This is a genomic window from Bradyrhizobium sp. 139 (genome assembly GCF_023074175.1).
In the GTDB taxonomy this organism is placed as follows: Bacteria; Pseudomonadota; Alphaproteobacteria; order Rhizobiales; family Xanthobacteraceae; genus Bradyrhizobium.
Genome location: NZ_JADPKS010000074.1, coordinates 1 through 57,671 on the forward strand (window position 1 = coordinate 1; position 57,671 = coordinate 57,671).

The 57,671-nt window shown below is 65.0% G+C and carries 46 protein-coding genes; 17 read left to right on the top strand and 29 right to left on the bottom strand.

Annotated features, from left to right (window positions below):
* Positions 1-914: 914 nt before the first annotated feature.
* Positions 915-1,151 carry a DUF1127 domain-containing protein gene (locus IVA80_RS17925; protein WP_247432878.1) on the bottom strand — a complete coding sequence of 79 codons (237 nt, stop codon included), beginning with the start codon at positions 1,149-1,151 and terminating at the stop codon, positions 915-917.
* 184 nt (positions 1,152-1,335) lie between these two features.
* Between IVA80_RS17925 and IVA80_RS17930 the strand changes: the two genes are divergently transcribed.
* Positions 1,336-2,679: a PLP-dependent aminotransferase family protein gene (locus IVA80_RS17930; protein WP_247432881.1), complete on the top strand. Its 1,344-nt coding sequence runs from the start codon at positions 1,336-1,338 to the stop codon at positions 2,677-2,679.
* Between the two features lie 8 nt (positions 2,680-2,687).
* Here the strand turns inward: IVA80_RS17930 and IVA80_RS17935 are convergent, their stop codons facing one another.
* A complete protein-coding gene (locus tag IVA80_RS17935; protein ID WP_247433111.1) occupies positions 2,688-3,275 on the bottom strand; it encodes a hypothetical protein in 588 nt (195 codons plus the stop codon).
* A gap of 93 nt (positions 3,276-3,368) precedes the next feature.
* Here IVA80_RS17935 and IVA80_RS17940 point away from each other — a divergent pair, with 93 nt between their 5' ends.
* A complete protein-coding gene (locus tag IVA80_RS17940) occupies positions 3,369-3,803 on the top strand; it encodes a hypothetical protein (protein ID WP_247432884.1) in 435 nt (144 codons plus the stop codon).
* A gap of 2 nt (positions 3,804-3,805) precedes the next feature.
* Here IVA80_RS17940 and IVA80_RS17945 read toward each other — a convergent pair whose 3' ends face one another.
* From IVA80_RS17945 to IVA80_RS17955, 3 genes are all read right to left on the bottom strand, one after another.
* Complete coding sequence (locus tag IVA80_RS17945; RefSeq protein ID WP_247432887.1) at positions 3,806-6,205, bottom strand: EAL domain-containing protein; 2,400 nt, start codon at positions 6,203-6,205, stop codon at positions 3,806-3,808.
* Between the two features lie 105 nt (positions 6,206-6,310).
* Positions 6,311-7,744: an MFS transporter gene (locus tag IVA80_RS17950; RefSeq protein ID WP_247432890.1), complete on the bottom strand. Its 1,434-nt coding sequence runs from the start codon at positions 7,742-7,744 to the stop codon at positions 6,311-6,313.
* Positions 7,745-7,880: 136 nt separating this feature from the next.
* Positions 7,881-8,387 carry a ferritin-like domain-containing protein gene (locus tag IVA80_RS17955; RefSeq protein WP_247432893.1) on the bottom strand — a complete coding sequence of 169 codons (507 nt, stop codon included), beginning with the start codon at positions 8,385-8,387 and terminating at the stop codon, positions 7,881-7,883.
* 424 nt (positions 8,388-8,811) lie between these two features.
* Here IVA80_RS17955 and IVA80_RS17960 point away from each other — a divergent pair, with 424 nt between their 5' ends.
* The 8 genes from IVA80_RS17960 to garD all read left to right on the top strand — a co-directional run bounded on the left by IVA80_RS17960 (position 8,812) and on the right by garD (position 20,137).
* The gene (locus IVA80_RS17960) at positions 8,812-9,894 is read left to right on the top strand and encodes a YbhN family protein (RefSeq protein WP_247432896.1); all 1,083 of its coding nucleotides are present in this window, start codon (positions 8,812-8,814) and stop codon (positions 9,892-9,894) included.
* 91 nt (positions 9,895-9,985) lie between these two features.
* Positions 9,986-11,938, top strand: a complete 1,953-nt coding sequence (locus IVA80_RS17965; protein WP_247432899.1) for a hypothetical protein — start codon at positions 9,986-9,988, stop codon at positions 11,936-11,938.
* A 214-nt stretch (positions 11,939-12,152) separates the two neighbouring features.
* The gene (locus IVA80_RS17970) at positions 12,153-13,505 is read left to right on the top strand and encodes an MFS transporter (RefSeq protein ID WP_247432902.1); all 1,353 of its coding nucleotides are present in this window, start codon (positions 12,153-12,155) and stop codon (positions 13,503-13,505) included.
* A gap of 127 nt (positions 13,506-13,632) precedes the next feature.
* On the top strand, positions 13,633-14,538 hold the full coding sequence (locus tag IVA80_RS17975) for a LysR substrate-binding domain-containing protein (protein ID WP_247432905.1): 906 nt from the start codon (positions 13,633-13,635) through the stop codon (positions 14,536-14,538).
* A 128-nt stretch (positions 14,539-14,666) separates the two neighbouring features.
* Positions 14,667-15,611: a 5-dehydro-4-deoxyglucarate dehydratase gene (gene kdgD, locus IVA80_RS17980; RefSeq protein WP_247432907.1), complete on the top strand. Its 945-nt coding sequence runs from the start codon at positions 14,667-14,669 to the stop codon at positions 15,609-15,611.
* 26 nt (positions 15,612-15,637) lie between these two features.
* The gene (gudD, locus tag IVA80_RS17985) at positions 15,638-16,996 is read left to right on the top strand and encodes a glucarate dehydratase (RefSeq protein ID WP_247432909.1); all 1,359 of its coding nucleotides are present in this window, start codon (positions 15,638-15,640) and stop codon (positions 16,994-16,996) included.
* A gap of 24 nt (positions 16,997-17,020) precedes the next feature.
* The gene (locus tag IVA80_RS17990; RefSeq protein WP_247432911.1) at positions 17,021-18,469 is read left to right on the top strand and encodes an aldehyde dehydrogenase family protein; all 1,449 of its coding nucleotides are present in this window, start codon (positions 17,021-17,023) and stop codon (positions 18,467-18,469) included.
* Positions 18,470-18,595: 126 nt separating this feature from the next.
* Entirely contained in the window at positions 18,596-20,137 is a 1,542-nt protein-coding gene (gene garD / locus IVA80_RS17995) for a galactarate dehydratase (protein WP_247432914.1), read from the top strand.
* A gap of 95 nt (positions 20,138-20,232) precedes the next feature.
* On the opposite strand, the gene IVA80_RS18000 is transcribed toward garD, so the two are convergent.
* The 3 genes from IVA80_RS18000 to IVA80_RS18010 all read right to left on the bottom strand — a co-directional run bounded on the left by IVA80_RS18000 (position 20,233) and on the right by IVA80_RS18010 (position 22,675).
* A complete protein-coding gene (locus tag IVA80_RS18000) occupies positions 20,233-20,589 on the bottom strand; it encodes a hypothetical protein (protein ID WP_247432916.1) in 357 nt (118 codons plus the stop codon).
* A gap of 335 nt (positions 20,590-20,924) precedes the next feature.
* The gene (locus IVA80_RS18005) at positions 20,925-21,539 is read right to left on the bottom strand and encodes a DUF2147 domain-containing protein (protein WP_247432918.1); all 615 of its coding nucleotides are present in this window, start codon (positions 21,537-21,539) and stop codon (positions 20,925-20,927) included.
* Between the two features lie 107 nt (positions 21,540-21,646).
* On the bottom strand, positions 21,647-22,675 hold the full coding sequence (locus tag IVA80_RS18010; protein WP_247432920.1) for an NAD(P)/FAD-dependent oxidoreductase: 1,029 nt from the start codon (positions 22,673-22,675) through the stop codon (positions 21,647-21,649).
* Between the two features lie 182 nt (positions 22,676-22,857).
* Here IVA80_RS18010 and IVA80_RS18015 point away from each other — a divergent pair, with 182 nt between their 5' ends.
* Positions 22,858-23,328, top strand: a complete 471-nt coding sequence (locus IVA80_RS18015; RefSeq protein ID WP_247432922.1) for a thioesterase family protein — start codon at positions 22,858-22,860, stop codon at positions 23,326-23,328.
* Positions 23,329-23,340: 12 nt separating this feature from the next.
* Here IVA80_RS18015 and IVA80_RS18020 read toward each other — a convergent pair whose 3' ends face one another.
* Together IVA80_RS18020 and IVA80_RS18025 are read right to left on the bottom strand one after the other, a co-directional pair.
* The gene (locus IVA80_RS18020; RefSeq protein WP_212487626.1) at positions 23,341-23,661 is read right to left on the bottom strand and encodes a 2Fe-2S iron-sulfur cluster-binding protein; all 321 of its coding nucleotides are present in this window, start codon (positions 23,659-23,661) and stop codon (positions 23,341-23,343) included.
* A 165-nt stretch (positions 23,662-23,826) separates the two neighbouring features.
* The gene (locus tag IVA80_RS18025) at positions 23,827-24,201 is read right to left on the bottom strand and encodes an Hpt domain-containing protein (protein ID WP_247432924.1); all 375 of its coding nucleotides are present in this window, start codon (positions 24,199-24,201) and stop codon (positions 23,827-23,829) included.
* 396 nt (positions 24,202-24,597) lie between these two features.
* On the opposite strand from IVA80_RS18025, the gene IVA80_RS18030 reads away from it, so the two are divergent.
* Positions 24,598-30,366, top strand: coding sequence for a negative regulator of septation ring formation (locus IVA80_RS18030; RefSeq protein ID WP_247432926.1), 5,769 nt, complete (start codon positions 24,598-24,600; stop codon positions 30,364-30,366).
* Positions 30,367-30,670: 304 nt separating this feature from the next.
* Here the strand turns inward: IVA80_RS18030 and IVA80_RS18035 are convergent, their stop codons facing one another.
* Genes IVA80_RS18035 through IVA80_RS18045 form a run of 3 tightly spaced genes read right to left on the bottom strand, consistent with a single transcriptional unit; the run spans position 30,671 to position 33,472 of the window.
* A complete protein-coding gene (locus IVA80_RS18035) occupies positions 30,671-31,549 on the bottom strand; it encodes an MlaD family protein (protein ID WP_247432929.1) in 879 nt (292 codons plus the stop codon).
* Between the two features lie 16 nt (positions 31,550-31,565).
* A complete protein-coding gene (locus tag IVA80_RS18040; protein WP_247432931.1) occupies positions 31,566-32,336 on the bottom strand; it encodes an ABC transporter ATP-binding protein in 771 nt (256 codons plus the stop codon).
* Between the two features lie 2 nt (positions 32,337-32,338).
* Positions 32,339-33,472: an ABC transporter permease gene (locus IVA80_RS18045; RefSeq protein ID WP_247432933.1), complete on the bottom strand. Its 1,134-nt coding sequence runs from the start codon at positions 33,470-33,472 to the stop codon at positions 32,339-32,341.
* Positions 33,473-33,615: 143 nt separating this feature from the next.
* Here IVA80_RS18045 and dgcA point away from each other — a divergent pair, with 143 nt between their 5' ends.
* On the top strand, positions 33,616-34,611 hold the full coding sequence (gene dgcA, locus IVA80_RS18050; RefSeq protein WP_247432935.1) for an N-acetyl-D-Glu racemase DgcA: 996 nt from the start codon (positions 33,616-33,618) through the stop codon (positions 34,609-34,611).
* On the opposite strand, the gene IVA80_RS18055 is transcribed toward dgcA, so the two are convergent.
* The gene (locus IVA80_RS18055; protein WP_247432938.1) at positions 34,581-35,777 is read right to left on the bottom strand and encodes a major facilitator superfamily domain-containing protein 6; all 1,197 of its coding nucleotides are present in this window, start codon (positions 35,775-35,777) and stop codon (positions 34,581-34,583) included. The genes dgcA and IVA80_RS18055 overlap by 31 nt on opposite strands.
* 75 nt (positions 35,778-35,852) lie before the next feature.
* On the opposite strand from IVA80_RS18055, the gene IVA80_RS18060 reads away from it, so the two are divergent.
* Positions 35,853-37,169, top strand: a complete 1,317-nt coding sequence (locus IVA80_RS18060) for a hypothetical protein (RefSeq protein ID WP_247432940.1) — start codon at positions 35,853-35,855, stop codon at positions 37,167-37,169.
* 249 nt (positions 37,170-37,418) lie between these two features.
* Here IVA80_RS18060 and IVA80_RS18065 read toward each other — a convergent pair whose 3' ends face one another.
* Positions 37,419-37,814 carry a hypothetical protein gene (locus tag IVA80_RS18065; protein WP_247432942.1) on the bottom strand — a complete coding sequence of 132 codons (396 nt, stop codon included), beginning with the start codon at positions 37,812-37,814 and terminating at the stop codon, positions 37,419-37,421.
* 62 nt (positions 37,815-37,876) lie between these two features.
* Entirely contained in the window at positions 37,877-38,320 is a 444-nt protein-coding gene (locus IVA80_RS18070; protein ID WP_247432946.1) for an RbsD/FucU domain-containing protein, read from the bottom strand.
* 165 nt (positions 38,321-38,485) lie between these two features.
* Between IVA80_RS18070 and IVA80_RS18075 the strand changes: the two genes are divergently transcribed.
* Entirely contained in the window at positions 38,486-40,207 is a 1,722-nt protein-coding gene (locus IVA80_RS18075) for a caspase family protein (RefSeq protein ID WP_247432950.1), read from the top strand.
* 360 nt (positions 40,208-40,567) lie between these two features.
* On the opposite strand, the gene IVA80_RS18080 is transcribed toward IVA80_RS18075, so the two are convergent.
* The 4 genes from IVA80_RS18080 to thiD form a co-directional block, all read right to left on the bottom strand.
* Positions 40,568-41,551 (bottom strand): threonine/serine dehydratase, encoded by a 984-nt coding sequence (locus IVA80_RS18080; protein ID WP_247432954.1) that lies wholly within the window; start codon positions 41,549-41,551, stop codon positions 40,568-40,570.
* A 55-nt stretch (positions 41,552-41,606) separates the two neighbouring features.
* The gene (locus IVA80_RS18085) at positions 41,607-42,650 is read right to left on the bottom strand and encodes a glycosyltransferase family 1 protein (RefSeq protein WP_247432958.1); all 1,044 of its coding nucleotides are present in this window, start codon (positions 42,648-42,650) and stop codon (positions 41,607-41,609) included.
* Positions 42,650-43,462 carry a UDP-2,3-diacylglucosamine diphosphatase gene (locus IVA80_RS18090; protein ID WP_247432961.1) on the bottom strand — a complete coding sequence of 271 codons (813 nt, stop codon included), beginning with the start codon at positions 43,460-43,462 and terminating at the stop codon, positions 42,650-42,652. The genes IVA80_RS18085 and IVA80_RS18090 overlap by 1 nt, the downstream gene beginning before the upstream one ends.
* Before the next feature lie 190 nt (positions 43,463-43,652).
* On the bottom strand, positions 43,653-44,453 hold the full coding sequence (thiD, locus tag IVA80_RS18095; RefSeq protein WP_247432963.1) for a bifunctional hydroxymethylpyrimidine kinase/phosphomethylpyrimidine kinase: 801 nt from the start codon (positions 44,451-44,453) through the stop codon (positions 43,653-43,655).
* Positions 44,454-44,607: 154 nt separating this feature from the next.
* Between thiD and IVA80_RS18100 the strand changes: the two genes are divergently transcribed.
* On the top strand, positions 44,608-44,853 hold the full coding sequence (locus IVA80_RS18100; RefSeq protein ID WP_148744076.1) for an Lrp/AsnC ligand binding domain-containing protein: 246 nt from the start codon (positions 44,608-44,610) through the stop codon (positions 44,851-44,853).
* Positions 44,854-44,986: 133 nt separating this feature from the next.
* Here the strand turns inward: IVA80_RS18100 and IVA80_RS18105 are convergent, their stop codons facing one another.
* On the bottom strand, positions 44,987-45,913 hold the full coding sequence (locus IVA80_RS18105) for a c-type cytochrome (protein ID WP_247432966.1): 927 nt from the start codon (positions 45,911-45,913) through the stop codon (positions 44,987-44,989).
* A 153-nt stretch (positions 45,914-46,066) separates the two neighbouring features.
* Here IVA80_RS18105 and IVA80_RS18110 point away from each other — a divergent pair, with 153 nt between their 5' ends.
* Positions 46,067-46,486, top strand: a complete 420-nt coding sequence (locus IVA80_RS18110; RefSeq protein WP_247432969.1) for a CHRD domain-containing protein — start codon at positions 46,067-46,069, stop codon at positions 46,484-46,486.
* A gap of 92 nt (positions 46,487-46,578) precedes the next feature.
* Here the strand turns inward: IVA80_RS18110 and IVA80_RS18115 are convergent, their stop codons facing one another.
* The 8 genes from IVA80_RS18115 to IVA80_RS18150 all read right to left on the bottom strand — a co-directional run bounded on the left by IVA80_RS18115 (position 46,579) and on the right by IVA80_RS18150 (position 57,628).
* Positions 46,579-47,862: a cystathionine gamma-synthase family protein gene (locus IVA80_RS18115; RefSeq protein ID WP_247432973.1), complete on the bottom strand. Its 1,284-nt coding sequence runs from the start codon at positions 47,860-47,862 to the stop codon at positions 46,579-46,581.
* Positions 47,863-48,168: 306 nt separating this feature from the next.
* On the bottom strand, positions 48,169-48,618 hold the full coding sequence (locus IVA80_RS18120; protein WP_346348002.1) for a cytochrome c: 450 nt from the start codon (positions 48,616-48,618) through the stop codon (positions 48,169-48,171).
* 91 nt (positions 48,619-48,709) lie between these two features.
* A complete protein-coding gene (locus IVA80_RS18125; protein ID WP_247432981.1) occupies positions 48,710-51,019 on the bottom strand; it encodes a xanthine dehydrogenase family protein molybdopterin-binding subunit in 2,310 nt (769 codons plus the stop codon).
* 79 nt (positions 51,020-51,098) lie between these two features.
* Positions 51,099-52,628 carry a murein biosynthesis integral membrane protein MurJ gene (gene murJ / locus IVA80_RS18130; RefSeq protein ID WP_247432984.1) on the bottom strand — a complete coding sequence of 510 codons (1,530 nt, stop codon included), beginning with the start codon at positions 52,626-52,628 and terminating at the stop codon, positions 51,099-51,101.
* Between the two features lie 212 nt (positions 52,629-52,840).
* A complete protein-coding gene (locus tag IVA80_RS18135; protein ID WP_247433114.1) occupies positions 52,841-53,992 on the bottom strand; it encodes a DegT/DnrJ/EryC1/StrS family aminotransferase in 1,152 nt (383 codons plus the stop codon).
* Between the two features lie 39 nt (positions 53,993-54,031).
* Positions 54,032-55,036, bottom strand: coding sequence for a Gfo/Idh/MocA family oxidoreductase (locus tag IVA80_RS18140; protein WP_247432987.1), 1,005 nt, complete (start codon positions 55,034-55,036; stop codon positions 54,032-54,034).
* A gap of 182 nt (positions 55,037-55,218) precedes the next feature.
* On the bottom strand, positions 55,219-56,631 hold the full coding sequence (locus IVA80_RS18145; protein ID WP_247432991.1) for a mannose-1-phosphate guanylyltransferase/mannose-6-phosphate isomerase: 1,413 nt from the start codon (positions 56,629-56,631) through the stop codon (positions 55,219-55,221).
* 7 nt (positions 56,632-56,638) lie between these two features.
* The gene (locus IVA80_RS18150; protein ID WP_247432994.1) at positions 56,639-57,628 is read right to left on the bottom strand and encodes an NAD-dependent epimerase; all 990 of its coding nucleotides are present in this window, start codon (positions 57,626-57,628) and stop codon (positions 56,639-56,641) included.
* Positions 57,629-57,671: the final 43 nt, after the last annotated feature.

Genomic DNA, 57,671 nt, shown 5'->3' on the forward strand with positions numbered 1-57,671 from the left:
CCATCGCGTTGATCCCGTACAGAAGCAGGTTCCCGGCAAGCGGATGACGCAAAAAGGGATTGACTAACCAAGGCCCGTTACAGAAGCCCGGATGGAGCGAAGCGTAATCCGGGACCAGTACCTCCACGGATAGAATCCCGGATTACGCTGCGCTTCATTCGGGCTACGAGATGTTGCGTTGCCTGTCGGGCAAAACACACGAGCCGCAGGTCAATGCGCACCATCGAAAATATTCCACTTTACCGAAATTCGGAAACGGCGTATGTGTCGCCGCAACCCGGCCCAAGGAAGAGGGGCGTATCGCGATCGTCACGAACGCGGGCCGGGCGGCGGTGGACGTGGGCCACATCGGTGCGAAGGTGATCGCAGGGCGGAGAGCCGTGAGCGATGGCGTCGCACGCACGACCGGTGTAGCTCGCGTACGGCAAAATCGTGTGGTCCTGGCGCCCGGGGTCTGTGCGCCAAGTTTTGCGGTGATGTGGCGGCCCAACCGGGCGCGCGCATCAGTCATCCGCAGAGCGACGGGGGCAATAGTGCATCGCTCCCCGGGGAGAGCGCGACATAAGCCGTAAAACCACTGCGCAGGGAAGGCCGGATGTTTGGCTTCACCTGTATGCCGCTGTGCAGCTTTCGTACTGCAATTTCCGCACAGTGGACCGCGGGTGCCAGCCGGCACCCGGTCTTCCCTGCACCCTCTTTCACCGAGGGCAAGGCGACGAAGCGAAGCTCGGGCGAAACAAGCCGCGAGAGGGCGAAGGTGTGTCTGCACTCCGTCATTGCGAGCGCAGCGAAGCAATCCAGGCTGCCGCCGCGGAGAGATTCTGGATTGCTTCGCTGCGCTCGCAATGACGACGTGGAGGCATTGGAAGCACATCGTTACGCCCAGACCTGCCGGGCTTAATGGCAGGGCGAGTTCACAAATACCGCGTCAGCTCGGCTTTGACCTGCCCGTAGACGGCGTCCTCGATCTGGCTGCGCGTGATCCCGATGTCGCGCAAGGCGCGGTCGTCGAGTTCGTTCAGCGTCTTGACCGCCGAGCGGTGCTCCAGGCGATCGAACAGCGCATAGGCAACGTTGGCGAGCGCGCGGAAAAATCCGCCCGATGAGGATGGGCGTAAACTCCGCTCCGAAGTTTGCGAGATCGTGGTCATTTTTCTTCTCCGGCCTACTGTCCCGCGCGGCGAAGCAGATGCCGTTGGCGCAAACGCTGAGCGTCTGCACCTCATATGCCTTCGGATTGCTCTCGCTCTCCTCGGCTCAATCGCGGGCCTTGATGGAACTTAAATGCTCCAGTACAATACTCGGAGCAAGTGAAACATTGCTCTCGGTGCAATAATGTCCAAGTTCGAGTACGTGAAGCTTGCCGATGCCATTGCCGTCGATATCTCTAACGGCACGTTAAGGCCCGGCGACCGGCTGCCGCCGCAGCGCAATTTTGCCTATGACCGTGGCATCGCAGTCTCGACCGCGAGTCGGGTTTATACGGAATTGCTCCGCCGCGGCCTCGTCGTCGGCGAGGTCGGGCGTGGCACCTTCATCTCCGGCGACATCAGGCGCGAGGTCGAGGCGCTGAGCGAGCCGCGCGACGCACGCATCGACTTCGAGGTCAATTACCCGCTGCTGCCGCAGCAATGGGCGATGATCGCCAAGAGTCTTGCGGGGCTGGAGCGCGTCGACGCGCTCGAATCCGCGCTGCGCGTCTCGACCAGCACCGGCACCAAGAGCGCGCGCATTGCAGCCGCCGCCTATCTCGCGCGCAAGGATTTTACGCCGCAGGCCGAGCAGATCGTCTTCACCGCCAACGGCAAGCAGTCGCTCGCGGCCGCGCTCGCGGCGCTCGTTCCCACCGGCGGCCGCTGCGGCGTCGAGGCGCTGACCTACCCTTACGTCAAGAGCATCGCGGCGCGGCTCGGCATTACGCTGGTGCCGCTTTCGACGGACGAACACGGCGCGCGGCCCGACGCGATCCAGAAAGCGCATCGCGAGGCCCACCTATCGGCGCTGTATCTCCAGCCCATCATCCAGAATCCGCTCGGCGTCACCATGAACGCGACACGGCGCGCCGACATCATGCGGATCGCCGAGAAGCTCGATCTCACCATCATCGAGGACGCCGTCTATGGCTTCCTCGCCGACGACACGCCGCTGGCCGCGCTCGGGCCGAACCGCTGCATCGTGATCGACAGCCTGTCCAAGAAGGTCGCGCCGGGCCTCGCGCTCGGCATCCTCGTCACCCCGCCGCATCTGCGCGAGAGCGTGATGAGCGCGGTCAGGACCGGAGGCTGGATCGCCTCAGGCCATGCGCTGGCGTCCGGGCAGCGGCTGATGGCCGACGGAACCGTCGCCGAGCTGACGCGGCTGAAACGGATCGACGCCGGACGCCGGCAGCAGACCGCGGCAAGGCTGCTCGCCGGGTACCAGCTCGCGGCCGACCCGCGCTCCTATCATCTCTGGCTGACGCTGCCGCCGCACTGGCGCTCGCAGACCTTCGTCGCCGCAGCAGCCCGGCGCGGCATCGCACTGACGCCGTCCTCGACGTTTGCAATTGCGCACGGTCACGCGCCGAATGCTGTGCGACTCGCGCTCGCCCCGCCCTCTCCTGAACAGCTCGACTCCGGCCTGCGCACGCTCGTGTCGCTGCTCGGCACCAAGGAAGAGGACTTTGATTCGACGGAGTAGAGAGTCGTCTAAGGCAGCAAGGACTTCGGCACGTGATCGAAGCTGTAACTCTGTGGCCGGTTGCGCCGCACGAAGCCGCCGACCTGCCAGGCGAACAGCGCGGCAAAGCCGACGATGAACAGCGCGCCTGCGAATTCGCCGATCAGAAGCGCGCGGATCAGGAGTGCCGTCATCGCCACGGCCAGCACCGCCAAAAACGCCAGCACCGCCGCATAGGTCCTGCGGCCGAGGCCTGCGGTCAATTCGGCGCGGCTGCCGGCTTGCGCCATCCGCGCATGCAATTCGACGATGAACTCGCGAAAACCGTTGTCCTGCGGCGCCATCAGCGCCGCGGTCTGCCAGCTCGTCGACAGGATCGCTATACGGCCGCCACCGGCGCGGCTGATATCGGCGCGGAAGCGGTGCTGCTGCATCGACACCGGGCGAAACGACAGCCGGATCGCGCCGATCTCATCGTAGCGCCAGACGCCCGAACGGCCGCCGATGCGCCAGGACAGGCCCTCGTCCGTCAGCTCGAAACGATGCGCCGAGCCGATCAGCGATGCCTTGTAGGCGTAGCTCGTGGCTGAAGCGGGCGGCGCCTTGGAAAGCTGCATCTTCACATTCGATCCTGTCCGTGCAATCCAGTCTGCGCAATCCCGTCCGCGATCAGCTTGCGCGATCGCCTTCGGCCATCCTACAAGCGGGGCATGGCTGAGACGATCTTTTTTCCGCGCCGCCTGATTCTCGGCGCCGCCGTGATCTCCGGCGTGCTGCTCGCGCTCGCCGTGCACATGCTGGGCGCGCGCTACGGGCTCGACCTCGGCGGGCTCTGGCACTCGGATACGCATGAGTTCATCCCGGCCGGTGCGGCGATCGCCTGGTGGCTGATTGCCACGGTCGGCTTTTCCGGCGGCTATTTCACGGCGACATTGATGCAGAGCGCCGTCTCCGGCCAGATCCCGCAACGGATGCGGCAGTTCCTGATCGCAGTCGGCGTGCTCCTGCTCGCGGGCGCGGGCCAGGTGGCCTCGGCTCCGAGCCCGATTCCGACCGTCTCGGGTGTGCTGGCCGGGCTTGCCGCACTGTGCCTTGGCGCGGTGATGGCGTTCTGCGGCGCACATTTCGCACTGCGCCGCGACTAACTCTACGCCAACGCGCGCAGCCGGGGCCGATCCAGCATGATCGCGACATCGGATGCAGGCCGAGGCTTGCTGAACAGATAGCCTTGCGCCTGGGTGCAGCCCTCGCGCCTGAGCAGCTCGAGCTGCGCCTCGTTCTCGACGCCTTCCGCGGTGGTAACGATACCGAGGCTGCGGCCTAGACCGGTCACGGCGCGGATGATCGCCATGGAATCCTCGCGCGTCGCAAGCTCCGACACGAAAGAGCGGTCGATCTTGATCTTGTCAAACGGGAAGCTGCGCAGATAGCTCAGCGACGAATAGCCGGTGCCGAAATCATCGAGCGAGATGCGCACGCCCATGGCGCGCAGTTCGTGCAGAGTGGTCAGCGTCGCCTCGCTGTTCTGGAGCAGCACCGATTCTGTGATCTCGAGCTCGAGGCGTCGCGCCGCGAGCCCCGAGGCTGCCAGCGCTCCGGTCACGGACGCGATCAGGTTCGGGCTCTTGAACTGCACGGGCGACAAATTGACGGCGACATCGACATCGTCCGGCCAGGTGGCGGCGTCACCGCAGGCGCCGCGCAGCACGAACTCGCCGAGCTGGGCGATGAGGCCGGTCTCCTCGGCCAGCGGAATGAAGTTGATGGGAGCGATCAGTCCGCGCTGCGGATGGTTCCAGCGCAGCAGTGCCTCGAAGGCGACGACGCGGCCGCTCGCGACGTCCCGGATCGGCTGATAGTACGGCTCGAACTCGTCGCGTTGCAACGCCGCCCGCAGGTCCATCTCCAGCAGCCGCCGCGCCTGCGCGCGCGCATCCATGCCGGTCTCGAAGAAACGGTAGGTGCCGCGGCCATCGGCCTTGGCGCGGTACAGCGCGAGGTCAGCATTTTTCAACAGCTCGTCGGGATTGCTGCCGTCCTGCGGCGACAGCGAGATGCCGATCGAGACGCCGATGACGATCTGGTGGTCGTCGATCTCGTATGGCGCCGAGATCACCTCGACCAGGCGGCCGGCAAGGCATCTTGCCGCGGTTTCCTCCGACCGCCCGATCTGGACCACGGCGAATTCGTCGCCACCGAGCCGCGCCACGGTGTCGCTCGCGCCGACGGTGGCCTTCAGCCTCCGACCGACTTCTTTGAGCAGCGCATCGCCGATGGGATGGCCGAGCGAGTCGTTGATGTCCTTGAAGTGATCGAGATCGAGACAGAGCACCGCGAGCTGATCGTCGGACTTCGTCTGGCGCAGGCCCTGCTCGAGCTGTTCGTGGAACAACACGCGGTTCGGCAGACTGGTCAGTGCGTCATGGCGCGCCATGTGCGAGATCTTGGCCTGCGCCTCCAGCCATTCGGTGATGTCCTCGAAAGTCGCGACCCAGCCGCCACCCTGCATCGGCTGGTTGACGACCCGGACGGAGCGGCCGAACCGGTTGACGACGTCGGTCGTGGTGCGGCCCTCGCGCGCGTCGGCCACAAGGCGGGCGAAGAACTCATCGGGATCGCCGTTCCACTGGCCTTTGCTCTGTTCTTCCTTCAGCACGTCGACGAGCCGACGGCCGACAAGCAGGATGTCGGTGCGGCGGAGCATTGCGGCATAGCGGTCGTTGAACAGCAGGATCTTGCCGTCCGCATCGAACATGCACAATCCCTGCGACATGTTCTCGAGCGCGCTATCCAGCACCACTTGCTGGCGTCCCAGTTCGCCCTTGGCGCGGCGGTCGAGCACGGCCGCCGCGAGCGCGATCGCGATGATCGCAGCGGCGGCGCTGGCGGTGAGGATGGACAATGAGGCCGGCGGGATCGACAGGCCGCTGATGACGATCGCAGGATCCGGCGTCAGCTCCACAGCGCCCATGGCGGTGAAATGATGTGAGACGATGGCAAGCGTCAGCAGCACGGTCGCGCTGAGCGCACTCGCTTGGCTGTCGCGTCGCCCCGCAACGAACAGGGCAAGCGATCCAAGGACAATGCCGAGGACGATCGAGACCGTCACCGTCCCGGCCGTCCAGCCAATGCGCGCGGGAATCTCGAGCGCCATCATGCCGGTGTAATGCATGGCGGCAACGCCGCCACCAACGACCGCGCCACCGAGCGCAACCAGCGCCCCCCGCGTCACCGACACCGAAATGCTCAGCCCGATGAAGGTGACCGCGATCGCAAAGATCAGCGACAGGACCGTCACCGGAACGTTGTAAGCGCCACCCGTACCAGGCCCGTAAGCCTGCATCGCGATAAAATGGGTTGCCCAGATGCCGCCGCCGGCGACAACGGCATCAAGCGCGACCCACGATACGCGTGCTCCCCCGCTCGCTGCGCGCGCGCGGTGGAACAGGCTGATCGCTGCCGCGCTGGCGAGCAGACACACCGCTCCGCCGAGTGCGACCAGACGCCAATCATGCTGATCCGTTAGGCAGTAAAGAACTTGATACATCGCCGGCCCCTATTCCAAATCGAACTAGAACCGGCAGAGATGGACAATCGGTAACCGGCTATGTCCCGGTTCCGGGAATGGTGAACGGAGAATGTGTGCCGCCGCTCACATTGAGTGCTCCTGCGCACTTGCATCAGCTGCATTTGCGCCGAGACCGATCACGGCGGCGGCCAGCAGCAGGACGGCCGCCGATATGATCAGCGACTGGTGAAGGCCCATCATGAATGCACTGTCCGACCCCACCAGCGAGCCGAACAGCGCGACGCCGAGCACGCTGCCGGTCTGCCGCGTCGCGTTCAGGACGCCGGCGGCGATGCCGGAGCGCGCCTTATCGATGCTGCCGAGCAAGGTGGAGGTCAGCGGCGGCACCAGCAGGCCAAGTCCACCGCTGATCGCGATCATCTGCGCAAAGATCGCCCAGTAGCTGGTCCTGGCTTCGATCCAGAGCAGGCCGAGACAACCGAGCGCCGAGATACAGGCGCCGACCACGATGGTCGGGCACGAGCCGATGCGCTCGGCCAGACGCGGCGCCAGCAGGTTGGCCGGCAGCACCGCACCCATCATCGGCACGAAGGCGAGCCCGGTCCACCAGGCCGACAGCCCGTTGATCCTCTGGAAATACAGGCTCAGCACGAAGATCAGACCGTAGATCGCGATGTTGACGAGGAGGCCGACGATCGTGGTCAGGGTAAACAGCCGGTGACTGAACAGCGACAGCGGCAGCATCGGCTGCGCGGTGCGGCCCTCGCGCCAGACGAAGAGCACCGCGAATGCGGCCGCGGCAACGAATGCTGCGATCACGGCTGGATGAGTCCAGCCGCGCGCGCCAGCTTCGATGAGCGCACCGGCAAGCACGCCCAACGCACCGATCGCGGAGATCTGGCCGGGCAGATCGATCTCGCGCGAGCGCGCCCGCGTGGTCTCGCTGGCGTAGCGCCAGCTCAGCCACAAGCCGGCAAGACCAATCGGCAGATTGACCAGGAAGATCGCACGCCAGCCGACCAGCGTAATCAGCGCGCCGCCGACGAAGGGGCCGGCAGTGAGCGCCAGGCTCGCTCCGGCGGCCCAAACCGCCACGGCGCGGCCACGCTCGCGGTCGTCGGCATAGGCATGATTGAGCAGCGCGAGAGAATTCGGCACCAGGATCGCCGCCGCCAGCCCCTGGACCAGCCGCGCTGCGATCAGCACGGCCGCATTGGGAGACATTGCGCAGGCGAGCGAGGCCGCGGTGAAGATGGCGAACCCCGCCATGAAGATGCGCTTGGCCCCGATGCGGTCGCCGAGCGCGCCGGCGGTCAGAATGAAAGCGGCAAAGGCAATGGTGTAGGCGCTGACCACCCATTGCAACTTCGCGACGCCGCCGCCGAGCGTTTTTCCCATCGCATCCAGCGCGGTGTTGACGATGGTGACGTCGAGCTGCACCACGCCATAGCCGAGGCTCATCGCGGCAAGCGTGAGGGAGGTTGCAAGACGCGATGCCGCGCGCGGGGCGCCATTCGCGTTGTCGAAGGATTCGTACTTAAGCGTGTCGGCTCGCATGCTGCACCTCTATCGCAGCCCCATGCGAAACATACACCTGTGGCGCCCCATCATGATTCGATAACGGCCGAACGATGGATGCCAAAGGAAAACGCCGCGCGTCGGCCGCGCGGCGTTTTCCATGGCTACACTCCTGCTAGCTTGCCGCGCGCAGGTTCACCTTGCTCTCGGCGAGTGCGGTCAGCTTCTTGTCGGTCGCCTTCTCTTCTTCCAATGTCTTGGCGAGCATGCTGGCGCAGTCGTTGCGGCCGAGCTGCTTGGCCCAGGCGATCAGGCTGCCGTAGCGGACGATCTCGTAATGCTCCGCGGCCTGGGCCGCATTGATCAAGGCGGCGTCCAGCACCGCCTTGTCGGCGACTTCACCGGCGGTGTCGTCGGCTTCCTCGATGATGCCGTCGATGGCCGGGCAGTCGACCGCCTTCACCTGCGCGCCGTGCATCTTGAACACTTCCTCAAGGCGCACGATGTGTTGCTCGGTTTCCTTGAGGTGCGTCAAAAAGCCCTGCTTCAACTGCGGATCGGTGGCCTTATTTGCCATTTTGGGCAGCGCCTTGGTGAGCTGCTGCTCGGCATAATAGATGTCCTGAAGCTGGTGCACGAACAGGTCGTTCATGGTCTTGATGTCTTTTGTGAACAGTCCCATCGTTCCGATCCTCTCGGTTTCGGGAACACGGAGGCACCGGCTTGCACGAAAAGCCGCTTGTTCCTCGATGCTCAATTGCTGATGGGGCGCTAACCACCGCCCAGCATCGACGTTCCAAAAAAGCTCGCAGCGCTTGCGTTGGAACAATGCCGACGACGGGCTGACGTGAAACCATGTCAACGCACCGACGCGCAATCCGGGCAAGTGCCGCGACTCATATGCTTAACGCGCGCCCGATGTGAACCACATATGACAACAGCGGCCGGTCAATGCAGAACCTATCGTTGTCAAGGGCTGCACAAGTCGCTGTTTTTGCCTTAAATGAGCTACATCATGCCTAGCGATCGAAGCCCATTTCGGGCAGTGATCGCACCCGACTGGCCAATGTCTGGCCCGTCGGCCTTGCCCCCCGCCGGGAGGACGAATGCACGGAACGCTGCCCGCGCTGAAACGCGGCTTCAAGAGATGGATCGGGTGGCGACGGCTCGGCATTGCCGCGAGCGTCTTCATCATCGCCTTCGCGATCACCACGCTTGTGCGCACTCTCAAGGATATCGATACCGGCGTCATCCTGACCGCGTTGACCGAGATTCCCCGCGGGAATATCGGGCTGGCGGCGATCTGCGTCGTCTTCGCGTTCTGTACGCTGACCTTCTACGACTTTTTTGCGCTGCGAACGATCGGCAAGAAGCATGTGCCCTATCGCATCGCAGCACTCTCGAGCTTCACCTCCTATTCGATCGGCCACAACATCGGCGCCACCGTCTTTACCGGCGGCGCGATCCGTTTCCGGATCTATTCGGACTACGGGCTGAACGCGATCGACGTAGCGAAAATCTGCTTCCTGTCGGGCCTGACCTTCTGGCTCGGTAACATCTTCGTGCTCTCGATCGGTACGGTCATCCATCCGGATGCCGCCTCATCGATGGATCAACTCCCCTCGTCGATCAACCGGCTGATCGGGCTCGGCGGCCTCGCCTCGATCAGCGCCTATCTGGTCTGGCTTTGCATGGGCGAGAAGCGCCGCGAGCTGGGCCAGAAGGGCTGGAAAGTGGTGCTGCCCTCGGCGCCGCTGACGCTGGTGCAGATTCTGATCGGCGTGGTCGACCTAGGCTTCTGCGCCACGGCGATGTACTTGCTGATGCCGGCCAATCCGCCGATCGACTTCATGTCGCTGGCGGTCGTGTTCATCCTGGCGACGCTGATCGGCTTTGCCAGCCACGCGCCCGGCTCGATCGGCGTGTTCGACGTCGCCATGCTGGTCGCGCTGCCCGAATTCGGCCGCGAGCAGCTTCTGGCGACCCTGCTGGTCTTCCGTATCCTCTATTTCGTGATCCCGTTCGGCCTCGCCATCTCCATCATGGGCGCGCGCGAGCTCTGGATGAACGTGGTCGAACCCTGGCAGGAGCGGCGGCGGCTGGCCGAGGCCTGTGCGCAGGCCAATTTGCCCAAGCAGGTGGCCGCGATGGAGCGCGAGCGGTCATTGCGGCAGGCCAGCAAGCGGTAAGGTGGGACGGCCGACCGTCAGACAGAGGTTGCGGGCGGAGCAGCAATGCTCTCTTATTTCCGCCTCAACTTTGCCGTTGAACACGCGGGCCATGATCCCTTTATCCTGTCGTAACCTCTCCGCGGGCCTCCTGCTGCTCGCCGGGATTCTGACGTCTTTGCCGCCCGAGCGCGCCGCCGCGCAGGACGCCGGCGCGATGCAAATATCCTGGGAGGTGCGCAACCGCTTCCGCCTGTTCCGCGAGGAGCGCGACTTCCTGCTCCATGTCGAGAACGCGCGTAACCGCAGCATCCTCGCCGCCGAGCAGTCGCTGGAGCTCCAGAGCGAGGGCCGCGGCTGGGCCCGCAACATGGTCAACCGGCTGTGCATCGACCTCCAGGGCCGGGTCAACCAGCCCTGTACCCGCGACAACGTCAAAGAGAACTACATCACCCCGACCGATCATCCGGTGACCGTGCGCCTGAGCGGCGCGGTGCCGGTCGGCGCCACCTGCGCCTGGTCGTTCGACGACGGCGACGGACCGCAAACCTCGACTTTCGATTGCGCCGAGCCGATCAATCTGCGGGTTCGCTACGGTAAGCAGACGGTCGCGAGCGTCGACGTTTCCTCTGGTTCCGATCCGACCCAGCGCGTCCAGACCGAGATCCAGGTCCGCGACATCTTCGTTGCGGGCCTCGGGGACAGCATCGCCTCCGGCGAAGGCAATCCGGACCGGCCGCTGGCCCTGTCCGACGAAGGTTTCTGCTTCCGCTCTTATCTCGGCACGGCGGGCGCGCAGTACTACCGGCCAAGCCGCGCCGGCTTCAAGGGCGGCCGTGCCTGCGAAGCGCCGGATACGCTCGCCAACTGGCAGCGCTACAGCGCGCTCTGGTTCAATTCGCCCTGCCACCGCTCGCTCTACAGCTATCAGGCCCGCACCGCGCTGGCACTCGCGGTGCGCTACACCCACGTCGCGGTGACCTTTCTGCCGCTAGCCTGCACCGGCGCCAGCATCGGCGACGGACTGCTGGGCTCGCAGCGCGCCCGCGAATGCCCGCCCGGCAAGACCGGCGTCTGCAACACCAGCGTGAACGCGCAGGTCGCCGAACTGCGCGAGGCGCTCACCGCCGCTAGGAAGCGGCAGCCCGACCGCACCCTCGACCTCGTGCTGCTCTCGGTCGGCGCCAACGACGTCTATTTCTCCGGCCTCGTCGCCGACGTCATCGTCGACACCGCGACCGAGCGCGCGCTGTTCCGCCGCTCCGGCGTGATGGCGAGCGTCGACGATTCCCGCGATGCGATGGCGCGCGAGTTGCCGAAGAATTTCGTCAAGCTGCGCGAGGCGCTGAAGCCGCTGGTCGGTGGCGACCTCTCGCACGTGGTCTACGTGTCCTACGCCAATCCCGCGCTCGCCGACGGTGGCGTGCCCTGCCGCGGCGGCCGCGCCGGCTTCGACATCCATCCGTCCTTCAACGCCGATCCGCAGCGCCTTGCCCGGGTCTCGACCTTCGTCGAAACCGAGTTCCTGCCGCAGCTGAAGGGCCTCGCCACCTGCACGCGCGGGGCGCTATGCCGCGATCCCGAAGCCGACCGCATGACCTTCGTGGATTCGCATCAGGCGGCGTTCGCCGATCACGGCTTCTGCGCCCATTCGGGCAACGATCCCGAATTCGACCGTACCTGCTTTGCCGAGAACGGCCAGAGCTTCAATCCGGACATCGTGACGGCCGCGAGCCAGCCGATGCTGTGCGGCCGTAGCGCCTCGGAATATCGCGCCTACCTGCCGCGCGCACGCTGGGTCCGCGACGCCAATGACAGCTATTTTGCAGCGATGACTTATCCGCAAGGCTTGCCGGCCGCGAACCAGCCGACCGACATCCACGACGCCACGTGGGGCGTGCTCTCCGCCGTCTATGGCGGCGCCGTGCATCCCACCGCCGAAGGCCACGCGGCGATGGCAGATGCCGCACTGCCGGCCGCGAGCGCCGTGCTCGGCCTTGATGCCGTGCCCCCGGGCGTGACCCGCGGGCTGCTCGCGCCGCTGTTGCCTGGCGCGCAGCAGTAGCAGCCAGAGCGAGCCCTCTCCACACCATCATTGCTTCGCTGCGCTCGCAATGTTTGCGGCACGCATTCTCGCAACTCACTATCGTTCCCGCCACCTGCCGTTCCATCAATCCAAAAACGGCATCGATCGATACCCCCTTGAACTTGGACACCTTGCCGCGCGCGCCTCTAGGAGTCGCCGTGGGGAAACGTTCCGAATTGTAAGGAGGCGCATGATGAGCGCAGTGGTGTCCGCGGCGGACGTGAGGAGGTCTCGCGTCAGGCTGCTCATCGTGACCATGTTGTTCCTGGTCACGACGGTCAATTATGCCGACCGCGCCACGCTCTCGATCGCGGGCCCTGCGCTCTCGAAAGAGCTGCATCTCGATCCCGTTGCCATGGGCTACATCTTCTCGGCGTTCGGCTGGTCCTACGTGATCGCGCAGGTGCCGGGCGGCTGGCTGCTCGACCGCTACGGCTCGCGCCTCGTCTATGCATTGTCCATCATCGTCTGGTCGCTGTTCACGACGCTGCAGGGCTGGGTCGGCTTCTTGAGCGCCGGCACCGCGATCACCGTGCTGTTCGGCCTGCGCTTCCTGGTCGGTATCGCGGAGGCGCCCTCTTTCCCCGCCAACGCGCGCATCGTCGCGGCCTGGTTTCCCAGTAACGAGCGCGGCACCGCGTCGGCGTTCTTCAACTCGGGACAGTATTTCGCGACCGTGATCTTCGCGCCGCTGATGGGCTGGATCGCGCATGACTACGGCTGGCGCTACGTCTTCTTCGTGATGGGCGCGCTCGGCGTCGTGATGGGCCTGGTCTGGATCAAGACCATCTACGGTCCGAAAGAGCACCCCGGCATCAACGAGGCCGAGTTCGACTACATCAAAGAGGGCGGCGCGCTGGTCGATCTCGACGCGCCCAAAAACGATTTGATGCAGGAGCGTGCGCCCGAGTCCGGCTCCGGCTGGGACCACATCCGCCAGCTGCTCTCCAACCGCATGATGCTGGGCGTCTATCTCGGCCAGTACTGCATCAACACGCTGACCTACTTCTTCCTGACCTGGTTCCCGGTCTACCTCGTGAAGGAGCGCGGTCTGTCGATCCTGCAAGCCGGCTTCGTCGCGACACTGCCGGCGCTGTGCGGCTTCATCGGGGGCGTGCTCGGCGGCGTCATCTCCGATGCGATCCTGCGCAAGACGGGCTCGCTGACCATGGCGCGCAAGATCCCGATCGTCGGCGGCATGCTGCTGTCGATGTCGATCATCGCCTGCAACTATGTCGACGGACAGGCCCTCGTGGTCGGCTTCATGGCGCTCGCCTTCTTCGGCAAGGGCATCGGCGCGCTGGGCTGGGCGGTGGTCTCCGACACCTCGCCGAAGGAAGCCGGCGGCGTCTCCGGCGGCCTGTTCAACACCTTCGGCAATCTCTCTTCGATCAGCACCCCGATCGTGATCGGCTACATCCTGGCGGCAACCGGCTCCTTCAACGGTGCGCTGGTGTTCGTCGGCGCCAATGCACTGGTCGCCGCGTTCGCCTATCTCGTGATCGTGGGCAAGATCGAGCGCGTGGTGCTCAAACGTTCCTCCTGAGCCCTCCGAGACCATCGGAGCGGACCAGGCAACTCAACGGCGGCTTAAACAGCCGCCGTCTTTGTTTCGGGGGAGATCGATGCTAGAAGCGCCGGGGAAACGCCTTATCCATCTAAGGCATGTATCGATGTTCGACCTCAACCAGCTCCGCTGTTTCGTCACGGTGGCCGAAGAACTGCATTTCGGCCGCGCCGCAGCGCGGCTGAACATGACCCAGCCGCCGCTGTCGCGGCAGATCCAGGTGCTCGAGCACATCATCGACGCGCCGCTGCTCGAACGCACCAGCCGCTCGGTACGCCTGACCCCGGCCGGACGCAGCTTCCTGCCGGAGGCGCGGCGCATCCTGAAGCTCGCCGAAAGCGCTTCGCAGGTCGCCCGCCGCATCGCGCTCGGCAAGATCGGCTCGCTGAAGATCGGTTTCACCGCGGCGGCGGCCTACGGCTTTCTCCCAGAGCTCGTCGCCGCCTGCCGGGCAAGACTGCCCGAGGTCGATTTCTCGCTGAAGGAAATGGTCTCGGGCGACCAGTTCGAGGCGCTGAGTTCGGGCCAGATCGATGCCGGCCTGTTGCGTCCGCCGATCGCGCGCCCCGAAATTGCCAGCCGCCGCGTCGTCGCCGAGCCCCTGCTGGCCGCGGTCCCGAAAAAGCATCCGCTGGCGAATGCGGAAAGCATCACAATCAAGGATTTCGACGGCCAGCCTTTCGTGATGTATTCGCCCTATGAGAGCCGCTACTTTCACGACCTGCTGGTCGCACTCTTCACGCGCGCCGACATCCTGCCGCGCTATGTCCAGCATCTGAGCCAGATCCATTCCATCCTCGCCATGGTCCGCGCCGGCCTCGGCCTCGCCATCGTGCCGGCGGCGGCTGCGAGCCTCAAAATCGCCGACGTGCGCCTGCGGCCGCTCAAGCTGCGCACGCGCGTCCCGGTCGAATTGTTCATGGTCTGGCGCCGTGACGACGAGAATCCCCTGGTCTCGGCCCTGGTCAAAATCGCCGGTGAATTGTCCTCCGCGGAGACGATCGAAGATTGATGCTGATTTCGCATCAGTCGATATAGGCTTTGGCTTGGACGCGCATCGAACGGTCTCCTAAACCACGGCGCATGGACGCGCAGGCTTTCGTCGCGTCCTCCACATCACCAGACAAGGGAGCAGCGCCCATGAGCAAGATGACCCCGCAGGAAATGGCCCAGAAAATCGGATCGGGCCTCCTGTCCTTCCCCGTCACGCCGTTCAAGGCCGACTATTCTTTCGACGAGGCGACCTACCGCGCCAACATGGACTGGCTGTGCGGCTATGACGTCGCCGGCCTGTTCGCCGCCGGCGGCACCGGCGAGTTCTTCTCGCTGACGCCGACCGAAGTCCCGCAGGTGGTCAAGATCGCCGTCGACGAGACCAAGGGCCGCGTGCCCGTGCTCGCCGGCACCGGCTACGGCACCGCGACCGCCCGCGAGATCGCAATCGGCGCCGAGAAGGCCGGCGCCGACGGCCTGCTGCTGCTGCCGCCCTACCTCACCCATTCCGAACAGGAAGGGCTCGCCGCCCATATCGAGGCGGTGTGCGCCTCGGTGAAGATCGGCGTCATCGTCTACAACCGCGACAACGCCATCCTCCAGCCCGACACGCTGGCCCGCCTTGCCGAGCGCTGCCCGAACCTCGTGGGCTACAAGGACGGCATCGGCGACATCGAGCTGATGACCCGCGTCTACACCAAGCTCGGCGACCGCCTGACTTATATCGGCGGCCTGCCGACCGCGGAAACCTTCGCGCTCCCTTATCTCGACATGGGCGTGACGACCTATTCGTCCGCCGTGTTCAACTTCGTTCCGGAGTTCGCGACCAATTTCTACGCCGCCGTGCGCAAGCGCGATCACGCGACGATCCATGCCGGGCTGAAGGACTTCATCCTGCCGCTGATCGCGATCCGCAACCGCAAGAAAGGCTATGCGGTCTCGATCATCAAGGCCGGCATGAAGGTGATCGGCCGCGATTCCGGCCCGGTCCGCCCGCCGCTCACCGATCTGACCGAGCAGGAGATCGCGGAAGTGACCGCGCTGGTGAAGAATCTGCCCGCCATCCGATCGACACAACAGGCGGCAGAATAACAGACAACAACAGGGAGGAGGGCGCGATGGCCGAGACTGACATCTCCGGCGCGCCAGTCGCCGGCGCACCGGTCGTCACATCGATGCAGGTGATCCCGGTCGCGGGCCGCGACAGCATGCTCCTCAACTTAAGCGGCGCGCATGCGCCGTTCTTCACCCGCAACATCGTCATCCTCACCGACAATGCCGGTCACACCGGCGTCGGCGAGGTGCCGGGCGGGCAGAAGATCTGGCAGACGCTCCAGGACGCCCGCGATCTCGTGATCGGCAAGACCGTCGGCGCGATGAACGACATCCTCGTCGACGTCCGCACCGCCTTCGCCGACCGCGACGCCGGCGGCCGCGGCAAGCAGACCTTTGACCTGCGCGTGATGATCCATGCGGTCACGGCGATCGAATCCGCACTGCTCGACCTGCTCGGCCAGCATCTTAACCTGCCCGTTGCCGCGCTGCTCGGCGAAGGCCAGCAGCGCAAGAACGTCGAGACGCTCGGCTATCTCTTCTTCGTCGGCGACATCGGCAAGTCCAGACTCGACTACGTCGGCGGTGAGACCGGCAAGCCCGAATGGTTCAACCTCCGCCACCAGGAGGCGATGACGCCGGAAACGGTGGTGCGCCTCGCGGAGGCCACCCACGATCATTACGGCTTTGCCGACTTCAAGCTGAAGGGCGGCGTGCTCCGCGGCGAACAGGAGATCGAGGCCGTTACTGCGATCGCAAGGCGCTTCCCCAACGCGCGCGTGACCCTGGACCCCAACGGCGCCTGGTCGCTCGACGAGGCGATCCGGCTCTGCAAGGACATGCACGGCATCCTCGCCTATGCCGAGGACCCCTGCGGCGCGGAAGCCGGCTTCTCCGGCCGCGAGATCATGGCCGAGTTCCGCCGCGCCACTGGCCTGCCGACCGCGACCAACATGATCGCCACCGACTGGCGGCAGCTCTCTCATGCATTGCGCCTCGGCGCGGTGGACATTCCGCTCGCCGATCCCCATTTCTGGACCATGCAAGGCTCCGTGCGCGTGGCCCAGACCTGCCGCGACAACGGCCTGACCTGGGGCTCGCACTCCAACAGCCATTTCGACATTTCGCTCGCCATGTTCACCCATGTCGGCGCCGCCGCTCCCGGCAAGGTCACCGCGATCGACACCCACTGGATCTGGCAGGATGGCCAGGCGCTGACCAAGGAGCCGCTCCAGATCAAAGGCGGCAAGATCGCCGTGCCGGACCGTCCGGGCCTGGGTATCCAAATCGACAGGGCCGCCATCGAAGCGGCGCATGAACTCTATAAGCAGCATGGACTCGGCGCCCGGGATGACGCTATGGCCATGCAGGACCTGATCCCCGGCTGGACCTTTGACGACAAGCGTCCGTGCCTCGTGCGTTAAGAAACCTTCCTTTGGAGGAATGAGATGACTGCGATCCTGAAGAACTTCATCGGCGGCGAATGGGTCGACGGCTCCGGCGTCACCAAGAACATCAACCCCTCCAACACCAATGACCTCGTCGGCGAGTACGCCAAGGCCGACAAGGCGCAGACCGAGAAGGCGATCGCGGCCGCAAAGGCCGCCTTCCCCGCCTGGGCGCGGTCGACGCCGCAGGAGCGCTATGACGCGCTGAACAAGGTTTCCCTCGAAATCATCGCCCGCAAGGAAGAGCTCGGCCGCCTGCTCGCCCGCGAGGAAGGCAAGACCCTGCCGGAAGGCATCGGCGAGGTCGCCCGCGCCGGCCAGATCTTTGCATTCTTCGCCGGCGAGGCGCTGCGCCTGACCGGCGAAAAGGGCGCTTCGGTCCGCCCCGGCCTCGACGTCGAGCTCACCCGCGAGCCGGTCGGCGTGGTCGGCATGATCACGCCCTGGAATTTCCCGATCGCGATCCCCGCCTGGAAGATCGCGCCGGCGCTCTGCTACGGCAACACAGTGGTGTTCAAGCCGGCCGAGCTGGTGCCGGGCTCTGCGCATGCGCTGTCCGAGATCATCACCCGTTCCGGCATTCCCGCCGGCGTGTTCAACCTCGTGGTCGGCTCCGGCTCCGTGGTTGGCCAGACTCTGCTTGAGCACCCCGACGTCGCCGCGATCTCCTTCACCGGTTCGGTACAGACCGGCCGCAAGATCGCGCAGGCCTGCGTGCTGTCGAACCCGATGAAGAAATTCCAGCTTGAGATGGGCGGCAAGAATCCGTTGGTGGTGCTCGACGACGCCGATCTCAAGCTCGCCGTCGAGGTCGCCGTCAACGGCGCCTATTTCTCGACTGGCCAGCGCTGCACCGCCTCCTCCCGCCTGATCGTCACCGAAGGCATTCACGATCGTTTCGTCGCGGCGATGACCGAGCGTCTGAAAGGCCTGACAGTGGACGACGCGCTCAAGGCTGGCGTGCATATCGGCCCCGTGGTCGACCAGAGCCAGCTTGACCAGGACCTGCGTTATATCAAGATCGGCCAGGACGAAGGCGCCAAGCTCGCCTGGGGCGGCGAACTGCTAAAGCGCGAGACGCCCGGCCACTACCTCCAGCCCGCGATGTTCACGGAAGCCAACAACAACATGCGCATCGCGCGCGAAGAAATCTTCGGGCCAGTGGCGACCGTCATTCGCGCCAAGAACTACGAAGAGGCGCTGGCGATCTCCAACGACACCGAGTTCGGCCTCGCCTCCGGCATCTGCACCTCCAGCCTGAAATACGCCTCGCACTACAAGCGCAACAGCGAGTCCGGCATGGTGATGGTCAATTTGCCGACCGCCGGCGTCGACTATCACGTGCCGTTCGGCGGCCGGAAGGGTTCGAGCTACGGCGCCCGCGAGCAGGGCTCCTATGCGCGCGAGTTCTACACCACGGTGAAGACCGCCTATACCTATCCTGGTTGATAGGCCACGATCGTAGGGTGGGCAAAGCGAAGCGTGCCCACCGCTTACGTTCGGTATGAAGCATGGTGGGCACGGCGCGGTGTGCCTTTGCCCACCGTGCGACTTCAGTTTCTGAGGCAAGAGCAGATGGACCAGGACGTCGCAGCGAAAGAGCAGCCCCGCTACATCAAGCTCAACGAGCGCGACAATGTCGCGATCGTGGTCAATGATTTCGGGCTTCCCGCCGGCTCGCGCTTTGCCTGCGGACTGACGCTGCGGGCCTTCGTGCCGCAGGGGCACAAGACGGCGCTGGTCGATATCGCGCAGGATCAGCCGATCGTCCGCTATGGCGAGGTGATCGGCTACGCACTTTCGCCGATCCTGGCCGGTGAATGGGTCGACGAAGCCCGCATCCGCATGCCGGAGGCCCCTGCCCTCGACAAGCTCGAGATCTCCACCGCCGTTCCCGCGCCGCTGCCGCCGCTCGAAGGCTTCACTTTCGAGGGCTTTCGCAATCCGGATGGCTCGGTCGGCACCAAGAACATCCTCGGCATCTCCTCCTCCGTGCAATGCGTCAAGGGCACGATGGAATATGCGGTCAAGCGCATCCGCACCGAGCTCCTGCCCAAATATCCGAACGTCGACGATGTCGTGCCGCTGACGCATGCCTATGGCTGCGGCGTCGCCATCAATGCGCCCGATGCGGTCGTGCCGATCCGCACGTTGCAAAATCTCGCGCTCAACCCGAATTTCGGTGGCGAGATTTTAGTCATCAGCCTCGGCTGCGAAAAGCTCGCGCCGGAGCGGCTGGTGCCGGAAGGCGTCAGCGATGCCATCGTGCGGATGCAGGACGAAGCCTTTGACGGCTTTGGCGCGATCGTCGATGCGATCATGATCCAGGCCGAGGCCCGCCTGAAAATCCTCAACAAGCGCACCCGCGAGACCTGCCCGGCCGCCGATCTCGTCATCGGCCTGCAATGCGGCGGCAGCGACGCCTTCTCAGGCGTCACCGCGAATCCGGCGGTCGGCTTTGCCGCAGACCTGCTGGTGCGCGCCGGCGCCACCGTGATGTTCTCCGAGGTCACCGAAGTGCGCGACGCCATCCAGCTCCTCACCCGGCGCGCCATCAATGAGGACGTCGGCCGCGCGCTGGTGCGCGAGATGGCCTGGTACGATTCCTATCTCGCCCGCGGCGGCGCTGACCGCAGCGCCAACACCACGCCCGGCAACAAGAAGGGCGGCCTTGCCAACATCGTCGAGAAATCACTGGGCTCGATCGTCAAGTCCGGTTCGTCGGCCATCACCGGCGTGCTCTCGCCCGGCGAGAAGGCGACGCAAAAGGGCATGCTGTTCGCGGCAACCCCGGCGTCAGACTTCATCTGCGGGACGCTCCAGCTTGCCTCCGGCATGACGCTGCAGGTGTTCACCACCGGCCGCGGCACGCCCTACGGTCTCGCGGCTGCGCCCGTCATCAAGGTTGCGACCCGCACCGAGTTGGCGCGGCGCTGGAAGGACCTGATTGATTTCGACGCCGGCGGCATCGCCACCGGCGAGAAGACCATCGAGGAGACCGGCCGGGACCTGTTCCGCCTGATCCTCGACGTCGCCAGCGGCCGGACAAAACCGTGGTCGGATCGCTGGGGCATCCACAACGACCTCACGCTGTTCAATCCTGCGCCGGTGACCTGAGCAGAACGGCTCGCCAGCGCGAATTCGGAGAGCGAAGCTCGTTGATTTACGCACCGTCATCCCGGCAACGCCGCGAACCCGAAACGAAGCACGCCTCACGTCATGCTGCCCGGCATGAAGCAGCGCACGCGCGGGTGGCCGTCGACATAGTGCTTCCAAACCATGGTGCGGCCGATCTTGTTCGGCTCGCTGATCACGGCGCCGTCGGGGACGACGACCCATTCCTGGTCGAGATGCACGCGATAGTGCCCGCGATCGGACTCCCAGTCGACGTCGGCCACGACATAGCCGTCCGCATCCGAGCAGCATTGCCCGTATTCGCTGTGCAGGCTCTCGAACCAGGGTTTTAGCGGCGAGTTGGCGTAGCGCCCGTCGTCGCGCGCCGGCGCCGGTATACCCTGCAGCGCCGTCAGCCCCAGCAGCGTCGCTGCACATAATGCTGCAAGCCTCATATCGTCTCCGCGGAACCATCGTCGCAGGGGACGAACAATGCCGCCCTCCTCCGCGCAAATGAGACAGGCGCGGCGCCGGCGACTCGTTCCCCCAGCTTTTGCGACAGCTATGCAAATCTGGCGCCAGCGTGCATTCCGTGGAACTACTGGCGCGAGGAGATGTGCTTCCTGGCCAGCAGATCCGACCGACTTGCCCGCAAACGAAGTTCAGCCGCGGTGCATTCGCATTCGACGCTCGATCTGCGATGCATTCGCATCGCAGGCCTCGCATCTCAGGATGACGGGACTGCGGTTCGCAATGACGGAACTGGGGCCACCTCTGAGAGTGAATGCGCCTACTGCTTCGGCGCCGGCGCCATCATTGCGCCGCCCTTCTTCGTCGCGGGTGCGGGCGGCGGTTTCGTCGCGGCGGCCTGCGCGGGCAGATATTTCGCGACGATGGCGGGATCGACCTGCGCGAGGTTGGTATCCGGGAGGCGCGTCCAGGTCTCATCCTTGCCAAACAGGGAAATGCCGAGGAAGCCGCGCATGGTCAGCGTCTGCCCGTCCGGGCTCACCGACATCTTGGCCTTCCAGATGTTGCCGTCGCGCGGATTGACCACGTTGCCGCCATCGTATTTCAGCCCGTCGCGCTTCATGTCGCGGATGAAGGAGAGCCCGAGCACCGGCGCGTTCTTGCGGTCGTCCGTGCATTTCGCACAGACCTCGTTCGGATCGTCGCCCGGGCGCGGAAAGGTCTTGGCGATCACGCCTTCGAAGATGCCGTTGTGGTCGATGAAGAGAAACCATCCTACCGTCTTGCCGTCTTCGACCTTTTGCCAAAGGCCTGCGGCAGTCGGCTGGGCCTGCGCCGTAGCTGGGAGTTGCGCTGCAGCCGGGCTCACCGCACCGAGCGACAGCGCGAGCGTAAGCAGCGAGAGCAGCCGGAAGCTGGAAAAGAGGTTCCGCATTATGATCACCTTGCTAACCCGCGACTGGAATGGCCGCAGACTACGGCGATTTCGCGAACGGTTCCAGCACCAGAAACATGGGGCATCGCCCGCCCGCAACCCGGCCGTCAGTTGACACCGAGCTTCTTTTGCAGGCTGGAGGACGAGGTCGTGTACTGAAACACGAGCCGCTTCTCCGGATAGACGTAGCGATGGGCCTTTTGCGACATCAGTGCGCCCTCGTGGAAGCCGCACAGGATCAGCTTGATCTTGCCGGGATAGGTGTTGATGTCGCCGATGGCGAAGATGCCTGATACGTTGGTCTCGAACGCTGACGTCTCGACCGGCACCAGATTGTTCTCCAGCGCAATGCCCCAGTTCGCGACCGGACCGAGCTTCATGGTCAGGCCGAAGAACGGGAGCAAGGTGTCGCAGGCGATCTCGGTGATACTGTTGTCGTTGCCCTTGAGGGTGGCGCCGGTGAGCTTGCCGTCGCTACCCGCCAGCGCGGTAACCTGGCCCAGCCTGAGATCCATCTTGCCGGCAGCCACCAGCGTGCGCATCTGCTCGACGCTGTGGGGCGCGGCGCGAAAATCGTCGCGCCGGTGCAGCAGCGTGATGCGCTTGGCGAGCGGATGCAGGTTGAGCGTCCAGTCGAGCGCGGAGTCGCCGCCGCCGACGATCAGCACGTTCCTGTCGCGAAACTGTTCCATCTTGCGCACGGCGTAGTGCACCGAGGTGCCTTCATAGGCTTCGATCCCCGGCACCGGCGGACGCTTGGGCTGGAACGAGCCGCCGCCCGCCGCGATCACCAGGACCTTGCACTCGAACACCTTGCCGGCGTCGGTGGTGCAGCGAAACAGGGGATCACCGATCTTCTCCACCGTCTCCACCATCTCGCCGAGGTGGAAGGTCGGATGGAACGGCTTGATCTGCTCCATCAGCGCGTCGGTGAGGCCCTGCCCCGAAACCTGCGGAATGCCGGGAATGTCGTAGATCGGTTTTTCCGGATAGAGCTCGGCGCACTGGCCGCCGATCTTGTCGAGGATGTCGACGAAATGCGTCTTCATGTCGAGAAGGCCAAGCTCGAAAGCGGCGAACAGACCGCAGGGGCCGGCGCCAATAATCAGCACATCGGTTTTGATCACATCGCTCATGTCGTCTCTTTATCGATCGTTATCGGTGGACGGCGCCCCCGCGGGCAGAAGTGACCCTGCCTGTCTAGCCAACGGGGATGGATCAGGGAAGGCATAAAAGCGGTGGCGCCCCGCAGCCGCGCCCACTTGCCGGCTTCGGATAACTGGGCTGTAACGAGCAAAGATATGACGGAGATCAATCGGTGAACGCAGAAAGCCGCCTCGATACGACGCCGCGCCTGGAGGACTATCCCTATCGTCTCAGTGACAATGTCCGCTTCGGCGATCTCGATCCGAACCAGCACGTCAACAACGCGGTCTACGCAACCTATTTCGAGACCGGTCGTGTCACGCTGATGAAGAGCCCGGAATACGGGCTGACGCCGCCGGGCCTGGCCTGGATCATGGTGCGGCTCGACATCCATTTCCGCGCCGAGTTGCACTGGCCGAACACGATCGAGCTTGGGCTTGGCGTCGTGAAACTCGGACGGACGTCAGTGACTTTCGAGCAGGTCGTGTTTTCGGAAGGAAAGTGCATCGCGTCGGCGATGTCGGTCGGCGTCATGCTCGACGAGGCGACGCGGCGTCCGGTGCCGCTCACTGCGGAGATAATCGAGAAGCTCAGACCGTGGCACAAGCGCGGCATCGAGGTCGCGCCGCCGCCGCATAATTAAAGAGAGGAGCGCTTAGGCCTGCCGTTCCGGCGTCGCAACGACCAGCCCGTCGAGCTCGTCGGAGACCTTGATCTGGCAGGACAGCCGCGAGTTCGGGCGCACGTCGAAACCGAAATCGAGCATGTCCTCTTCCATCGGCGTCGGGCTGCCGACCTTCTCGCGCCAGACTTCGTCGACATAGACATGGCAGGTTGCGCAGGCACAGGCGCCGCCGCATTCGGCCTCGATGCCGGGAATGCTGTTGCGGATGGCGGCTTCCATCACGGTCGCGCCGTTCTCGACTTCCACCGTACGGGTTTCGCCCTTGTGGTCGACAAAGTTGATCTTGGCCATGTGTGCTCGTGCTGCCGCGATGTTGCGAATGAATGAGGGTCCGGGCTGTCCTATAACGGGTCGATCCGCCCGGCGCCATAGCGTTTTGATGCGAAGTGAATCCCGCTTGGCGGGAAGAAAACGCGTCAAAACAAAAGACTAGAGCCCGGTCCTGACCCTGTCGCCCTAAGGCTTCAGGATCGCCTCGATGGCGGCGCGGGCCTCGGTCACCGCCTCTTTCAGCTCGGCGAAGGCGTGGGGCCGGCCATCGCCGGTCCGGATCGCGGTCTCCAGGCTGGCTGCGGCATCCGCCACCGCAAAGGCGCCGATTCCGCGCGCCGAACCCTTGAGCTTGTGCGCGAGCGCGCCGGCTTCGGCCGGAAGGGCCGCCATCGCCGCGATCAGGCGGACCGCCTGCTCGGCGAACATCGCCAACACTTCCTGTTCCAGTTCGGTGTCGCCGAGCGTCATGCGCGAGAGGTGATCGAGGTCGAGAGGGCCGTCGATGGGTGCAAGCGGGGGCGAGGGCATCCAGTCCATCCGTTGCAGTTCAGGCGTCATGGCACAGGCCCCGGCATCGCGCGACGGTCCGCCGGTCCGGCGGTCAGGTTCCTCCCACCCAAGCATGAAAATGGTTAACGAAATGTTGGGGCTGTTTACCTGATTCCGCCCGTTTATTGACGAAAAGTTGCCGCAATCCGGCGAGTCCGGTGGAGAATTGTATTTATTGCTAAGGCGTTACGGCGTGATCCTGTTAACGATGATTAAGATTGTCTTAATCGCAGGCATTTCATTCGCGACGCTCTGCCAATAGGATGTTGCGGAAATTGGCGGACAAGCCGTCCGGGTGGGGACGGCTCGGAAATCCGCGCAAGCGGCATGATCCGGTCTGTGGGCTTGCGTAGCGCGCAGGGCTCGCGGGGGGACGCGTACAAGTAACGAGGGCTCGGACTGAACATGGCGAACACTCCGAAAAAGGTCAAAGACCCCACAGAAGTTGCGCTTTCTGCGATCCAGGAAGCCCTGAACATCAGCGACACGGCCGCGGACACCAGCCGCAACGCCTCGATGCGCAACGAAACGTCGTCTCCAGGGGCGCCGCCGGATCCCCCGATTTTCGACGAGCCGAATTTCGAGCCGCGTCCTGCCGCCAACGAACGGGCGGTGTTCGACCCGATCGAGGAGCCGCGTTCGTCGCGCCGCGCCGCCAATGACGACCGCGAGACGATCGGCCAGTTACTTCAGGCGCTTCAGAAGGGCCGCCCTGCCCGCAGCGTCTATACCTTCGCCACCATCTTCGCCGGCGTCTGGCTCGCGGCCTGCGCCGCGCTGACCGTCGGCTTCCTGCCCTCGATCCAGGCCGCCATGGGCCAGAGCGGCGGCGTGCTCGTTATCGCCGGTCTGATCGCGATGTTCTTCGCGCCCATCATGCTGTTCTACTTCCTGGCGAGCCTGGTCTGGCGCGGCCAGGAAATGCGCATGATCGCGCAGGCGATGGCGCAGGTCGCGATCCGCTTCTCCGAGCCGGAAGGCTCGGCGTCCGATTCCATGGTCACCGTCGGCCAGGCCATCCGCCGCGAGGTCGCGGCGATGGGCGACGGCATCGAGCGCGCCATCGCGCGCGCCGGCGAGCTCGAGACGCTGGTCGCCAACGAGGTTGCGGCGCTCGAACGCGCCTATTCCGACAACGAAGTGCGCATCCGCGCCCTGCTCCAGGACATCGCGCATCAGCGCGACAATCTGGTCGGCCAGGCCGAGCAGGTCCGCAGCGCCATCTCCGGCGTGCAGATCGATTTGCGCCACGACATCGCGCTGATCTCGGACGCGATCGCCTCGCGGGTCGACGAAGTCGCCAAGAGCATCACCGGCGCGCTGGAAGAGCGCGGCGCTCATATCACGGGTGCCCTGAGCAACGCCGGCGACAACATGATCCTCGCGCTCGGCGAGCGCGGCGGCGACCTGCTCGACCGCCTCGAGGAGGCCAGCAACGAGACCACGCGCGCCGTGCTCGACGCCAGCGAGCGGCTGACCACCAGCCTCAATTTCAAGACCGGCCACGTCCACGACGAGTTCGTCGACCTCGCCGACCGCGTCCACGAGATGCTCAACGAGCGTATCGACCGCATCACCGGCGAGTTCGAGCAGCGCTCCGCCGCGATCGTCGACGGCATCTCCGAGCGCACCGAGCAGGTGCACGATAGCCTGAAGAATTCGTCGGACTCGCTGCTGCTCGAGCTCGAGCTGCGCTCCAACGACCTCTCCGCCAAGATCGACGACGCCGGCAACCGGCTCGCCGGCCAGATCATGACCTCCGGCGACAAGGCGAGCGAGGCGCTCGACGCCACCGTCAACACGCTCGTCGCCAAGGTCGTCAGCCAGACCGAGACCGCGCACGACTCGCTGTCGCTCCAGATGAGCGCGTTCGACGAGCTGGTGAAGAACCAGGGCACCGAATTGGTCGAGAAGTTCGCCCGCGACTCCGGCACCCTGGGCGCGCTGATCACACGCCACATCTCCGAGTTCGACCGCACCGTGAAGACGTTTGGCGGTGAGATCGTCGAGCGCATGGGCCAGCGCACGGAGGACATCGCCGAGACGCTGAAGACCTATGTCGACAATTTCGATACCCGCTTCACCTCGAACGGCGGCGACATCACGGCTGTCCTCGACCAGCGGCTGGTGCAGTTCGAGACCACGATCGGCGAACGCGTCACCAATCTCGACTCCTCGCTGAACGACAAGATCGCCGGCCTCGACGGCACGATCGAAGGCCACATCAAGACCTTCGACAACCAGCTTGTCGGCCGCGTCGCCGCGCTCGAACAGTCGTTCGACACCCGCGCCAGGTCGGTGACAGAAACCATTGACGGGCGCCTCAACACACTCGCCACGACGCTGACTGACGGTGCCGCCCAAGCGATTCAGTCGGTCGATACGCGGCTGACGCACCTCACGACGACGCTCACCGGCGGCGCCTCGGAGGCACTCGAGTCCATCGACTCCCGCCTCACCCACCTCACGACGTCCCTGACCGACGGCGCGTCGCAGGCGATTGAGACGATCGACACGCGCCTCAACCATCTCACGACCTCGCTCACCGATGGCGCATCGCAGACCATCCAGTCGATCGATACGCGGTTGACGCACCTCACGACGACGCTCACCGGCGGCGCCTCGCAGGCGCTCGAATCCATCGACACGCGCCTCACCTACCTGACGACTGCGGTGACAAACGGCGCCTCGCAGGCCGTGCAGTCGATCGACACGCGCCTCACCCTCCTGACCTCGACGCTCACGGACGGCACCGCGCAGGCGATCGAGGCGGTCGACCGCCGCATCACCGGCGTCACCGAGATCATCGACGGCCGCAGCACGCATCTGACCGACACGGTCACGGCGCGCTTCCAGGACATCCACCAGGCCATCGAGACCAAGGTCGGCTCGGTCGCCAGCGATATCGACGTGCGCGTGGCGCAGTTCGAGGACCTGCTCGGCTCGCGTGTCGAAGCCGTTGCCGGCCGCATCGAAAGCAGCGGCCGTCAGGCCAGCGAGGACATGATGTCCCGCGCCGAGATGATCTCGACCGCGATCCGCTCGCATGTCGAGGACGCCGAGCGCTCGCTCACCAACCTCGTGGTCAACACCAGCGAGACGATCCAGACCGGTGCGCGTACCGCCCAGCAGTCGCTGATGACGGTCTCCTCCGACGTCAACGCCCAGCTCAAGATGACGTCCGCCGAGGTCGAGCGCGCGCTGACCGCGGTCGGCACCGGTGCTGCGAACTCGATCCTGACCAGCGCCCGCGAGGCGCAGTCGACCCTGGTCGCTGCCTCCGGCGATGCCTCCAACCAGATCAAGTCGCTGTCGGCCGACGTCGAACGCACGCTGTCGGCGGCCGGTTCTGCCACCGCAGCCTCGATCCTGGCCGGCGCCCGCGAGGTGCAGACCACGCTCGTCACGGCGTCCTCGGACGCGGCCAACCACGTCAAGACGCTGACCGCCGACGTGCAGCGTTCGCTCTCGATGGCCGGCTCCACCACGGCGGAATCGATCACCGCCGGCGCCCGCGATGCGCAGAGCGCGCTGATCGCGGCCTCGAGCGAGACCGCCAACCAGATCAAGGCGCTGTCCTCGGACGTGCAGCGTTCGCTCTCGATGGCCGGCACCGCGACGGCCGAGACCATCATGACCGGCGCCCGCGAAGCCCAGAGCACGCTCGTCAATGCGTCCTCGGATGCGGCGAGCCAGGTCAAGTCGCTCGCGGCCGAAGTGCATCGGTCGCTCTCGCAGGTCGGCCAGTCGACCGCCGAGACGATCACGACCAGCGCCCGCGACGCCCAGAGCACCCTGCTCTCCGTCTCGGCCGAACAGACCAGCCAGGTCCGCTCGCTCGCGGCCGAGATGCAGCGCGCGCTGGCGACCGCCGGCGGCGCCACCATCGAGGCACTCACAAGCGGCGTACGTGAGGCCCAGGGCACGCTGATCTCCGCCTCGACGGACGCGGCAGGCCAGATCAAGTCGCTGACCACGGACATCGAGCGCACGCTGACCTCGGTCGGTGCCGACACCGCCTCGACCATCCTCAGCAGCGCGCGTGAGGCGCAGACGTCGCTGACCTCGACGTCGGCGGATGCCGCGAGCCAGATCCGCGCGATCTCGACCGAGATCGAGCGCACGCTGAGCACGGCGACGGCGAACGCGACCAACGACATCCAGACCAGCGCGCTCAACGCCCAGAACGCGTTGATCAATGCCTCCAACGAGGCGAGCTCGCGGGTCAAGTCGAGCTCGGCCGACGTCGAGCGCTCGGTGCTCGCCGCCAGCAGCAGCTTCGGCCAGGCCATGACCGGCAAGACCGACGAGATCGTCACCTACGTGCAGCAGCAGTCCGATCGTCTCGCGAACATGATCGACGCCAAGCGCGGCTCGCTCGTGGACGCGATTGGTTCGAAGACCAGCCAGCTCACGCTCGACATCGACCGCGTCACCTCGGATGCACTGAAGTCGATCGAGACGCGCGGCCATGCGTTCTCGCAGACTATGATGGGCAACGGTTCCGAAGTGGCCCGCACCATCAACTCGGCGAGCGAGATGGCCACAGGTGCCGTCAACAAGTCGCTCAAGGACCTCGAACAGGCCTCGCGCGCGGCGATCGACCAGTCGCGCCAGGTCTCGATCGCGGCCGTCACCGAGATGCAGGAGACCAGCAAGATCCTGCGCACCGACACGGTGGCCCTGTTCGAGCGTCTGCGCGAAGGCAACATCCTCCTCCAGGAGGTGCTGACCGGTGCGCACGACAATCTCAACTCGCTCGAGCGGGCGCTGGTAACGCGCGTTGCCGACTTTGTCTCGGCGATGAATGACGTCACCACGCGCAACGGCGCGGCGACGCAGAACCTGGAAGACCAGCTCAACGTCTTCAATACGAAGACCACGCGGGCGCTCCAGGATCTCGGCGAGCTGTCGACCCAGTTCGATGCACATGGCAAGGCACTGGTCGATGCCGCGCAGGTCGTCGAGCAGAGCAACAAGAACACCACCGCGTCCCTCGCCGAACGCAAGCAGGCGCTGGAATCGCTCGTCACCACGATCGACCTGCGCACGGCCGATCTCGACCAGCGGCTGTCGCGCTTCACTGGCCTGCTCGATGAATCGCTGGCAGCCGCCGAAGAGCGTGCCCGCGACATCGCCCGCGTCGTGGCGGAGACCGCCGGCGCAGGTTCCGCCGCGATCACCCGCCAGTTCGAGGCGGTGCGCGCGGCGTCCGAAGAGGAGCACCGGCAGACCGTCGAATCCATGCACGACATCTACCGCCAGACCACCGACGAGGCGGATGCGATGTTCAAGCAGTCGACCGAGAAGTTCAGCAACCTCGTCTCCAGCATGAAGCAGATGGCGTTCGAGATGCACAACGAGCTCGAAGCCACCCGCAACGAGCTGCGCCGCGGCGTGCTCGAGATGCCGCAGGAGGCTGCCGAGAGCACTGCGCAGATGCGCAAGGTGATCGTCGACCAGATCGAGGCCCTCGCCGAGCTCAACCGCATCGTGGCCCAGCATGGCCGCGGCCTCGACGTCACCACCACGGGCCGCGCCGCGGTGCAGCGCCAGGAAGAGCCGGCGCTGGCAGCCGTCGGTGGCCGCACGACCGAGACGCGCATGCGCGACACCGGCAGCGCCTCGACGCTGCCGCCGCCGGACCTCGGCATGCCGGCCTCGCGCCGCGCCGAGGCGCCGCCGGTCGCGCCCGCGGGCAGCGACCAGGGCCGCGACGGCTGGCTGTCGGACCTCTTGAACCGCACGGACGCCAGCCAGGGCGCTCCAACCGGCCGTGAGGCGCCCCGTGGCCGCGCGGCACCCGCGCCGCAGCCGCAGGCTCCGCAGGGTGGCAGCAATCCGCTGGAATCGCTGTCGCTCGACATCGGCCGACTGATGGACCGCAACCTCGCCGCCGAGATGTGGGACCGCTATCAGCGCGGCGAGAACAAGGCCTTCACCAAGCGTCTCTACACGCCCGCCGGCCAGAAGGCCTTTGACGAAGTCGCCCGCAAGTACCGCGCCGACCGCAACTTCAAGGCCACGGTCGACCGCTACGTCGCCGAGTTCGAGCGCCTGCTCGACGAAGTCGCCCGCGACGGCCGCGGCCCGCAGGAGCTGCGCAACCACCTGACCTCGGAGACGGGCCTGGTCTACACCCTGCTCGCTCACGCGGCGGGACGACTGGGGTAAGCAGCCCGCAGCAACAGCGAATAGCTTAGCTAACGAAAACGGAGGCCTCACGGCCTCCGTTTTTGTTTGGATCGTCATTGCGAAGAGCGAAGTAACGAAGCAAATCCAGACTGCCCCTGCGGCGGCAGTTGCCGCTGCGGCGCACTCCTTTTCCTTCTCACCTTGTGGGAGAAGGTGGCGCGCGCAGCGCGTCGGATGAGGGGTTTCTCTCCGCGCACGAATCTCTCTCGGTTGAACATGAGGGGACAACCCCTCATCCGGCGCTTCGCGCCACCTTCTCCCACAAGGGGAGAAGCGTTCCCGCCTACTGACGCCTGCGCTCCGTCGCGGCGGGCCTCGGCGCTTCCGCCGGCGGCGGAGCGGCCGGTGGTGCGCTGTTGCTGGCGCCGAACAGCACGCGGGTCGGGTTGCGATCAAAATTGTTCACGGCTCGGCTGATGTCGCCGAGCGTGCGGCGGCCGTCGGTCATCAGCGCGCCGGAGCGCTTGTCGAAATCATCGGCCAGTTCGCGGATCGATTTCACCGCCTGGAACAGTTCGCCGCCGTCCTTGCCGCCGGCCAGCGTATTGAGGCCGAGCATGAGGCTGTCGGCCTTGAGCATGACACCGTCGACCCTGGCCATCACGCCGTCGATCTTTTCGGAGTTGCGCGCGAGCGAATTGGTGAAGGTCTCGAGGTTCTTCAGCGAGTTCTTCACCGACTCCTGATTGTCGGCGACGATCTTGTTGATGTTCTGGAGCGTGCCGCGGATCGCCTCGGTGACGTCCTGGAGCTTGTTGGGATCGGCCGTCAGCGTCGGGATGCCGTCCTCGTCGAGCGGCGGCGCGGGAGCCGCCTCCTCGCCGCCCTTGAGCGAGATCGCGGCAACGCCGGTCAGGCCCTGGAATTCGAGGCCGACCAGGGTGTCCTTGCGGATCGGGGCGTTGTTCTCGACCATGGCGAGTGCGACAACCCGACGCGGGTTGTCCAGCTTCACTGAGACCACCTCACCCACTCGGATACCGTTGAAATTGACGCTGCCGCCATTGCGCAGGCCTGCCGCCGGGCCCTCGAACACGACCCGCAAGGGGCTGCGCTGTTTGGTGGTGTGCAGCGACTGGAACCACAGCACGAAGCCGATCGCCGCGGCGATCACCGCCAGCGTAAACGATCCGATCAATACGTAATTTGCCCGCGTTTCCATCAGCTACTCCGGCACCTCAGCCCATCACCGCGCGAGCGCGCTTGCCATGGAAATATTGCCTCAGCCAGGGATGCTGCGAGGCCTGCATATCGGCGATCGACCCTGCCGCAATGATCTTACCGTTGCCTAAAACGGCGATGCGGTCGCAAGCTGTGTAGAGGCTGTCGAGGTCGTGCGTTACCATGAAAACGGTCAGGCCCAAAGTACGCTGGAGCGTCCGGACCAGCTCGTCGAAGTCGCCGGCGCCGATCGGATCGAGGCCCGAGGTCGGCTCGTCGAGGAACACGAGATCGGGATCGAGCGACAGCGCGCGCGCCAGCGCCACGCGCTTGATCATGCCGCCCGACAGTTCCGAGGGAAAGCGATCCGCAACTTCCGGCTTGAGCCCGACCATGGTGAGTTTGGTCAAGGTGATCTCGTCCATCAGCCGCTGCGAGACCCGCAAGTATTCGCGCATCGGAAACTGGATGTTCTGCCTGACGGTCAACGAGGAGAACAACGCGCCCTGCTGAAACAGCACGCCCCAACGTCGCTCGACGTTGCGGCGCTGCGAAGTATTGGAGGAATCGAGATCGACGCCGAACACTTCGATGGAGCCCGCGACCTTCGGCACAAGGCCGATGATGGTCCGCGTCAGCACCGACTTGCCGGCGCCCGAAGGACCGACGAAGCCCAGAATCTCGCCGCGCTTGACGTCGAGGTCGAGGCCGTCGAGCACCCGCGTCGCGCCGAACTGCACGGTAATGTCGCGGACGCGTATGATGGGATTTTGAATCTCGCCAGCCATCGTCACATCCCGATCGAAGCGAAGAAGATGGCGAATACGCCATCCATGACGATGACGAAGAAGATGCCCTTCACCACGGATGCCGTGGTGTGCTGTCCCAGCGATTCCGCGCTGCCCTGCACGGCGAGCCCCTCGACGCAGGCGACGATGCCGATCACGGCGGCCATCACCGGTGCTTTCACGATGCCGACGATGAAATGGTCGATCGAGATCGCGTCGCGCAGGCGCAGCAAAAAGGCTTCGGGATCGACGCCGCCATAGAGCCAGGCGACGAGACCACCGCCATAGAGCGCCGCCATGGCGCCGAGAAAGGCCAGGATCGGCAGCGCCAGCACCAGCGCCAGCATGCGCGGCAGCACCAGCACCTCGATCGGATCGAAACCCATCGTGCGCAGCGCGTCGATCTCCTCGCGCATCTTCATCGAGCCGAGCTCGGCGGTGTAGGCGCTGCCCGAGCGGCCCGCGACCATGATCGCGACCAGCAAGACGCCGATTTCACGCAGCACCAGCACGCCGAGCATGTCGACGACGAAGATGTCGGCGCCGAACCTGCGGAAATGAAAAATGCCCTGCTGGGCGATGATGCAGCCGATCAGGAAGGTGATCAGCACGATAATCGGCACCGCGCGCCAGCAGACCTGCTCGAGGTGATGCACGGTCGAGGTCAGGCGGAGCGAGCGCGGATGGATCAGCACGCGCGCGCCCGCCGCGAGCACCGCGCCGAGCATGTCAATGAGGCCCGCAACCGTGCCGGCGATGCCGGCCACGGCCCGGCCGATCTGCTCCAGCATGCCGGTGATGGTGATCGTGCTGCTGTCGATCACGGGCGTCGCCCTGACCCGCCGGACCTCGTCGACGAGGCTGGAATAATTGGCGGATAGCCCTGCGATCTGCGCCTCGACGGCGCCCTGCGTCAGGCTGCGGCGCAGCCGCTCGATCAGCCAGGCACCGAAAGTATCGAGCTTGGCGACCTCGGAGACGTCGATGAAGATGCTTTGCGAACCGCCGGCGAGCTTCTCGGCGTCAGCCACCATCCGCTCCAAGACCGGCGCGAAGCTCGCGGTCCAGGTTCCGGTGGCGCAGAGTGCCAGCGCGTTGCCCTTGGCGATCCGTTCCAGCTTCGGATCGCCGCTCAAGATGTCCGCTCCCGTGCCGGGGCACAAGAAACGGAGAGAATCAGATGGTTGTCCACGCGCCCTTACCCAGAGAAGGTATCCCCGACTGGTTAACCTTAGTTGCTAGAGGTAACTAGCAGGTTCAGATTTCGCCAGAGTTCAAAATGACTTCCAGCAAAGTTCCGGCCCTGGCCGCGCGAATCGAGCGTTTTCCCATCGCCGGCAGTTTTACCATCAGCCGGGGCGCCAAGACCGAGGCCGTGACCGTCGTGGCCGAAATCAGCCGGAACGGCCTGACCGGCCGCGGCGAGTGCGTGCCCTATCCCCGCTATGGTGAGACCCCCGAGGCAACCCTTGCCGCCATCCAGGCCATGCAGGCGGCCGTGGCGGGCGGCCTCTCGCGAGAGGCCCTGCAGGCCGCCATGCGGCCGGGCGCGGCCCGCAATGCCCTGGATTGCGCCCTGATCGACCTCGAGGCCAAGGCGACCGGCCGGCGGGCCTGGAATCTGCTGGATCGCCCGGTGCCGGGCGAGCGCACCACCGCCTACACGATCTCCCTGGGCAGCCCCGAGGCTATGGCGGCGGCGACGGCCAAAGCCGCGCACCGGCCACTGCTCAAGGTCAAGCTTGGCGGCGACGGCGATCCGGAGCGGATCGCGGCGGTTCGCAAAGCCGCCCCCGAATCCGAGCTGATCGTCGATGGCAACGAGGCCTGGACCGAGGCCAATCTGGAGCAGAATCTCGCCGCCTGCGGCGCCGCCGGCGTCACCCTGGTCGAGCAGCCGCTGCCGGCCGGCAAGGACGATGCGCTGGCGCGGATCAAGCGGCCGCTCGCGGTCTGTGCCGACGAGAGCGTGCATGACCGCAGCTCGCTCGCGCCGCTGCGCGAGCGCTACGACGCCGTGAACATCAAGCTCGACAAGACCGGCGGCCTCACCGAGGCGCTGGCTATGGCGGATGCCGCGCAGGCGCTCGGCTTCGAGATCATGATCGGGTGCATGGTCGCGACGTCGCTGTCGATGGCGCCGGCGATGCTGGTGACGCCGCAAGCACGCTTCGTCGATCTCGACGGCCCCTTGCTGCTGTCGCGCGACCGCGAGCACGGGCTGCGGTATGACGACAGCCTGATCTATCCACCGGCCTCGTCGTTGTGGGGCTGAGCTTTCAGCCGATGCCGCGCCGACCAGATGACAAGCGCGCCGGCCGCGGCCATCGCCGCCATCACGTAGTAGAGGCCGTCGCCGATGCGGGCGTAGATCGCGCCTGACGCGATCGAGGTGGTCGCGCCGAGCAGCCCGTTGCACGCGGCATAATAGCCCTGCCCCCGCGCGATCTGATGCGATGGCACGCGCTGCACCAGAAGATTCATGGTGCCGACGATGGTCATGCCGAAGCTGAGGCCGTGGCCGAGTTGCACGATCGCAAGCAGCGCGAGCGGCGGCTCTTGCGCGGTGACGATCCAGCGCACCACCGCACTCACCCCGCCGATCGCGATCAGCGAGGACGGATGCAGCGAGAACCGCGGCGACAGCGCGAACACGATGATCTCGGCGATTACACCTAAGGTCCAGAGGCCCGCGATGGTCAGCCCGCCGAGGCCATGGAGCTGCCAGTTGATGGCCGAGAAGGTGTAATAGGCGACGTGACTGCCCTGGATCAGCGCGGCGGAAGCGATGACGGCCCAGAAGCCGCCATCGCGCAGCAAGGCCTTGCCGGCATGCGTCTCCGTTGTCCTTCGCCTGACATCGTCGAGCGGCTGAAGCAGCAGGCTGGCGGCGACCGCAACGACGGCCCACGCGACGATGATCCAGATCAGGTCGCGGGCGGCGATGCTGTCGACCAGATAGCCGCAGGCGAGCGAGCCCGCGGCGAAGGCCGCCGAGCCCCACAGCCGCAGCGGCCCGTAATCGAGCCCGTAGCGGGCGACGCCGCGCAGCGCATAAGCGTCCGTCAGCGGGGTCATCGGCGTCCACATCACGCAGGTCAGCACATAGATCAGGAACAGCGCCAATGGCTGCTGCTGCAAGCCGACCGCCGTGAACCCGATCGCCGTGGCCAGCACCGACACCATCATGCCGGCGCGAATGGCATGTCGCTTTTCGGCCAAGGCGGTGATTTGCGGCAGCGTGGTGAAGCGCGTGATCGCCGGCAGCGCGTTGATGATGCCGATCCAGGCCGCATCGATGCCGATCGCCTTCAGCCAGACCGGAAAAAACGGCAGATGCGTGCCCGACACCGCGAAGACGGCGGAGTAGAACAGGGCGAGGCTCACGGCGAATCGCCGCTTCACGGACGCTCGCGTGGGGATTTGTGATTCGGGTGCCATCAAACCAATTGCGATTCGGTCGATATCGTGGTGATCGTTACTGTAACGCGCGGTGATTTGCGCGACGAGATTGACATGGCCAACGAAGCATTCGCCCTCTCGCCTATGGCTGCCCGTGCGGCCGAGCCGAACGAGCAGGATTACGACGCGATCCGCGAAGCCTTCATGGAAACCGCGCGCGGCCGCTGGTTCCTCGGCGAATATGCCAAGCGCAACCGCAATGCGGATACCCGCATGGTGCTCGATGCGGTCGCGAAAATCGAAGAAACCCTTGCGGCACAGCGACAACCCGTGGTCGAGGACCGCCTGCCCGAGGCGCTGGTCGAGATCCGCCGCGCCATCCGCGAGGCCGAGACGATCGCGATCGCAGCCTTCGATCCCGCCGCGATCGAGGCCAGCCTCGCGCCGATCCCGCGCGGCGTCCGCATCATCAAGGAGATCTCCTGGCGCTGGCGCGAGATCGGTGCCGACGGGCGAATCTGCGACCTCATTGATTCGCAGCTCGCCCTCATCGAGGCCGCTTGCGGACAGGTGTCGATCATCGACCCCCGCGTCGAGCTCAAGGCCGCATTCGATCTGCTCAGGGATCGGGTCGAGCAGCTAGATGCAGACGGCGACACAGCGCCGCAAGCGGCGGTGCACCCCGCGCCGGCGCCGAAAGCGCCCGTCGCAGAGGCCGCGCCTGTCGAGGCCGCGCCTGCCGCGATGGCGAGCGAAGCACCTGTGACCGAGGCTGCGGTCGAAGCGGTCAGCACCGCCGAAGCACTCGCCATTGCCGAGGAGGCAATGGACGTCGCCATCGAGCCGGAGGTCATTGCCGACAATCACGTCACGCGCGAAGAGGAGATCGCCGAACCCGCCGCTTTCGCCGAGATGGCCGACGATTTCTCGCTCGACGCCGCCGCGGAAGCCGAGGACGAAGCCGTGCTCGAGGCCATTGCGCTGGAGATGGCCGCACCCGATCCGTCGTTCGATGAGATCGTCGAACCGATCGAAGCGGGCATTCCGGAGCCGGTGGTTGCGGAGGCAGCAGCGCCCGTTGCCGCCGAGATGCCGGAGCCGATCGCGCCGGAGCCGGCCGCCGCACCGCTCGTGGAGGAGCCCGTAGAGGAAGCGCCGATCGCGATGGAATCGCTTGCGCGCCTCACCAACGCCATTGCGGAAGCCGCCGCCGAAGTGATGGAGCAGCCGGCCCCGACCTTGGCAGCCACGGCAACATTCGGCGCAGCGCTGACCGCGACACTTCCCATGCCCTCGCCCGTCCCCGAGCCCTCGCTCGGCGCCACCATCCTCGCCAGCGGCATTTTGCAAAAGCCCCGCGCGGCGGCCAACGATCCCATGGCCCCAATTCGCCGCATGACCCAGGCCGAGAAGATCGCGTTCTTCTCGTAAGGGGCGCTCTAATTGTTAATCCGTCATCCTGAGGTGCGGGGCTTGCGATGCGCTCGCATCGCAAGACGAGCCTCGAAGGATGAACGGCCGAGATGCAGCCGGGCCGTCGCCCTTCGAGGCTTGCTCAGCGCCGCGATGCGCCGCCGAGCGCGCACCTCAGGGTGACGGTGAGAGATAGATGTCCGCGGCTAGATTTCGTCATTGCTAGCGCAGCGAAGCGATCCGGACAGCCACCGCGTGGCTGCCTGATCACCCGCAATTCCACACCGCGCCGATCGGTGTCCGTGTCCAGCACGGGCCGAAGCTGCCGCCGTTGTAGCGGCCGCCGCCGAAGCCGGGACGGCCGAAATAGCGCCACTCGCCGTCCCAGCCGTAATATTGCGGAACCGGATCGATGTACCAGTGGCGACGGTCGCTGCGCGACATACGCCGCATCGCTTCCTTCTGCTTGTAGAGCGGAATGCTGTTGCTCAGCGGCTGACGATAGCCCGGCAGGAAGCCGTAGCCATGCCAGGCTTGCGCGGCCCGTTTCTTGATGGACTCCGCCGGGGCCGTAGCCGGCAGCAGGGACAGGATGATAACAACAGACAGACGTACAAGGCGCGACATGGATTCACGATAGACAGTCGAGTTCGGGAACGCCATTCAAATTCGAGTGCAAGGCTATTTGTACGAGCGCCCACCAATCGGATGGTCCGAAGCTTCCGCTAGCTGATCACGCCCTTGCGGATCAGAAAGCATCCATACGCCCTGCTGTCCCCCACCTGCACCACGCCAAAGCCCGCCGCAGCGGCGCGATAGAAATCCGCACGCGCGAGCTTGCCGGGACTGACCGTTCGCCCGACCGCGCGCTCGATCTCCGCCAGCACTGCGCGCTGCACCTCGGGGACGCGCTCGGGATCGTCGACCGGCATCATCACGCGCACCGGATCGGGATCGAAATCGTCGAGCGGATAAACGGACATGATGGCGCGGATTGCGGTCTCCATGCTCATGCCGGGCAACTGGATCAGGCGCTGCGACGTCGTGCTCTGCGCGATGCGGGTGGCCGGATGATTGGCATCGACGAAAACGAGATCGTCGCCATGGCCCATCGAGGCGAGCAGCCAAAGCAGGTCGGGCGTCAGGATCGGATCGATCGATTTCAGCATGTGACGGACTATCCTCCCAATCGATCGCCCACCATAGCAGGTTCCAATCGTGATTCAGATCACGCAGCCTGCCATGGTGACCGCAATCACGGACCACAGGTTCGAACGCGGCCAAGCTTCCTCGCAACCAATCTCGCATCGAGATCAGTGCCAAAGGAGCACGCCATGTTCCGCCTAAAGCCTTTGCTGATGACTGCGGGCCTGCTGGGAAGCCTGTTCGGCTTCGCCTGCGGGCCCGTTTCCGCGCAAGTTGCCCCGGTCCAGCCCACCCTCGCCGCGCTGCAAGGCCCGGAGCAGCGGGTGGCGCTGGTGATCGGTAATGCGAACTACCAGAACGCGCCGCAACTCGCGAACCCCGACGATGACGCGCAATCGATGGCGCAATTCCTGAACTCGGCCGGCTTCGAAGTGGTCGCCGCGACCGACCTGACCCAGAACGACATGCTGCGCGTGGTGCAGGACTTTTCCGCCAAGGTCGCTTCGCGCGGCCCGAACACGGTAGCCATGGTGTATTATGCCGGTCATGGCGTGCAGCTCGCCGGCGAGAACTACCTCGTTCCCGTCGACGCCAGGGTGTCGAGCCCGACCGAGCTGGTCAACAACTCGGTGCGCCTGGTCGACGTGATGTCGACGCTGGAGACGATCCCGAGCCGCATGCGCATCGTCATCCTCGATGCCTGCCGCAACAACCCGTTTCCGAACGTGAATGACGCCGGCCGCGGTCTGGCCATCGTCGACGCGCCGAACGGCTCCATCGTCGGCTATTCGACCGCGCCGGGTGCGGAAGCGCAGGACGGCGCCGGCGGCCATAGCCCCTACACGCAGGCCTTCCTCAACGTCGCGCGCGAGCCCAACGTGCCGATCGAGCAGCTGTTCAAGCGCGTGCGCCTCGAAGTCAACCAGACCACCAGCGGCGCGCAGATCCCGTGGGAAAGCTCGTCATTGACCTCCGACTTCACCTTCTTCGGCGACACCGTGGTTGCCGCAAGCCGCGCGCCGGTGAATGCGCCGGTGGTGCAGATGGCCTCCAACCTGCCGAGCCGCTCGACCCGTCAGGCCTATGACTACGTCGTGTCCGAGGGACGGCCGGAGTACTATCAGGAGTTCATCCAGATGTACCCGCACGATCCGCTGTGCGACCACGTCCGCTGGCTGCTTGCGAATCTCACGATCTCGCAGGCCTGGCACAAGGCGGTGCTCGCGAATTCGCCGCTCGGCTACAAGAGCTTCTACGACAGCTACGGCAACAGCCCCTATGCGCCAGTCGCGCTGAAGCTGCAGGTCCAGCCGAAGCTGATCCCCTTGACGCAGGCGACCAGGTTCCTGGCTCCGCAGAACATGACTGCGACCTTCAAGATCGGCAATCTCGGCCAGCCCAAATACATACCGCTGGTGCAGCAGGGCAATGGCGGCGGGCAAGTGAACGGCAATTTGCCGGTCGTGCAGAAGCCCGGCGACAACAACGTCATCGGCAAGCTCGGCAATGGCGGCCAGATCGTCAATTTGCCGGCGGGCAGCCAGACGAACGGCACGCCGTCGCAGATCCCGAGCAAGATCGTCACGATGCCTGCGCCGACCAACACCACGACCAACAATGGCGGCATCGGCAGGATCGTCACGATGCCTGCGAATGTCGGCAAGCGTGGCTCGAATGTCGGCGTGAAGCCTGTTCAGACGCAGACCAATCCGATCCGCATCAACAACGGCGTGAAGTTGAACAACAACCCGGTGAACAAGGTGCAGGTTCAAAACAACCAGCAGAACAACCGCCCGCAGTTCAACACGACCAGCCGGATCGGCAGTGGCGGCGCCAACAACTTCCGCCAGTCGATGAACCAGGCGCAGGGCAACAGCGGCGGCAACAATCACCGCGGCTTCATGCACTGATTGCGGTCGTCCACACCACGGCAAAGGGCAGAGCGGTGACGCTCTGCCCTTTTTCGTGTCAGCAAGTAAGACATGATCAGATAGTCTGCGGCTCGGGCTTACCCTCGGGCCTTTTGGGCGGCCTGAGCGCACGCCTCGTCCTTCGAGACGACCGCTCCGCGGTCTCCTCAGGATGAGGCTAATCGGCATCGATGCTCGTTGAAACTCCTGCCGCGCACTCAATCCTCATCCTGAGGAGCCCGCCAAAAGCGGGCGTCTCGAAGGATGGGCCGCGGGGAAACAGCTCTCAAAGACAATAGCCCTGCAGCCCTGCCCTGCGGGGAGAAGTGGACCGAGCTCTCTCGCTCGCACCGATTGGAATCAGGCCACCAGTTCGGCGAACAAATCGGCGTCGACATTGCCGCCGGAGAGCACGATGACGACGTTCTTGCCGGCGACATCGAGTCGGCCGGCGAGCAGCGCAGCAAGGCCCACCGCGCCGCCGGGCTCGACCACGAGCTTCAGTTCGCGATAGGCAAATGCCACGGCCGCGCCGACTTCCTTGTCCGACGCGGTGACGCCGCATGCCAAGAGCTTGCTGTTGATCGCAAACGTCATCTCGCCGGGGATCAAGGCCATCAGCGCGTCGCAGATGGTGCGGCCAGCAGGCGCATGCGGCTCGCGATGGCCTGCGGTCAGCGAAAGGCCGTGATCATCGAACGCCTCCGGTTCGGCCACCACGATCTGGGCCAGCGGATAGCGCGCCTTCACCGCGGTCGCGACACCGGCGATCAGGCCGCCGCCGGAGGCCGGCGCCACCACGATGTCTGGGCTAAGGCCGAGCGCCGCCATGTCCTCCGCGATCTCGCGGCCGGCGGTGCCCTGCCCCGCAATCACGAAGGGATCGTCATAGGGCCTGACAAGCGTCGCGCCGCGCTTCTCGGCGATGCCGCGCGAGATCGCCTCACGGTCATCGCGGTCGCGGTCGTACAGCACGACCTCGGCGCCGTAGGATTTGGTGCGCTCGCGCTTGGACAACGGCGCATCCGCCGGCATCACGATGGTCGCCTGCATGTCGAGGATTTTTGCCGCCGCCGCCACGCCCTGGGCGTGGTTGCCGGAGGAGAACGCGACGACGCCGCCGGCACGCTTGTCCTGCGGGATCGAAGCGACCTTGTTGAAGGCGCCGCGGAACTTGAAGGAGCCGGTGCGCTGGAGCATCTCCGGCTTCAAAAAGACCTTTGCGCCGACGCGCTCGTTGAGCACGGGAAAGGACAGCAGCGGGGTGCGGATGGCAAAGGGCGCGATCACGCGTGCTGCGGCATCGATATCGGCGGGGCCGATCGGAAGGGGCTGTTCGGTCATATCAGATGTTATCGCGCCCGATGAGGCGCGGGCAAGACATCTCCGCGCGAGGATTTTAGGCGACGAAGCGAGCCTGTTCCGCACCGTTCCGGCCTGATAGCACCGCGCCGACCGCCAAAATGCTGTCAACGAAGGCCCGGGCCGAGGCCTCCCAGGTATAATCGGCGGCGAATTCGACGCAGGCCGGCCGGGAGATGTCGAGCGCGGCGAAGCAGGCGTTGCGCAGATCGTGATCGAGCGCGCCGACCGGCGCATCGCCGATCACATCGCGGGGCCCCTTCACGGGGAACGCCGCCACCGGCAGGCCGCTTGCCAGGGCTTCCAGCAGGACCAGGCCGAAGGTGTCGGTCTTGCTGGGAAACACGAACACATCAGCCGCCGCATAGATCTCCGCCAGCGCCTCACCGTGCTTCTCGCCCAGGAAGATCGCATCCGGATAGGCTTCTTCCAGCGCGATACGCGCCGGGCCGTCGCCGACAATCACCTTGGTGCCGGGCAGATCGAGATCGAGAAACGCCTCGAGGTTCTTTTCCACCGCGATGCGGCCGACCGACAGGAAGACCGGCGCCGGCAGGCAGAGGTCGATCGCACGGGGGTGGAACAGATGTGTGTCGACGCCACGCGGCCACAGCACGACATTGTCAAAGCCGCGCTCGCCAAGCTCGCAGGCGAGCGCAGGCGTCGCCGCCATCACGGCGCGGCTGGGGCTGTGGAAGCGGCGCAGCGCCCGCCAGATCAGGGAGCCCGGAACCGGCACGCGCGCGCGGACATATTCAGGAAAGCGGGTATGAAAGCTGGTCGTGAACGGCAGCTTGCGCTGACGGCAGTAGCGGCGAACCATCAGGCCGATCGGCCCCTCGGTCGCAATGTGGATGCTGTCCGGCCGCGCCGCTTCGATCAGCCTCGCGATTCGCGCCGGGCGCGGCATGGCGAGCCGCACGTCGCGATAGCTCGGCATCGCGAAGGTGCGGAACGATTGCGGCGTCAGGAACGTGAACTCGACGCCGAGCCCATTGGCGGTGTCAGCAAGCTTGGTCAGCGTCCGAACCACACCGTTGACTTGCGGGTGCCAGGCGTCCGTCGCGACCAGGATGCGCATCAGGCTGCCTTTGCTGAGACCTGCGGGACAGCTGCCGGCTTCTGCACCTGATCCGCCCAGGTGATGATCTCGAAATGGCCGTCGTCGTGCTCGACCAGAGCGGTGCAGCTCTCGACCCAATCGCCGCAGTTCATGTAGCGGATGCCGCCCTCGTCGCGGATCACGGCGTAGTGGATGTGGCCGCAGATCACGCCGTCGGCGTCGTGGCGCCGCGCCTCGGCGGCGAGCGCCTGCTCGAACGCGCCGATATAGTTGACGGCGTTCTTCACCTTCTGCTTGGCCCATTGCGACAGCGACCAGTAGGGCACCTTGAACATGCGGCGGAAGAAGTTGACGAAGCGATTCATCTGGATCGCGAAGTCGTAGGCCTTGTCGCCGAGATGGGCGAGCCAGCGCGCGTTCTGTACCACCAGATCGAAGATGTCGCCGTGGATGACGAGATAGCGCTTGCCGTCCACACCGGCGTGGACGGTGTTCTCGACCACGTCGATGCCGCCGAAATGCGTGCCGTAATAGTTGCGCAAGAACTCGTCGTGGTTGCCGGGGATGTAGATGACCTTGGCGCCCTTGCGCGCCTTGCGCAAAAGCTTCTGGACCAGGTCGTTGTGCGATTGCGGCCAGTGCCAGCTCGATTTCAGCGCCCAGCCGTCGACGATATCGCCGACGAGATAGATCGTGTCGGCGTCGTGGAAGCGCAGGAAGTCGAGCAGAAGGTCGGCTTGAGAACCGCGGGCTCCGAGATGAACGTCGGAGATGAACAAGGTGCGGAAGCGCCTTTCAGGGCTCCCGTCACTCACATCGTAACTTCCCATGCGACAGCCTGTAACAATATCCCGTGACAGGGGGATGACCGATTAGCCTTGAGGCACCCTCAGATACGAATCAAATCTAGCCTCGCCCTCCCCGCGAATATCAGTCGCATGCGACAATCAGGCGACATCGCGCCGCAGGCGCCCCGCCAAAGGGCGTAACGACGGGCCGTCGCTGCGCGCGAAGCCCACGTCAGTAGAACTTGTGGAAATGATGGATCGGCCCGTGGCCTTGGCCGACGCTGAAGCGGTCGGCGGCCGCGATCGCCGCGCTGATCCAGGCCTTGGCGTTCTGCACGGCGCCCGCGAGATCCTCGCCCTTGGCCAGCCCTGCAGCGACCGCCGAGGACAGCGAGCAGCCGGTGCCATGAGTATTGCGGGTGGCGACGCGCGGCGCGGCGAGCGCGATCGTGTTTTCGCCATCGACGAGATAGTCGATGCTCTCGACGCCCTCACCGTGCCCGCCCTTGATCAGGACGGCGCGGCAGCCGAGCGCCAGCAGGCGTCGCCCCTGGTTCTCGATCTCGGCCTCGCTTGCCGCAACGGGCTCGTCGAGAAGAGCAGCGGCCTCGGGCAGATTAGGCGTGATCACCGACGCCAGCGGCATCAGTTTTGTGCGCAGCGCATCGACGGCGTCGGACGCCAGCAGGCGATCGCCCGAGGTTGCGACCATGACGGGATCGAGCACGACATGCCGGGGCGCCCAGCGCGACAGCGCGGCCGCGATCGCATCGATGCTGGCGGCCTGCGCCACCATGCCGATCTTCACCGCGCCGACGTCCAGATCAGAGAACACCGCGTCGATCTGCGCGGTCACGAACTCGGCGGGCACCGCGTGAATGCCGGTGACGCCGCGCGTATTCTGCGCGGTTAGCGCCGTGATGGCGGACGCGCCATAGACGCCGAGCGCCGCAAAGGTCTTGAGGTCGGCCTGGATGCCGGCGCCGCCGCTCGAATCGGAGCCTGCGATGGTGAGCGCCACGGGCGTCGTCATGGGGCGGTTTTCTGCTGGTTCTGGGCCATGATCCGTCCTAGCGCGCATGGCCGGAGGCAGCAAGTTTGCTTGCGCCCGGAGGCAGCAAGTCCGCTTGCTAAATCCGGCCGGTTTTGGCCTATTAGCCGCCAGATGTGCCTTCGGAGTGACTGCAATGGTTCCCTTTTTCGTCCAGATCAAATGCAAGCTCGGCCAGTCCTATACGGTCGCCAACGCGCTTGCCGAAGCCGAGATCGCCTCCGAGATCTACTCCACCGCCGGACAGTACGATCTGCTGGTGAAATTCTACGTCGACAAGGACACCGACATCGGCCACTTCGTCAACGAGAGGGTCCAGGTGCTGCCCGGCATTCAGGACACCCTCACCATCATCACCTTCAAGGCGTTCGGCGCGAGCTAGCTGCCTGAAATTGACGCAAGCAAAACCACGCGTCGAGACCATCAGCCACAATTGCACAAAGTGGCCGCCCCCCATTGTGACGCACATTCCGATTAGAGCCGATCGATCTCGTGTCAATCGGCAAGGTCCGGCCTCAGGCGCCACCTTGCTTGCGTTTTGGCGGCGTCGGTCCATCGACCGGCGGCAGTGACTTCAGATAGGCCGCCATCGCGGCGCGATCCTCAGGCGTGAGCTGCGCCAGATTCTTGATGACCGGCCGCATCGCGCCCGACGCGCTGTCGCCTTCGGGCATCTCGCCGGTCTCGAGAAAATCGGCGATCTCCTTCTCGCTCCATTCCCCGATGCCTTTTTGCGTGATGTTCGGCACCCAACCCTCGCCTGCCGGATTGGGTCCGCCGGCAAAGCGCTGCGCGGTGATGATGCCGCCCAGGAGGTTGCGCGGGCTGTGGCACTCCGCGCAATGGCCGAAGCCATTGACGAGATAGGCGCCGCGATTCCATTGCGGCGAGCGCGCTGCATCCGGCACGAACGGCTGGCTGTCCATGAACAGCAATTTCCAGATCCCGACATTGCGGCGGATATTGAAGGGAAACGGCAGGTCGTGATCGCGCACCCTGCCCGGCACGGCCGGCAAGGTCTTCAGATAGGCGAAGAGATCGCGTACGTCGTCCAGCTCCACAACATGATAGGACGCGTAGGGAAATGCCGGGAAGTAATGCGTTCCCTCGGGCGAAACGCCCCGCATCACGGCGCTGACGAAATCGGTCTCGCGCCAGCGCCCGATGCCGTCGGTGGGATCGGGGGAAATGTTGGGCGCGTAAAACGTCCCGAACGGCGAGCCGAGCGGCAGGCCGCCGCCAAGCCGCAGACGATCGGGCTGGTTGGGGACCGCATGACAGGACGAGCAGCCGCCGACGTTGAAGATCTCCTGCCCGTTGGCAAGATCAGGCGCGCGGGACGGCAGCGGGACCGCCAGCGCAGCCGGAGCCGTCAGCCACCAATAGACGCCGAATGCCGCGACGGCGACAAGGACGGCGGCAAGCAGGGTTCGTCGCAGCATTGAGGCATTCCATCCAGATCAAGCGAATTTACGGGTCAGTTCGCGCCCGCTCCAGCCACGAATAATTTAGATGGCTTGATCCGCCGGCGGGAATAAAATCAAACCCGCACTGTTTGCAGATTGACAGCATCAGACGCCAACAGGGAGACGACCATGAACAAGCCCGTTTTTGTCACGCTTGCACTCGGAGCGGCCATCGCTTTTGCCGGTCCGGCCTGCGCGGAGAAATTGAAGGCGACGCTCGACGGCAAGTCCGAGGTGCCCGCCAACACCAGCAGTGCCACCGGCACGGCCGATCTGGACTATGACGCCGGCAGCAAGAAGCTCTCCTGGAAGGTGACCTATTCGGGACTCTCCGGCCCCGCCACCGCCGCCCACTTCCACGGCCCCGCCGAGACCGGCAAGAACGCCGGCGTCGCAGTCGCAATCCCCAATGCCACCTCAAGTCCGGTCGAAGGCAGCGCGACGCTCACCGAGGCGCAGGCCGCAGATCTCCTGGCCGGCAAGCTCTACGTCAACATCCACACCGCGGCCAATCCGGGCGGCGAGATTCGCGGTCAGGTGACGAAGTAAGTACTGCCACGTCGAGGAGACAAGGCCGGGCGCTCGCAGGGGCGCCCGGATTTTTTCAGCCGCCGCTTGGCGCGCGCTCGCGTCAATCGCGCTTAAGCCGCGTTCAACGCCTGCGCGAGATCCGCGATCAGATCCGCCGGGTTTTCGATGCCGATCGACAGCCGGATCGTGGAATCGAGAATGCCGATTTTCCGGCGAATGTCGGCCGGAACGCCGGAATGGGTCATGGTTGCGGGCAGGCTCGCAAGCGATTCCGTGCCGCCAAGGCTCACCGCCAGCTTGAGTATCTGCAGCGCGTTGAGGAATTTCATGGCCGCCGCCTTGCCGCCGACGATGTCGAACGAGAACGTGGATCCCGCGCCGAGGCATTGCTTCGCGAACACTAGTCCGGCCGGCGAGGCCTCCTCGTGATGACCAAGGTAGTGAACCTTGGCCACTTTGGGGTGGTCGCGCAAATAGTCCGCCACGAGACGTGCATTCGCATCGGCTTTCTCCATACGCAGGCTCAGCGTCTCGAGCGACCGGTTGATCATCCAGCAGGAGTGCGGATCGAGCTGGGTACCGATGGCGCCCCGGAGCGCCTTGATGCCCTTCATCATCGCCTTCGAGCCGAGCGCGGCGCCCGCGATCAGGTCTGAATGACCGCCGACATATTTCGTGAGCGAGTACAAGGAAATATCCGCGCCGTGCTCGATCGGCCGCTGAAACACCGGTCCGAGCAGCGTATTGTCGCAGGCGACGATCGGAATATGCCCCTGGGTCTTTCCGATGGCTTCTGCGACACGGCGCATCATCGCGACGTCGACCAGCCCGTTGGTCGGGTTGGCCGGGGTTTCGATCAAAATCATCGAAACCCGACCCTTGCGCATGGCCTCCTCCGAGGCCTGGCTGACCGTAGCTTCATCAACGCCATCGGCGAAGCCGACGGCGCCGATCGACAGACGCGCAAGCGTGTTCGTCAGCAGGGTTTCCGTCCCGCCATAGAGCGGCTGGGAGTGCAAAATGACGTCCCCGGGGCGGACGAAAGTCAGGATCGTGGTTGCGATGGCCGCCATGCCGGATGAGAACAGCGCACAGCTCTCGGTGCGCTCGTAGATCGCGAGCCTGTCCTCGACGATTTCGCTGTTGGGGTGGTTGAAGCGCGAATAGACCAGGCCCGCACCCATGCCTTCCGGCGGCTCGCGCCGGCCGGAGACGAAATCGAAAAAATCCTGCCCGTCTTCGGCCGTCCTGAAGACAAAGGTGGAGGTCAGGAACACCGGTGGCTTGATGGCCCCTTCCGACAGTTGCGGATCATAGCCATAGGTCAGCATCAGCGTTTCGGGATGCAGCATATGGTTGCCGATGTGGGTCTTCGACGGAAACGGTTTCGCCATGGCCTGTCTCGCTGTTTGATTCAGATCCTCGCCGCGTTGGAACTCCTGATGTCATGAAGTCGTCAGGAGCCAGATGCGCCAGCATCCAACAGCTCGCATCGACGCCGCGGCGGCCGAGCTGAAGATAGCCGCTCTGACAGCGATCCGTCAGGCCCTGCGAATGGAATTTGCTGCGCCTCCCCTGTCATTCCCCGCGAAGGCGGGGAATCCAGTATTCCAGAGACGTCAAACGTCCCCAGCAGCGCCGCGGCGTACTGGCCCGCCTTCGCGGGTGATGACGCTGAGCTTGTGGTGTCGTGCGTGCCGCTACTTCAGCTTGACGCGATAGGTCTCGTGACAGTCGGTGCAGCGATCGTTGATCGCGGTGTACGCGGCCTTCAGGCTCGCCACGTCGGTGATCTTGCCTTTGACGTCCGTGATCGCCTTCTGTACCGGCGGGATCTTGGAGTCGAAATCGGCCTTGCTCTTCCAGACCTTCGGTGAGGCGCCGTAGGTGGCGTTCACCACGTCCTGCTTGGGATTGACCTCGAAGGTTTTTGCGATCTTGGCGACGTCGGCTTCGATGCTCGCGATGGCCTGATCGACCGCCTTCTGATCGTAGGGGATCTCACCCTTGGTCATCTTCTGGATGATGCCATACTGGTTCTTGGCGATCGAGCGCATCAGATTGTCCTGCTGAACGGCAATCTCCTGCTGCGCCATCACGGCGCCCGCACCCAGCAACAGGGTGCTCACGACAATCATCGTCCGTTTCATCGGCTTGTTTCTCCGGCTCGTAGAGGTTGGGGAGCGCCATCATGGATAGAACCCGGCGGCGGGCGTTTATTCCCGCCGCGGAGAACGCCGCTTAGAGGCTGTGGCGGCGATGGTGCTCGTTGATCGCAATCCACACCCGCTCCGGGGTCGCCGGCATGTCGATGTGGTCGATCTTGTATTCGCGCCAGAGCCCGTCGACGATGGCATTGACGACGGCCGGGCAGGAGCCGATCGCGCCGGCTTCGCCCGCGCCCTTGACGCCCAGCGGATTGGTCTTGCAGGGGACGTTGGCGGTCTCGAACACGAAGGCTGGACCGTCGGCAGCCCGCGGCAGCGCATAGTCCATGTAGGTCGCGGTGATGAGCTGGCCGTCACCGGCGCCGTAGATCACCTGCTCCATCAGTGCCTGGCCGATGCCCTGCATGGCGCCGCCATGCACTTGCCCAGCCAGCAGCAGCGGATTGAGCGTCTTGCCGAAATCGTCGACGATCACGTAGTTGACGATCTTGATCATGCCGGTGGCCGGATCGATCTCGACTTCCGCCAGATGTGTGCCGTTGGGATAGGTGCCGTCGGCGCTGGCAAACGTCGCGCTCGCGTTCAGCTTCGACGGGTCGGCACCCGGACGCTTGGCGAGGTCGGCGAACGAGATCGAACGGTCGGTGCCGGCGATACGCACCACACCTTCGGAGATCTCGAGATCGCCGGCGCTGGCTTCCAGCGCCTGCGCTGCAAACTCCTTCAGCTTCTTGCCCAGCTCGCCCGCAGCACGCTCCACGCAAACTCCGCCCGTGGGAATCGAGGCCGAGCCACCGGTGCCGAGGCCCGTCGCGATCTCGGCAGTGTCGCCCTGGTGGATGTGCACACGCTCCGGCGGCAGGCCGAACTGCTCGGCAACGATCTGCGCATAGGCCGTCTGGTGGCCCTGCCCGCTCGATTGGGTGCCGATCAGGATCGTGACGTCACCGCTGGGATCCATCCGCACATTGGCGGTCTCCTCGCCCATGGTGCCGCAGACCTCGACATAGCTCGCAAGACCAATGCCGCGGATCAGGCCGTTCTTCTTCGCTAACTTTGCGCGCTTTCCAAACTCCTTCCACTCACCGATCTCCATTGCGCGCTTCAGATGCGCGGCGAAGTCGCCGGAATCGTAGACCTTGCCCGTGGCCGTCTTGTACGGCAGCGCCTTCGGCTGGATAAAGTTTTTGCGACGGATGGCGTCCGGCGTCATGTCGAGCTTGCGGGCGCAGGCATCGACCAGACGCTCGATGACATAGGCAGCTTCAGGGCGGCCCGCGCCGCGATAGGCGTCGACTGGCACGCTGTTGGTGAAGATCGTGCGCACCCGGCAGTGGAAGGCCTGGATGTCGTAGAGGCCCGGCAGCATGCCGGCGCCGCCATGCGGAATGTAGGGCCCGAAGGTCGACAGATACGCGCCCATGTCGCCCATCAGGTCGCAATCCATAGCGAGAAATTTGCCGTCCTCGGCCAGAGCCATCTTCGCGGTGGTGACGTTGTCGCGGCCCTGCGCGTCGCCCATGAAATGTTCGGTGCGGTCGGCCGCCCATTTCACCGCCTTCTTCAGTTTTCGCGCGGCGACTGCCAGGAGGGCGTATTCCCGATAGGGAAACAGCTTTGTGCCAAACCCGCCGCCGACGTCGGGGCAGATCACCCGCATCTTGTCGGTCGGGATGTTGAGCACGTTCTGGCAGAGGATATCGCGCAGGCGGTGGCTGCCCTGGCTGCCGACGGTCAGCGTCAGATGATCGTTCTTGGCGTCGTATTCGCAGACCGCGGCGCGCGCCTCCATGAAACTCGCGACCACGCGCGGATTGACGATGGAGATCTCGGCAACCGCATGCGCCTTGGCGAAAGCGGCTTCCGTCGCCGCCTTGTCGCCGATCGAGACGTCGAACAGGACGTTGCCGGCCTTGTCCGGCCAGACCTGCGGCGCGCCCTTCTTGACCGCGTTGACGACGCCGGTCACCGCCGGCAGCGGGCTCCATTTGACGTCGATCGCCTCGATCGCGTCGCGGGCCTGGTCGATGGTCTCGGCCACGACGAAGGCGATGGAATCGCCGACATGGCGCACCTCGTCCTTGGCGAGGATCGGGTATGGCGGGCCGGTGAAGGGATCGGTCTCGAGATTGAACAGGCAGGGCAGATTGCCGAGATCCCCGACGTCATCGGCGGTCAGGATCAGCGCAACGCCGGGCAGCGTGCGGGCACGGCTCGCATCGATGGTGTATTTGGCATGGGCGTGCGGCGAGCGCAGCATCAGGCAGCGGAGCGCAGCCTGCGGCGCGTAGTCGTCGGTATAGCGGCCCTTACCGCGGATCAGTGCATCGTCCTCCTTGCGCAGCACGCTCTGGCCGACGCCGAACTTGATGGGGGCTGCCATTTTCTCTCCATTCCGCATGGTTGTTTTGCCGGCATATTGCCGTGGAAAAAGTGACAAGGCAAACAGGTTGGCGAAAAAGCTAGCCGCGCACCAGCAAGACCAGCCAGCGGCGGCCGAACAGAACGAGGATCGCGAGCGCGTAGACGATGGTGCCCCCGACGGCCAGCAGGACCAGCGTCAATTCGTCCCGGAACGCCTGCATGGAGGCGAAAGTCGTCGGGCTGAAACGCGCGATCAGCCAGAAGGCGGCGGCGAGGATGATCCCGGTCAGCAAGAATTTGGCGAGCGACATCAGCCAAGCGCGGTCCAGCACGAGAAAGCCTCGCCGCACCGCGAAGAAGAGCACCAGCAGCAGATTGGTCCAGACGCCGACGGCGGTTGCCAGCGCCAGGCCGATCTGGGCGAGCGATCCCATCAAGGCAACCTTCAGCGCGACATTGACCGCGATGCCGGTCAAGGAAGCACGAACCGGGGTCGCCGTATCCTTGCGCGCATAGAAGGTCGCGACCGCGCTGCGGATCAGCACGAAGGGGATCAGGCCGATGGCGTAGGCGGCGAGCGTGGCGCCTGCCGCGGCGGCATCGGCCTTCGAGAAGGCGCCCCGGGCGAACAGCGCCCGCATGATCGCCTCGGGCACGGTGATGAAGGCAGCCACGAACGGCACCGAGAACAGCAGCGTGAAATCGAAGGCACGGCGCTGCGCCTTCATCGCGCCGTCATGATCGTTGGCGGTGATCCGCCGCGACATCTCCGGCAGCAGCACCGTGCCGATGGCGATGCCGATCACGCCGATCGGGAGCTGGTTGAGGCGGTCGGCATAATAGAGCGCCGACAGCGCACCGGCGGGCAGGAAGGTCGCGATAATGGTGTCGGCGAACAGCGCGACCTGCGTGCCCATCGAGCCCAGCGTCGCAGGCCCGAGCGCCCTAAAGAAGCCCCGGACGTCCTCATCGAGCCTGAGCGGGGCAAAGCGCGGCAGGCCGCCATGGCGCGCGAGATCGCCCGCGAGCAGGAAATATTGCAGGAAGCCCGAAATCAGCACGCCCCAGGCGGCGGCGTGCCCAGCGCCGGGAAACCAGGCGGCGAGCGCCAGCGTCATCATCATCGAGATGTTGAGGAAGATCGACGCCGCCGCGGCACTCGCGAAGCGCTGCATCACGTTGAGCATGCCGCCATAGAGCGTGACCAGCGTGATCAGCAGCAGATAAGGAAAGGTGATGCGCGTCAGCTCGATCGCGAGCCTGCGCTGCTCGGCGTCCTCGCTAAAGCCGGGCGCCAAAATGCTCATGGCCTGCGGCATGAATAGCCAGGCGACGATCAGCAGCACCACCTGCGAGGCCAGCAGCAGCGTGAAGATGCGATCGGCGAACAGTCTTGCCGCCCCCTCCCCGCGCTCGCCATGGACGTGCGCATAGGCCGGCACCCAGGCCGCGTTGAATGCACCCTCGGCGAAGATCGCGCGGAAATGATTGGGCAGCCGCAGCGCCACGAAAAAGGCGTCGGCCACGGGACCGGCACCCAGGATCGCCGCGAGCATGATGTCGCGGGCAAATCCCGTCAATCGCGAGAGCAGCGTATATCCGCCAACCGTGAAGATACGTCCGAGCATGCGTCTGTTTTAGAGCATGGCGAGATTAGGTCTAGGTGCTAGGTCTAGGTGCAAGCCGCGAGGAAGCTGTACTCCCTCCCCCGCTTGCGGGGGAGGGTTGGGGAGAGGGTGTCTCCACAAGGGGGAGCCCCCCAGAGGAGAGACCCCTCACCCGGATCGCGTGCGCGATCCGACCTCTCCCGCAAGCGGGAGAGGTGAAGAAAACGGCGAAATCAGGTTGAAAGCGCGCCGCGTACGGCCGCGATGATTCGCTCCTGATCGGCTTCGGTCAGATAGGGGTGCATCGGCAGGCTGATGACGTCCTGCGACAGGCTTTCGCAGCCCGGCAGGCCGCCGTCGGCGACCGGATACTGCTTGTAGGCGGTCTGCTGATGCATCGACTTGCCGTAATAGATCGCGGTCGGCACGCCCTGCGCCTTCAGCGCGGCGGCGAAGCCATCGCGCTCGGTGCCCTTCGGGAGACGGATCGTGTACTGCGCCCAGACCGAGCTATTGCCGGGGCCAAGACGCGGCACGGTGACGACATTGGACAGACCCCGCGCATAGCGCTCCGCGACTTTGTTGCGGGCGGCAATCTCGTCATCGAAAATTGTCAGCTTCTCGATCAGGATCGCGGCCTGCATGGTGTCGAGTCGGCCGGTCAGGCCGAGGCGGACGTTGTCGTATTTGTCAACGCCCTGCCCGTGCACGCGGATGCTGCGCAGCGTCGCCGCAAGCTCGTCGTCATCGGTGAAAATCGCGCCGCCGTCACCGAAGCAGCCGAGCGGTTTTGCCGGGAAGAAGCTGGTCGCGGTGGCGAGTCCGATTGTGCCGAGCTTGCGGCCCTTGTAGCTCGCGCCAAAACCCTGGGCGGCGTCGTCGAGCACGAACAGGCCTTCGTCCCTGGCGATTTCGGCGATGGCGTCGTGATCGGCAGGCTGCCCGAACAGGTCGACCGGAATGACCGCGACAGGCTTGAGCCCGGCCTTGCGGGCCGTCGCGATGCCGCGCTTCAGCGATTCCGGGCTCATGTTGAAGGTGGCCTCATCCACGTCGACATAAACAGGCGTCGCACCGGTCCGCGCCACCGGCGAGGCAGTTGCGATGAAGGTGAAGGACGGACACAGCACGGCATCGCCGGGGCCGACATTCTTCGCCATCATGACCATCAGGATCGCATCGGTGCCGCTGGCGCAGCCGATCACGTGCTTGGCGCCGCAATAGGCCGCGAGCTGCGCCTCGAGCGCGGCGACTTCAGGGCCATTGACGAACTGGCAATGGTCGAGAACGCGCTTCACGGCGGCATCGAGCGAGACCCCGAGCCGGCGGCGCTGCGAGGCGACGTCGATGAAGGGAATGGGATCGGAACGCAGATGCTGGTTCATGGCGCCTTGCACTTCTTGAGCGGTCGACATGGAAAGGGATCAGCCGGCGACCCGGCGCGGGCCCTTGCGGGCGGCCGACGTGGCCGCAGGCCGCGATGGCGTTTCCAGGCACTGCGTGGCGATCTCGAGGCTGGCAACGCCTTCGTCGCCCGTGACCGCCGGCGTCTCGCCGTGGCGCACGGCCTTCAGGAAGGCGATCAGCTCGGCGCGAAGCGGCTCGTCGTGACCGACCGGCAAATGGCGCATTGAGTAGCTGCCGTCCGGCTTGAAGCCGAAGCACTCGGTGACCTGGCGGGTCAGCAGATCGCCCATCACGTATTTGCCGCGGGTCGCGACCGTGACGCTGCGCGCCTTGAACGGCGTCAGCCAGTTGGTGTTGATATGGGCAAGCACGCCGGAGGCGGTGCGAAACTGCAACAGCGCGATGTCCTCGCGCTCGGCCACCGCGCTCGACAATTGCGGCTGCACCTCGACGATGTCGGACTCGGTGAACCAGCGAATCAGGTCGATGTCGTGCACGGCGAGATCGATGACGACGCCGACATTGGACATGCGCGGCGGGAAGGGGCCGACGCGCGTGATCGCGATGGAGAGAATATCCTCGCCCGCGATCGCCTGCTTGACCGCGGCGACCGCCGGATTGAAGCGCTCGACATGGCCGACCATCAGCGTCACGCCGGCCTTTTGCGCGGCGGCGACGATCTCGCGCCCTTCCGCGACCGTCGAGGCGATCGGCTTCTCGACCAGCACGTGGATGTTCTTGGCGATGCAGGCGAGCGCAACCTCGTGATGCAGATGGGTGGGCGCCGCGATGGTGACGGCGTCGACGCCCGCGGCGAAGAGCTGCTCGAGCGTCTCGAAGCTTGCGCAATTGGCAAGTTCCATCGCCCGCGTGCGATGTGCCGGCGAAGGATCGACCACGCCGACGAGGCTGATGCCGGGAAGACCCGCGAGCACGCGCGCATGGTTGCTGCCCATCACGCCGGCGCCAATGACGCCGACGCGCAAGCCGGCCTTTGCCGGTGCAGATCCTTTGGAAGTCATTTGAGCAAACCCCGATTCAACGCAAATCCCCGGGCCGCTTCTAGCACGGACGCCACATTTATGGCGAATGCCGGCCTCACTGACCGGACACGATTTGATTCAAAAAGTTACACGTTTCCCAGGCCTTAACCGCTGAAGAGTGCGCTCTTTCGGCCCGGATCCTGTGATTCGGAGTGTGCTGGTTACGACCTTTGATAGTCGTCTTCAATCCGGATGATGTCGTCTTCCCCGAGATAGCTTCCAGTCTGGACCTCGATCAGTTCCAGCATGATTTTCCCGGGGTTCTCCATCCGGTGCACCGCGCCCATCGGGATGTAGATCGACTCGTTCTCGTGCACCGTCTTTACGGTCTCGTTGACGGTGACCCGAGCGGCACCGCGGACCACGATCCAATGCTCGGCGCGATGATGGTGCTTCTGCAGCGACAGCCGCCCGCCCGGCTTGACCACGATGCGCTTGACCTGATGGCGCTCGCCATTGTCGACGGACTGGTAGCTGCCCCAGGGCCGATGCACTTTGAGATGCTCCTCGGTGACCTTCGGTGCGACGGCCTTGAGCTTGGTCACCAGGCGCTTCAGGCCGTTGGCATCCTTCTGGCGCGAGACCAGCACCGCATCGGCGGTGGCGACCACGACGAGATCGTCGACACCTTCGAGCGCGACCAGCGCGGAATCGGTGGTGACGTTGCAGTTGCGGGAGTCCTCGAACACCGCGGCGCCGTGCGCGGCGTTGCCTTGCGCATCCTTGTCCGACAATTCCCACACTGCGTGCCAGGAGCCGACGTCGGACCAGCCGCAAGCCACCGGCACCACTGCGGCGCGCGATGTCTTTTCCATTACCGCGTAGTCGATCGAGATCGCCTTGGCCGAGCCGAACGCCTGCGGCTCCAGTGTCACGAAGCCGAGATCGCGGCCGGCATCGGCGACAGCATTGGAGATCGCCTCCACGCTCGCCGCGTCGACCCTGCGGTATTCGTCGAGCAGGACGGTGGCCGGGAACATGAAGTTGCCGCTGTTCCAGAGATAGCCCGAATTGACGTAGTCGGATGCCTTCACGGCGTCCGGCTTCTCGACGAAGCGCGCGACCGCGTGCACCTCGCCGGAGATCATTTCGCCCGGGCTGATATAGCCGTATTCGGTCGCCGGCCGCTCCGGCTTGACGCCGAAGGTGACGATGCGCCCGGCACTCGCGGCGGTGAGGCCTTCGCGGCACGCGGCGACGAAAGCCGCATTGTCCTGCACCACGTGATCGGCGGCGAGCGCGAGCACGATGGCTTCACTGGAGCGGTTCTGCGCGAACACCGCGCCCGCGGCGATCGCGGGGCCGGAATCACGCCGCATCGGCTCGAGGATCACGTCGGCCTCGATTCCGATCTCGGCGAGCTGCTCCAGCACCATGAAGCGATAGGACGCATTGGTGATGACGATCGGACGATCGAACAGCGCGCCATCTGAAACACGCAGCAGCGTGTCCTGGAAGGTCGAGCGCGTGCCGAACAGCGGCAGGAACTGCTTGGGCCGCACCTCGCGCGAAGCCGGCCACAGCCGCGTGCCGGCACCGCCGCACATGATCAGGGGGATAATGCGTTTGTCCATCGTCATTTCAAACCTTGAAGTGGTCCCGATACCAGGTGACAAAATTATGGACCCCGTGCGCGATCGGCGTTGACGGTGCAAAGCCGGTGTCGCGCATCAGATCCTCGACATCCGCGAACGTTTCCAAAACGTCTCCCGGCTGCATCGGCAGCAATTCTTTGATCGCCATCCGACCCAGCTCCTGCTCCAGAAGTCCGACGACGTGCATCAGCTCCTCGGGGCGGTGGTTGCCGACATTGTAGACCTTAGACGGCGCATTTGCGGCAGCCGGGTCATCGGTGGGAACCAAGTCAATGAGCTTGGACACTGCACGGGTGACGTCGTCAATATAGGTGAAGTCGCGACGCATTTTGCCATGGTTAAAGAGCCGGATCGGACGGCCCGCCATGATCGCGTTCACGAACAGAAACAGGGCCATATCGGGCCGACCCCACGGACCGTAAATGGTGAAGAAGCGCAGGCCCGTGACCGGCAGCCGGTAGAGATGGCTGTAGGACTGCGCCATCAATTCGTTCGCCTTCTTGGTCGCGGCATAGAAGCTCACGGGATGGTCGGTCCGGTCCTGCACGGCAAATGGCAGTTTGGTGTTGGCGCCATAAACGGAGGATGACGAGGCGTAGACGAGATGATGACAGCGATTGTTGCGGCAGCCCTCCAGCACGTTGAGAAAGCCCTGGAGATTGGAATCGGCGTAAGCATGCGGCTGCTCGATCGAGTAGCGCACGCCGGCCTGGGCCGCCAGATGCACGACTTTGGCAAATCGGTGCCGCGCAAACAGCGCCGCGATGGTCTCGCGGTCGGCAAGATCGGCCTCGACGAAGGCGAAGCGGGGATCGTTCCGGAGCAGCGCCAGGCGCGCCTGTTTCAGCGCCGGATCGTAATAGCTGTTGAGATTGTCGAGCCCGACCACGGGCCGGCCTTCAGCCAGAAGCTGCCGGGCAACGTGAAAGCCGATGAACCCGGCGGCACCTGTGACCAAAATCGCCTGATCCGTCATGCTGTTCCCACGAGATCCCTAGCTTACGGCGCCTCTTTAGCCG

Coding starts and splice junctions, on each gene's coding strand:
- IVA80_RS17925 (WP_247432878.1), bottom strand. CDS start 1,151: ATGACCACGATCTCGCAAACTTCGGAGCGGAGTTTACGCCCATCCTCA.
- IVA80_RS17930 (WP_247432881.1), top strand. CDS start 1,336: ATGTCCAAGTTCGAGTACGTGAAGCTTGCCGATGCCATTGCCGTCGAT.
- IVA80_RS17935 (WP_247433111.1), bottom strand. CDS start 3,275: ATGCAGCTTTCCAAGGCGCCGCCCGCTTCAGCCACGAGCTACGCCTAC.
- IVA80_RS17940 (WP_247432884.1), top strand. CDS start 3,369: ATGGCTGAGACGATCTTTTTTCCGCGCCGCCTGATTCTCGGCGCCGCC.
- IVA80_RS17945 (WP_247432887.1), bottom strand. CDS start 6,205: ATGTATCAAGTTCTTTACTGCCTAACGGATCAGCATGATTGGCGTCTG.
- IVA80_RS17950 (WP_247432890.1), bottom strand. CDS start 7,744: ATGCGAGCCGACACGCTTAAGTACGAATCCTTCGACAACGCGAATGGC.
- IVA80_RS17955 (WP_247432893.1), bottom strand. CDS start 8,387: ATGGGACTGTTCACAAAAGACATCAAGACCATGAACGACCTGTTCGTG.
- IVA80_RS17960 (WP_247432896.1), top strand. CDS start 8,812: ATGCACGGAACGCTGCCCGCGCTGAAACGCGGCTTCAAGAGATGGATC.
- IVA80_RS17965 (WP_247432899.1), top strand. CDS start 9,986: ATGATCCCTTTATCCTGTCGTAACCTCTCCGCGGGCCTCCTGCTGCTC.
- IVA80_RS17970 (WP_247432902.1), top strand. CDS start 12,153: ATGAGCGCAGTGGTGTCCGCGGCGGACGTGAGGAGGTCTCGCGTCAGG.
- IVA80_RS17975 (WP_247432905.1), top strand. CDS start 13,633: ATGTTCGACCTCAACCAGCTCCGCTGTTTCGTCACGGTGGCCGAAGAA.
- kdgD (WP_247432907.1), top strand. CDS start 14,667: ATGAGCAAGATGACCCCGCAGGAAATGGCCCAGAAAATCGGATCGGGC.
- gudD (WP_247432909.1), top strand. CDS start 15,638: ATGGCCGAGACTGACATCTCCGGCGCGCCAGTCGCCGGCGCACCGGTC.
- IVA80_RS17990 (WP_247432911.1), top strand. CDS start 17,021: ATGACTGCGATCCTGAAGAACTTCATCGGCGGCGAATGGGTCGACGGC.
- garD (WP_247432914.1), top strand. CDS start 18,596: ATGGACCAGGACGTCGCAGCGAAAGAGCAGCCCCGCTACATCAAGCTC.
- IVA80_RS18000 (WP_247432916.1), bottom strand. CDS start 20,589: ATGAGGCTTGCAGCATTATGTGCAGCGACGCTGCTGGGGCTGACGGCG.
- IVA80_RS18005 (WP_247432918.1), bottom strand. CDS start 21,539: ATGCGGAACCTCTTTTCCAGCTTCCGGCTGCTCTCGCTGCTTACGCTC.
- IVA80_RS18010 (WP_247432920.1), bottom strand. CDS start 22,675: ATGAGCGATGTGATCAAAACCGATGTGCTGATTATTGGCGCCGGCCCC.
- IVA80_RS18020 (WP_212487626.1), bottom strand. CDS start 23,661: ATGGCCAAGATCAACTTTGTCGACCACAAGGGCGAAACCCGTACGGTG.
- IVA80_RS18025 (WP_247432924.1), bottom strand. CDS start 24,201: ATGACGCCTGAACTGCAACGGATGGACTGGATGCCCTCGCCCCCGCTT.
- IVA80_RS18030 (WP_247432926.1), top strand. CDS start 24,598: ATGGCGAACACTCCGAAAAAGGTCAAAGACCCCACAGAAGTTGCGCTT.
- IVA80_RS18035 (WP_247432929.1), bottom strand. CDS start 31,549: ATGGAAACGCGGGCAAATTACGTATTGATCGGATCGTTTACGCTGGCG.
- IVA80_RS18040 (WP_247432931.1), bottom strand. CDS start 32,336: ATGGCTGGCGAGATTCAAAATCCCATCATACGCGTCCGCGACATTACC.
- dgcA (WP_247432935.1), top strand. CDS start 33,616: ATGACTTCCAGCAAAGTTCCGGCCCTGGCCGCGCGAATCGAGCGTTTT.
- IVA80_RS18055 (WP_247432938.1), bottom strand. CDS start 35,777: ATGGCACCCGAATCACAAATCCCCACGCGAGCGTCCGTGAAGCGGCGA.
- IVA80_RS18060 (WP_247432940.1), top strand. CDS start 35,853: ATGGCCAACGAAGCATTCGCCCTCTCGCCTATGGCTGCCCGTGCGGCC.
- IVA80_RS18065 (WP_247432942.1), bottom strand. CDS start 37,814: ATGGCGTTCCCGAACTCGACTGTCTATCGTGAATCCATGTCGCGCCTT.
- IVA80_RS18070 (WP_247432946.1), bottom strand. CDS start 38,320: ATGCTGAAATCGATCGATCCGATCCTGACGCCCGACCTGCTTTGGCTG.
- IVA80_RS18075 (WP_247432950.1), top strand. CDS start 38,486: ATGTTCCGCCTAAAGCCTTTGCTGATGACTGCGGGCCTGCTGGGAAGC.
- IVA80_RS18080 (WP_247432954.1), bottom strand. CDS start 41,551: ATGACCGAACAGCCCCTTCCGATCGGCCCCGCCGATATCGATGCCGCA.
- IVA80_RS18085 (WP_247432958.1), bottom strand. CDS start 42,650: ATGCGCATCCTGGTCGCGACGGACGCCTGGCACCCGCAAGTCAACGGT.
- IVA80_RS18090 (WP_247432961.1), bottom strand. CDS start 43,462: ATGGGAAGTTACGATGTGAGTGACGGGAGCCCTGAAAGGCGCTTCCGC.
- thiD (WP_247432963.1), bottom strand. CDS start 44,453: ATGACGACGCCCGTGGCGCTCACCATCGCAGGCTCCGATTCGAGCGGC.
- IVA80_RS18100 (WP_148744076.1), top strand. CDS start 44,608: ATGGTTCCCTTTTTCGTCCAGATCAAATGCAAGCTCGGCCAGTCCTAT.
- IVA80_RS18105 (WP_247432966.1), bottom strand. CDS start 45,913: ATGCTGCGACGAACCCTGCTTGCCGCCGTCCTTGTCGCCGTCGCGGCA.
- IVA80_RS18110 (WP_247432969.1), top strand. CDS start 46,067: ATGAACAAGCCCGTTTTTGTCACGCTTGCACTCGGAGCGGCCATCGCT.
- IVA80_RS18115 (WP_247432973.1), bottom strand. CDS start 47,862: ATGGCGAAACCGTTTCCGTCGAAGACCCACATCGGCAACCATATGCTG.
- IVA80_RS18120 (WP_346348002.1), bottom strand. CDS start 48,618: ATGAAACGGACGATGATTGTCGTGAGCACCCTGTTGCTGGGTGCGGGC.
- IVA80_RS18125 (WP_247432981.1), bottom strand. CDS start 51,019: ATGGCAGCCCCCATCAAGTTCGGCGTCGGCCAGAGCGTGCTGCGCAAG.
- murJ (WP_247432984.1), bottom strand. CDS start 52,628: ATGCTCGGACGTATCTTCACGGTTGGCGGATATACGCTGCTCTCGCGA.
- IVA80_RS18135 (WP_247433114.1), bottom strand. CDS start 53,992: ATGAACCAGCATCTGCGTTCCGATCCCATTCCCTTCATCGACGTCGCC.
- IVA80_RS18140 (WP_247432987.1), bottom strand. CDS start 55,036: ATGACTTCCAAAGGATCTGCACCGGCAAAGGCCGGCTTGCGCGTCGGC.
- IVA80_RS18145 (WP_247432991.1), bottom strand. CDS start 56,631: ATGGACAAACGCATTATCCCCCTGATCATGTGCGGCGGTGCCGGCACG.
- IVA80_RS18150 (WP_247432994.1), bottom strand. CDS start 57,628: ATGACGGATCAGGCGATTTTGGTCACAGGTGCCGCCGGGTTCATCGGC.